This window comes from Streptomyces olivaceus (assembly GCF_000721235.1).
Lineage (GTDB): Bacteria > Actinomycetota > Actinomycetes > Streptomycetales > Streptomycetaceae > Streptomyces > Streptomyces olivaceus.
The window spans coordinates 56256-111589 of record NZ_JOFH01000001.1 but is presented as its reverse complement, the minus strand read 5'-3'; the positions used below and the strand labels follow the sequence as shown (position 1 = coordinate 111589).

General features: G+C 73.1%; 56 protein-coding genes (2 of these 56 cut by a window edge). 31 read left to right on the top strand and 25 right to left on the bottom strand.

Annotation, left to right across the window (positions count from 1 at the left end; genetic code table 11):
• A protein-coding gene (locus IG94_RS0100540; protein WP_031029206.1) for a TetR/AcrR family transcriptional regulator crosses the window boundary here: on the top strand, positions 1-582 show its 3' portion. 33 nt of this gene lie to the left of the window's left edge; 582 of the gene's 615 nt are visible here — the last part of the coding sequence; the start codon falls outside the window, past its left edge; the stop codon is at positions 580-582.
• A gap of 13 nt (positions 583-595) precedes the next feature.
• Here the strand turns inward: IG94_RS0100540 and IG94_RS0100535 are convergent, their stop codons facing one another.
• Positions 596-1621: an SMP-30/gluconolactonase/LRE family protein gene (locus tag IG94_RS0100535; RefSeq protein ID WP_031029203.1), complete on the bottom strand. Its 1026-nt coding sequence runs from the start codon at positions 1619-1621 to the stop codon at positions 596-598.
• Between the two features lie 173 nt (positions 1622-1794).
• Between IG94_RS0100535 and IG94_RS0100530 the strand changes: the two genes are divergently transcribed.
• The gene (locus tag IG94_RS0100530; protein ID WP_031029201.1) at positions 1795-3603 is read left to right on the top strand and encodes a flavin-containing monooxygenase; all 1809 of its coding nucleotides are present in this window, start codon (positions 1795-1797) and stop codon (positions 3601-3603) included.
• Positions 3604-3728: 125 nt separating this feature from the next.
• On the opposite strand, the gene IG94_RS0100525 is transcribed toward IG94_RS0100530, so the two are convergent.
• Positions 3729-4490, bottom strand: coding sequence for an SDR family NAD(P)-dependent oxidoreductase (locus IG94_RS0100525; RefSeq protein ID WP_031029197.1), 762 nt, complete (start codon positions 4488-4490; stop codon positions 3729-3731).
• Positions 4491-4669: 179 nt separating this feature from the next.
• Between IG94_RS0100525 and IG94_RS0100520 the strand changes: the two genes are divergently transcribed.
• Positions 4670-5296 (top strand): TetR/AcrR family transcriptional regulator, encoded by a 627-nt coding sequence (locus IG94_RS0100520; RefSeq protein ID WP_031029194.1) that lies wholly within the window; start codon positions 4670-4672, stop codon positions 5294-5296.
• A 154-nt stretch (positions 5297-5450) separates the two neighbouring features.
• Positions 5451-6632 carry a serine hydrolase domain-containing protein gene (locus IG94_RS0100515; protein ID WP_043482707.1) on the top strand — a complete coding sequence of 394 codons (1182 nt, stop codon included), beginning with the start codon at positions 5451-5453 and terminating at the stop codon, positions 6630-6632.
• 33 nt (positions 6633-6665) lie between these two features.
• On the opposite strand, the gene IG94_RS0100510 is transcribed toward IG94_RS0100515, so the two are convergent.
• A complete protein-coding gene (locus IG94_RS0100510; protein WP_031029188.1) occupies positions 6666-7733 on the bottom strand; it encodes an aldose 1-epimerase family protein in 1068 nt (355 codons plus the stop codon).
• A complete protein-coding gene (locus IG94_RS38370) occupies positions 7730-7951 on the bottom strand; it encodes an SDR family oxidoreductase (RefSeq protein WP_224321076.1) in 222 nt (73 codons plus the stop codon). The genes IG94_RS0100510 and IG94_RS38370 overlap by 4 nt, the downstream gene beginning before the upstream one ends.
• A 627-nt stretch (positions 7952-8578) precedes the next feature.
• On the opposite strand from IG94_RS38370, the gene IG94_RS0100495 reads away from it, so the two are divergent.
• Complete coding sequence (locus tag IG94_RS0100495; RefSeq protein WP_031029185.1) at positions 8579-9751, top strand: fumarylacetoacetate hydrolase family protein; 1173 nt, start codon at positions 8579-8581, stop codon at positions 9749-9751.
• Positions 9752-10683: 932 nt separating this feature from the next.
• Positions 10684-11430, top strand: a complete 747-nt coding sequence (locus IG94_RS0100490) for a FadR/GntR family transcriptional regulator (RefSeq protein WP_031029167.1) — start codon at positions 10684-10686, stop codon at positions 11428-11430.
• Positions 11431-11502: 72 nt separating this feature from the next.
• Here IG94_RS0100490 and IG94_RS0100485 read toward each other — a convergent pair whose 3' ends face one another.
• Positions 11503-11787 (bottom strand): hypothetical protein, encoded by a 285-nt coding sequence (locus IG94_RS0100485; protein WP_031029166.1) that lies wholly within the window; start codon positions 11785-11787, stop codon positions 11503-11505.
• A 201-nt stretch (positions 11788-11988) separates the two neighbouring features.
• Between IG94_RS0100485 and IG94_RS0100475 the strand changes: the two genes are divergently transcribed.
• The 4 genes from IG94_RS0100475 to ctaF all read left to right on the top strand — a co-directional run bounded on the left by IG94_RS0100475 (position 11989) and on the right by ctaF (position 15770).
• On the top strand, positions 11989-12420 hold the full coding sequence (locus IG94_RS0100475) for an NfeD family protein (protein WP_031029161.1): 432 nt from the start codon (positions 11989-11991) through the stop codon (positions 12418-12420).
• Between the two features lie 2 nt (positions 12421-12422).
• Positions 12423-13460, top strand: coding sequence for an SPFH domain-containing protein (locus IG94_RS0100470; protein WP_031029158.1), 1038 nt, complete (start codon positions 12423-12425; stop codon positions 13458-13460).
• Between the two features lie 166 nt (positions 13461-13626).
• Complete coding sequence (gene ctaD, locus IG94_RS0100465) at positions 13627-15303, top strand: aa3-type cytochrome oxidase subunit I (protein WP_052410495.1); 1677 nt, start codon at positions 13627-13629, stop codon at positions 15301-15303.
• Positions 15300-15770 (top strand): aa3-type cytochrome oxidase subunit IV, encoded by a 471-nt coding sequence (gene ctaF / locus IG94_RS0100460; protein ID WP_031029153.1) that lies wholly within the window; start codon positions 15300-15302, stop codon positions 15768-15770. The genes ctaD and ctaF overlap by 4 nt, the downstream gene beginning before the upstream one ends.
• Here ctaF and qcrB read toward each other — a convergent pair.
• The 3 genes from qcrB to IG94_RS0100445 all read right to left on the bottom strand — a co-directional run bounded on the left by qcrB (position 15686) and on the right by IG94_RS0100445 (position 18245).
• Complete coding sequence (qcrB, locus tag IG94_RS0100455) at positions 15686-17341, bottom strand: cytochrome bc1 complex cytochrome b subunit (protein ID WP_031029149.1); 1656 nt, start codon at positions 17339-17341, stop codon at positions 15686-15688. The two genes, ctaF and qcrB, sit on opposite strands and share 85 nt — an antisense overlap.
• 79 nt (positions 17342-17420) lie before the next feature.
• Positions 17421-17777 carry a DUF6479 family protein gene (locus IG94_RS0100450; protein ID WP_031029146.1) on the bottom strand — a complete coding sequence of 119 codons (357 nt, stop codon included), beginning with the start codon at positions 17775-17777 and terminating at the stop codon, positions 17421-17423.
• A gap of 63 nt (positions 17778-17840) precedes the next feature.
• On the bottom strand, positions 17841-18245 hold the full coding sequence (locus IG94_RS0100445; RefSeq protein ID WP_031029143.1) for a ChaB family protein: 405 nt from the start codon (positions 18243-18245) through the stop codon (positions 17841-17843).
• Between the two features lie 135 nt (positions 18246-18380).
• On the opposite strand from IG94_RS0100445, the gene IG94_RS0100440 reads away from it, so the two are divergent.
• From IG94_RS0100440 to IG94_RS0100420, 5 genes are all read left to right on the top strand, one after another.
• Positions 18381-18776, top strand: coding sequence for a four-helix bundle copper-binding protein (locus tag IG94_RS0100440; protein WP_031029140.1), 396 nt, complete (start codon positions 18381-18383; stop codon positions 18774-18776).
• Positions 18777-18962: 186 nt separating this feature from the next.
• Complete coding sequence (locus IG94_RS0100435; RefSeq protein WP_031029137.1) at positions 18963-19922, top strand: NAD-dependent epimerase/dehydratase family protein; 960 nt, start codon at positions 18963-18965, stop codon at positions 19920-19922.
• Positions 19923-20055: 133 nt separating this feature from the next.
• Entirely contained in the window at positions 20056-20754 is a 699-nt protein-coding gene (locus tag IG94_RS0100430) for a TetR/AcrR family transcriptional regulator (protein ID WP_031029134.1), read from the top strand.
• A 159-nt stretch (positions 20755-20913) separates the two neighbouring features.
• Entirely contained in the window at positions 20914-22485 is a 1572-nt protein-coding gene (locus tag IG94_RS0100425) for a phytoene desaturase family protein (RefSeq protein WP_031029131.1), read from the top strand.
• 106 nt (positions 22486-22591) lie between these two features.
• Positions 22592-22783 carry a DUF2795 domain-containing protein gene (locus IG94_RS0100420; RefSeq protein ID WP_031029128.1) on the top strand — a complete coding sequence of 64 codons (192 nt, stop codon included), beginning with the start codon at positions 22592-22594 and terminating at the stop codon, positions 22781-22783.
• Positions 22784-22846: 63 nt separating this feature from the next.
• Here the strand turns inward: IG94_RS0100420 and IG94_RS0100415 are convergent, their stop codons facing one another.
• On the bottom strand, positions 22847-24622 hold the full coding sequence (locus tag IG94_RS0100415) for a serine hydrolase domain-containing protein (protein WP_031029126.1): 1776 nt from the start codon (positions 24620-24622) through the stop codon (positions 22847-22849).
• Positions 24623-24794: 172 nt separating this feature from the next.
• Between IG94_RS0100415 and IG94_RS0100410 the strand changes: the two genes are divergently transcribed.
• From IG94_RS0100410 to IG94_RS0100395, 4 genes are all read left to right on the top strand, one after another.
• The gene (locus IG94_RS0100410; protein ID WP_031029122.1) at positions 24795-26294 is read left to right on the top strand and encodes an acyl-CoA synthetase; all 1500 of its coding nucleotides are present in this window, start codon (positions 24795-24797) and stop codon (positions 26292-26294) included.
• 117 nt (positions 26295-26411) lie between these two features.
• Entirely contained in the window at positions 26412-26654 is a 243-nt protein-coding gene (locus tag IG94_RS0100405) for a DUF397 domain-containing protein (RefSeq protein ID WP_007446660.1), read from the top strand.
• Between the two features lie 97 nt (positions 26655-26751).
• A complete protein-coding gene (locus tag IG94_RS0100400; protein ID WP_031029118.1) occupies positions 26752-27654 on the top strand; it encodes a universal stress protein in 903 nt (300 codons plus the stop codon).
• Positions 27655-27776: 122 nt separating this feature from the next.
• Positions 27777-28274: a hypothetical protein gene (locus IG94_RS0100395; RefSeq protein ID WP_031029115.1), complete on the top strand. Its 498-nt coding sequence runs from the start codon at positions 27777-27779 to the stop codon at positions 28272-28274.
• 10 nt (positions 28275-28284) lie between these two features.
• Here the strand turns inward: IG94_RS0100395 and IG94_RS0100390 are convergent, their stop codons facing one another.
• Both IG94_RS0100390 and IG94_RS0100385 read right to left on the bottom strand, forming a co-directional pair.
• Entirely contained in the window at positions 28285-30219 is a 1935-nt protein-coding gene (locus IG94_RS0100390) for an N-acetylmuramoyl-L-alanine amidase (RefSeq protein ID WP_052410494.1), read from the bottom strand.
• 300 nt (positions 30220-30519) lie between these two features.
• On the bottom strand, positions 30520-31662 hold the full coding sequence (locus tag IG94_RS0100385; protein ID WP_031029109.1) for an aminoglycoside phosphotransferase family protein: 1143 nt from the start codon (positions 31660-31662) through the stop codon (positions 30520-30522).
• A 304-nt stretch (positions 31663-31966) separates the two neighbouring features.
• Here IG94_RS0100385 and IG94_RS0100380 point away from each other — a divergent pair, with 304 nt between their 5' ends.
• Positions 31967-33481: a DNA-binding protein NsdB gene (locus IG94_RS0100380; protein ID WP_031029107.1), complete on the top strand. Its 1515-nt coding sequence runs from the start codon at positions 31967-31969 to the stop codon at positions 33479-33481.
• Positions 33482-33505: 24 nt separating this feature from the next.
• Here the strand turns inward: IG94_RS0100380 and IG94_RS0100375 are convergent, their stop codons facing one another.
• The 6 genes from IG94_RS0100375 to IG94_RS0100350 all read right to left on the bottom strand — a co-directional run bounded on the left by IG94_RS0100375 (position 33506) and on the right by IG94_RS0100350 (position 39982).
• A complete protein-coding gene (locus IG94_RS0100375; RefSeq protein WP_031029104.1) occupies positions 33506-34846 on the bottom strand; it encodes a PAS domain-containing protein in 1341 nt (446 codons plus the stop codon).
• A gap of 274 nt (positions 34847-35120) precedes the next feature.
• Positions 35121-36137: a Gfo/Idh/MocA family protein gene (locus IG94_RS0100370; protein ID WP_031029101.1), complete on the bottom strand. Its 1017-nt coding sequence runs from the start codon at positions 36135-36137 to the stop codon at positions 35121-35123.
• A 90-nt stretch (positions 36138-36227) separates the two neighbouring features.
• A complete protein-coding gene (locus IG94_RS0100365) occupies positions 36228-37859 on the bottom strand; it encodes an alpha/beta hydrolase (protein ID WP_043482699.1) in 1632 nt (543 codons plus the stop codon).
• Between the two features lie 185 nt (positions 37860-38044).
• Positions 38045-38347 carry a cytidine/deoxycytidylate deaminase family protein gene (locus tag IG94_RS0100360; protein ID WP_031029094.1) on the bottom strand — a complete coding sequence of 101 codons (303 nt, stop codon included), beginning with the start codon at positions 38345-38347 and terminating at the stop codon, positions 38045-38047.
• An 87-nt stretch (positions 38348-38434) separates the two neighbouring features.
• Positions 38435-38704 (bottom strand): GlsB/YeaQ/YmgE family stress response membrane protein, encoded by a 270-nt coding sequence (locus IG94_RS0100355; protein ID WP_031029091.1) that lies wholly within the window; start codon positions 38702-38704, stop codon positions 38435-38437.
• A gap of 222 nt (positions 38705-38926) precedes the next feature.
• Positions 38927-39982, bottom strand: coding sequence for an acyl-CoA dehydrogenase family protein (locus IG94_RS0100350; RefSeq protein ID WP_031029087.1), 1056 nt, complete (start codon positions 39980-39982; stop codon positions 38927-38929).
• A 394-nt stretch (positions 39983-40376) separates the two neighbouring features.
• Here IG94_RS0100350 and IG94_RS0100345 point away from each other — a divergent pair, with 394 nt between their 5' ends.
• The 3 genes from IG94_RS0100345 to IG94_RS0100335 all read left to right on the top strand — a co-directional run bounded on the left by IG94_RS0100345 (position 40377) and on the right by IG94_RS0100335 (position 43003).
• Positions 40377-41267, top strand: a complete 891-nt coding sequence (locus IG94_RS0100345) for a glycoside hydrolase family 19 protein (RefSeq protein WP_031029086.1) — start codon at positions 40377-40379, stop codon at positions 41265-41267.
• A 160-nt stretch (positions 41268-41427) separates the two neighbouring features.
• Positions 41428-41823, top strand: a complete 396-nt coding sequence (locus IG94_RS0100340) for a VOC family protein (protein ID WP_031029081.1) — start codon at positions 41428-41430, stop codon at positions 41821-41823.
• Between the two features lie 82 nt (positions 41824-41905).
• A complete protein-coding gene (locus IG94_RS0100335; protein WP_031029078.1) occupies positions 41906-43003 on the top strand; it encodes an adenosine deaminase in 1098 nt (365 codons plus the stop codon).
• On the opposite strand, the gene IG94_RS0100330 is transcribed toward IG94_RS0100335, so the two are convergent.
• On the bottom strand, positions 42967-43482 hold the full coding sequence (locus IG94_RS0100330) for a mycothiol transferase (protein ID WP_031029077.1): 516 nt from the start codon (positions 43480-43482) through the stop codon (positions 42967-42969). The two genes, IG94_RS0100335 and IG94_RS0100330, sit on opposite strands and share 37 nt — an antisense overlap.
• A gap of 40 nt (positions 43483-43522) precedes the next feature.
• Complete coding sequence (locus IG94_RS0100325; protein WP_031029074.1) at positions 43523-44407, bottom strand: LysR family transcriptional regulator; 885 nt, start codon at positions 44405-44407, stop codon at positions 43523-43525.
• Between the two features lie 127 nt (positions 44408-44534).
• On the opposite strand from IG94_RS0100325, the gene IG94_RS0100320 reads away from it, so the two are divergent.
• Entirely contained in the window at positions 44535-45530 is a 996-nt protein-coding gene (locus tag IG94_RS0100320; protein ID WP_031029072.1) for an aldo/keto reductase, read from the top strand.
• 552 nt (positions 45531-46082) lie between these two features.
• The gene (locus tag IG94_RS0100315; protein ID WP_031029070.1) at positions 46083-46493 is read left to right on the top strand and encodes a hypothetical protein; all 411 of its coding nucleotides are present in this window, start codon (positions 46083-46085) and stop codon (positions 46491-46493) included.
• 10 nt (positions 46494-46503) lie between these two features.
• On the opposite strand, the gene IG94_RS0100310 is transcribed toward IG94_RS0100315, so the two are convergent.
• From IG94_RS0100310 to IG94_RS0100300, 3 genes are all read right to left on the bottom strand, one after another.
• Positions 46504-47787 carry a streptophobe family protein gene (locus tag IG94_RS0100310; protein WP_282916611.1) on the bottom strand — a complete coding sequence of 428 codons (1284 nt, stop codon included), beginning with the start codon at positions 47785-47787 and terminating at the stop codon, positions 46504-46506.
• Positions 47788-47984: 197 nt separating this feature from the next.
• Positions 47985-48401, bottom strand: a complete 417-nt coding sequence (locus IG94_RS0100305; RefSeq protein WP_031029065.1) for a hypothetical protein — start codon at positions 48399-48401, stop codon at positions 47985-47987.
• The gene (locus tag IG94_RS0100300; protein ID WP_031029063.1) at positions 48398-48982 is read right to left on the bottom strand and encodes a PRC-barrel domain-containing protein; all 585 of its coding nucleotides are present in this window, start codon (positions 48980-48982) and stop codon (positions 48398-48400) included. The genes IG94_RS0100305 and IG94_RS0100300 overlap by 4 nt, the downstream gene beginning before the upstream one ends.
• A gap of 145 nt (positions 48983-49127) precedes the next feature.
• On the opposite strand from IG94_RS0100300, the gene IG94_RS0100295 reads away from it, so the two are divergent.
• On the top strand, positions 49128-49583 hold the full coding sequence (locus IG94_RS0100295) for an ATP-binding protein (protein ID WP_031029060.1): 456 nt from the start codon (positions 49128-49130) through the stop codon (positions 49581-49583).
• Positions 49584-49647: 64 nt separating this feature from the next.
• On the opposite strand, the gene IG94_RS0100290 is transcribed toward IG94_RS0100295, so the two are convergent.
• Entirely contained in the window at positions 49648-50544 is an 897-nt protein-coding gene (locus IG94_RS0100290) for an RNA polymerase sigma factor SigF (protein WP_031029058.1), read from the bottom strand.
• A 188-nt stretch (positions 50545-50732) separates the two neighbouring features.
• Here IG94_RS0100290 and IG94_RS0100285 point away from each other — a divergent pair, with 188 nt between their 5' ends.
• A complete protein-coding gene (locus IG94_RS0100285) occupies positions 50733-51176 on the top strand; it encodes a helix-turn-helix domain-containing protein (protein WP_031029057.1) in 444 nt (147 codons plus the stop codon).
• Positions 51177-51231: 55 nt separating this feature from the next.
• Here IG94_RS0100285 and IG94_RS0100280 read toward each other — a convergent pair whose 3' ends face one another.
• Together IG94_RS0100280 and IG94_RS0100275 are read right to left on the bottom strand one after the other, a co-directional pair.
• Positions 51232-51834 carry a ClpP family protease gene (locus IG94_RS0100280; RefSeq protein ID WP_031029056.1) on the bottom strand — a complete coding sequence of 201 codons (603 nt, stop codon included), beginning with the start codon at positions 51832-51834 and terminating at the stop codon, positions 51232-51234.
• Between the two features lies 1 nt (position 51835).
• The gene (locus IG94_RS0100275) at positions 51836-52489 is read right to left on the bottom strand and encodes an ATP-dependent Clp protease proteolytic subunit (protein ID WP_031029055.1); all 654 of its coding nucleotides are present in this window, start codon (positions 52487-52489) and stop codon (positions 51836-51838) included.
• 265 nt (positions 52490-52754) lie between these two features.
• Between IG94_RS0100275 and IG94_RS0100270 the strand changes: the two genes are divergently transcribed.
• From IG94_RS0100270 to IG94_RS0100255, 4 genes are all read left to right on the top strand, one after another.
• The gene (locus IG94_RS0100270) at positions 52755-53237 is read left to right on the top strand and encodes a VOC family protein (protein ID WP_031029054.1); all 483 of its coding nucleotides are present in this window, start codon (positions 52755-52757) and stop codon (positions 53235-53237) included.
• Between the two features lie 39 nt (positions 53238-53276).
• Positions 53277-53978: a ribonuclease H family protein gene (locus IG94_RS0100265; RefSeq protein ID WP_031029053.1), complete on the top strand. Its 702-nt coding sequence runs from the start codon at positions 53277-53279 to the stop codon at positions 53976-53978.
• Positions 53979-54073: 95 nt separating this feature from the next.
• Complete coding sequence (locus IG94_RS0100260; RefSeq protein WP_211269641.1) at positions 54074-55288, top strand: FAD-dependent monooxygenase; 1215 nt, start codon at positions 54074-54076, stop codon at positions 55286-55288.
• Between the two features lie 4 nt (positions 55289-55292).
• Positions 55293-55334, top strand: partial view of an aldo/keto reductase gene (locus IG94_RS0100255; RefSeq protein ID WP_031029051.1) — the 5' end (the start) only. The gene runs 942 nt beyond the window's last position; only the first 42 of its 984 coding nucleotides appear in the window; the start codon lies at positions 55293-55295; its stop codon lies off the right edge, out of view.

Below are 55334 nucleotides of genomic sequence, written 5' to 3'. Positions count from 1 at the left end.
CCCGCCAACGACGAACGGCGGCCCGCCAACGACGGGCGCAGGGCGGCTGCCCGCAACCGGGCCGCTCTGATCGCCGCGGCCCGGGAGATCTACGCCGAATCCGGTCTGAACGCCCCGTTGTCCGCGATCGCCCGCCGGGCCGGAGTCGGCCAGGGCGTGCTGTACCGGCACTTCCCCGACCGGGCCGCCGTGGCGACGGCGGTCCTGGACGAGAACGTGCGGCAGATCGAGCAGGTCGCCGCCGAGCCGGCAGCGGACATCGCCCTGGTCCTCGGGGTGCTGACGTGGCACCAGACGCAGTCCGCCGCGTTCATCAGCATCCTGCACGCGGAGGGCGCGTCCGGCGCGTCCGGCGTCCCGGCGTACGCCACCGCACTGTCCGAGCGCGTCGAACGCGCCCTGCGCGGGCACCTGGCCCCGGGGCATCCGCTGGCCGGCGAGCGGGGTGACCTCATGGTCGCCGTCGCCATGGTCTCCGGCGCCGTCACCGGCCCCACCCGTGAGCACCGGGAACGCCGGGCGCTCGCGGCGTGGCGGCTGCTCGGCGTCGAGGTGGGACCGGTGCGCCCCTTCGAGGAGTGACCGGCGGCCGCGGTCAGCCGCCGTTGGACTGGCGCACGCCCCGTCCCAGTGCGTCGAAGGAGTACAGGTACCCGCCCGCGGGGCCGCTGACGGTCATGTAGGCCTTGGTGCCGCCGGGCGTGATCGCCACATTGGTCGCCGACTCCAGGCCGTCGGCCGCGCGTCCCGGTACCTCGACGGTCGCCAGACGCTCGCCGTCGCGGTCGTACACGGCCATCGCCGGGCGGCCGTGCAGGGCCTGGTAGAGGTTGCCGTCCGCGTCCACGGCGATCGAGTCCGTCTGGGCGACGCCGCCGTCGACCCGGATCGCGGTGTGCCGCGAGGCGACGCCGCCCTCGCCGTCCAGGAGCAGGTAGGAGACGCGGTTCTCCGTGAGTTCACTGATCCACAGGCCGCGGTACCGCTCGTCGAAGGAGATCCCGTTCGGTGCCGCCAGCCCGGCCGCCAGGACGGTGGCCTCCGTCCCGTCGCGGCCGATCCGCACCACGCGCCCCTTCGGCTCGCCCTCGGACATGCCGCGCGAGTCGCTGACGTACAGGTTGCCCTCCTCGTCGAAGGCGATGTCGTCGGGGTTCATGCGGGCGCCCTCGACCTCGCCGGAGAAGAAGGTCCGCGGGTCGCCGCCGTCCGGGGCCAGGCTCACGATGTCGCCGCTGGAGAAGTCGGTCAGGTAGACGCGTCCGTCGTGCGGGCCGAACTGCGCCGAGGTGTAGGCGCCGCGGTCGTCGGTGTAGGCCCGCCGCGCGGTCTTCCGCCGGACGTCGACGCGCAGCACCTTGGGCTCGCCGGCGGGGGCGGTGACGTCGACGACGAGCAGCTTCCCGTCCGCGTCGAACGTGGGGCCCTCCAGCAGGGTCATGCCGGTCGCTTCGTGGGGTTCGGTCAGCCGCATGACCTGCTGTGCGCGGACGGTCCGGCCCGCGCCGGGCGCGGCGGCGGGGTCCGCGGCGGGGCCGGCGGTCTCGGTGCCGCACCCGGTGAGGGTCAGCAGGCCGGCCGTGGCGAGCCCGGTCAGGGCACGGATCGGGAGTCGTCGCATGAGGGGGAACTCTTCCTGTCCGGAGTGATGTGGAAGCTGGCTCGATCGCAACCGGACAACACTGTCCGGTACTTGCTACGGTAGTGCATGCCTGCTCAAGTCCGGTGCGCTTGCGCCCACTTCTCGGACGGAGCGGTCCCCTGGCAGTGAACCGGAAGGATCGAGGCCCCCACATGACGCAGTCCGAAGCGCTGTCCGCCGAGGCGCTTGCCGACCTGAGACGGCGCTACCGCCTCGAACGGGAACGCCGGGTACGGCCCGACGGCGCCCAGCAGTACGTCGCCGCCGAGGCCCGCTTCGGCTACTACGCCGAGGACCCCTACGCGGCCGAGGAGTCCGGGCGGGAGCCGGCGCGGGACCGGGTGGACGTCGCGGTCGTCGGTGGCGGGTTCGGCGGCATCCTCGCGGGCGCGCGGCTGCGCCGGCAGGGCATCGGGCGCGTCCGCGTCGTCGAGAAGGGCGGCGACTTCGGCGGAACCTGGTACTGGAACCGGTACCCGGGCATCCACTGCGACGTCGAGTCCCACGTGTACCTGCCGATGCTCGACGAGACCGGATACGTGCCGGAGTGGAAGTACGCGCCCGGCGAGGAGATCCGCCGGCACGCGGTCCGCATCGCCGAGAAGTTCGACCTGTACGCCGACGCGCTGTTCTCCACGACGGTCACGTCCCTGAACTGGGACGAGACCTCCGGGGCATGGGTCGTCACGACGGACCGGGGCGACGAGTTCCGCGCCACGTACGTCGTCACGGCGACCGGCACGCTGACCGAGCTGAAACTGCCCGGCATCCCGGGCATCGAGGACTTCGAGGGCCACACCTTCCACACCTCGCGCTGGGACTACGCGTACACGGGAGGGACACCGCAGGGCGGTCTGACCGGCCTGTCGGACAAGCGCGTGGGCGTCGTCGGTACCGGCGCCACCGGCGTCCAGGTCGTCCCGGAACTGGCCCGGGACGCCGGACACCTCTACGTCTTCCAGCGCACTCCGTCCACGGTGGACGTGCGCGGCAACCGCCGTACCACCGCCCGGGACGTCGGTGCCGACCACCACGGCTGGGCGCGCGAGCGCCGCGACAACTTCCTGGGCATCGTCTCCGGCGAGCACGTCGAGGACGACTTCGTCGCCGACCGGTGGACGTCCTCGGCCGGTTTGCTGGAGAAGCTGCTGCCGAGCTTTCGCCGGCAGGACGACCGCGCGGCCCTCGAAGCCGCCTACGAGGTGGCGGACGCCGCCAAGATGAACGAGGTACGGGCCCGCGTCGAGCAGGTCGTCACCGACCCGGGGACGGCGGAGAGGCTCAAGCCCTGGTACCGGTACGCGTGCAAGCGCCCCACCTTCTCCGACCTGTACCTCCAGGCCTTCAACCGGGACAACGTCACGCTGGTCGACACCGCCGACACCCAGGGCATCGAGCGGATGACCGCACGCGGCGTCGTGGTCGGCGGCACCGAGTACCCACTCGACTGCCTCGTCTTCGCCACCGGATTCTCCGTCGGCAACTCCGGCATCCTCTCCGGCAGGCTGCCCGTGCACGGCAGGGGCGGGGTCCGGCTGCGGGACGCCTGGCGGGAGCGGGGGCCGCGGACGCTGCACGGGTTCACCAGCAACGGCTTCCCCAACCTGATCCAGCTGGGCGGCACCCAGAGCGCCCCCAGCGTCAACTTCACCCACGTGCTCGACGAACACGCCGTCCACGCCGCGGCCCTCGTCGCCGCCGCCGAGGCCCGCGGCGCGGTGATCGAGCCGTCCCGCGCCTCCGAGGACGCCTGGCTTGCGGTACTGGCCGAGGACGCCCCGGACCACGAGTGGTTCCACGCCGAGTGCACCCCCGGCTACTACAACGCTGAGGGGCGCGGCCGGCCCAACGGCGCGTTCGCCTACCCGCACGGCGCGTTCGCCTTCCACCGGCTGCTCCAGAGGTGGCGGGAGGAGTCCATGGACGAGGTCCTCGCGACCGGGACGTCCGCCCGGGGGTAGGCCCGTGCGCGGTCGGCACGCGACCGGGCGGCGACTGCTTCCGCCGTCCGGTCGCGCTGCCGGTCCGCGTTCCGCGCGCACGGCTTCCCTCGCGGGACGCCCCGTCAGACGGCGGACCAGCCCCGTCAGACGGCGGACCAGCCGTCGTCGACCGGCAGGATCGCGCCGTTGACGTTGCTCGCGGCGTCGGAGGCGAGGAACAGGATCGCGGCCGCCTGCTCCTCGGGCCGCGACACCCGGCCGAGGTTGACGAAGTGCGGACCGATCGCCGCCGGGCCGTGTGCCGTCCGGTCGGCCTCCACCGCGATGGCGGTCGCGGTGCCTCCCGGGCAGATCGCGTTGGAGCGGATGCCGTTCTTGCGGTACATCACCGCCAGTGACTTGGTCAGCCCCACCACGCCGTGCTTCGACGCCGTGTACGCGGCGCCCGCCGCGCTGCCGCGCAGGGCGGCCTCGGAGGCGGTGTTCACGACGGCGCCCCGGCCCGCGGCCAGCATGTGCGGCAGCACGGCGCGCGTGAGCAGGAACGGGGCGGTGAGGTTGACCCGGATGAGGCGCTCCCATTCCGCGTCGCCCACGTCGGCCAGGGCCGACATGCTGTCCATGATGCCCGCGTTGTTGACCAGGACGTCCACGCCGCCGAACCGCTCGACGGCCGTCGCCGCGACGCGGTCCACCACGGCCTGCTCGCTCAGGTCGCCCGTGACGGCCACCGCGGTGCCGCCCGCCCGCTCGATCTCCCCCACGGTCGCCGCGACCCCGTCCGGGTCGAGGTCGGCCGCCACGACGCGGTCGCCCTGAGCGGCGAAGGCGAGGGCGGTCGCGCGGCCGATGCCCGATCCGGCTCCGGTGACGACCACGCTGCGTCCGTTCGGATCGCCGGTCATGAAGTACTCCGTCCAGTGAGGTGTCCACGCGGTGGACCGGTGTTCCGCCGCCTCGGCAGCCTACCCATTAATGTCTCTGAGTGACATAAAGTCGTGGCGGAGGCAGTGGAGGCAGTGGAGAAGGGGGAGAAGGGGAGGGAGAATGGGGGCGGCATGGATCACTGGGGCCGGAGGGGCGGATGGGCGCAGCCAGCGGACGGACGGGACGGCCGCCGTTGACCGCGGAGCGGAAGGCGGCCATCCGGCTGGAGATCGCCAGGGCCGCGGTCGACCTGTTCGTCGACCAGGGGGTCGCCGCGACCACGGGCGAGCAGATCGGACAGGCGGTCGGTGTCTCGGCCCGGACCGTCTGGCGCTACTTCCCCACGAAGGAGAGCTGCGTACGGCCCCTGCTGTCGACCGGCGTCGACACGATCGCCGAAGCCCTGCGGCACTGGGAACACGGCCGTCCCCTGCCGGACGCGTTCGACCACCTGTGGGCCACCGACGCCGCGCTGCCCGGCCCGGACGTCGGTGCCCTGCTGCGCCTGGCGCGGACCGAACCCGCCCTGCGCGCGGTCTGGTTGCAGACCCACGACGAGGCCGAACCGGTCTTCGCGCGGGCCCTCGCCGAGAGAGCCCGCCTGCCCGCCGACGACGTACGGCCGGCCCTCTGGGCCGCGATGCTCAACGCCGCCCTGCGCGCGGCGGTCGAGCACCACGCCTACCGCACCGCCGAGCCGGCCGCCGACCCCGCGGCCGTGCGGGCGGACCTGACGGCGAGCGTGCGGACCGCACTGAGTGCGGCGGCGGCCGGCGTCACCTGACGTCGCCGGCGCGGACGGGAGCGGGGCCGGGCGGAGGGGGTGTCACCGGGGGGCAACCCCACCACCGGTGCGGAGGGCTGCCCCATCGCGGCGGTGGCCGTGCGGCGGCATCGTGGACAGCCCGCCGGCGACTCCCAGGGACGAGGACGGAAACGTGAGCACACACCAGCGGACGCTGGGCGCCGCCCTCGTCCTGGCCCTCGCGGCCGGACTCGCGGGCGGCGCGACGACGGGCGGCGCCGCCGCCACCGCCGCCACCGCCGAAGCAGGCCGAACGCCCGGTGCGACGCGGCTTCAGGAGATCCTGGACCGCCTGACCACGGTCGACGGCGGCCCCGGAGCCCTTCTCGACGTGCGGGACCGGCGCGGCGGCACGGTGCTGACCAGTGGCGTCGCCGACGTGCGCAGCGGCAGGCCGGTGCACCCCGAGAGCAGGTTCCGGATCGGCAGCGCGACCAAGATGTTCACGGCGACGGTCCTGCTCCAACTGGTGGGCGAGGGGCGGGTGGACCTCGACGCGAAGGTGGAGCGCCACCTGCCCGGCGTGGTGCGCGGGCACGGCAACGACGGACGGCGCGTCACCGTCCGTCAACTGCTCCAGCACACCGCTGGACTGCCCGACTTCCTCGACCATCTCGAGCCGCAGGAGATCGTCCGGGACCCGCTGGCCCACCGCGACGCCCGGGATCTCGTCGAGACGGCCCTCGCCCACCCGCCGGTCTTCGGACCCGGCACCGGCTGGGGCTACTCCAACACCGGCTACCTGCTGATCGGCATGATCATCGAAGAGGTGACCGGACACCCGTACGGCGACGAGATCCGCCGGCGCGTCGTCCGCCCGCTGCGACTGCGCGAGACCTCGGTACCCGGGGAGTCGCCGGACATCCCCCGGCCGCATCCCCGCGGTTACGCCCACACCGGCGAGAACGCACCGCTGCTCGACATCACCCGGATCAACCCCGCCGTCGGCGGCGCCGCCGGAGAGGTCGTCTCCAGCGGCGGCGACATGAACCGGTTCCTGGCCGCCCTGCTGGACGGCAGGCTCCTGCACCCGGCCGAACTGCGGGAGATGACGACGACCCGGCCGACCGGCGGGACGGACGGCCGCGCCTACGGGCTCGGCCTGGAGAGCAAGCCCCTGCCCTGCGGCGGCCGTTACTGGGGGCACACCGGCGACTTCCTCGGCTTCGAGACGGCGAGCGGTGCCACCGCCGGCGGCCGGCAGGCGACGGTCATGGTGAACGCCGGGCCGGGAGGGTCCGACGCGCAGAGCGACGACATCGGGGCCGCCCTCGAAACGGCCCTGTGCCAGGGCCGTCCCCGGACCTCCCGGTGAGGCGTCCCGGCCGCCGAGCGACGGGTCCCGCGGTCAGTCCGGGCGCCCCACCCGGAACGCGGTGGTGTACTCCCGCTCCTCGCCGGGAGCCAGGAACGTCATGGAGCCGTCCTCCCGGGCCGCGGCCTCGCCCTGCACCTGGTGCGTGGACGGTTCGAACCCCACCGCGTAGGCGCCCTCGCGCAGGTGCAGCCACTGGAAGAACGACGGGAACTGGGCCGTGTCGAACTCCAACTCGAAGTAGACACCCAGGCGTTCGTTGACCAGCCGGGGCCGGACCAGGCCCGCCGCGTCGGGTTCCAGGGCGTGCTCGTAGACCTGCTCGACGAAGCCCGGCAGCGGAGCCGGCATCTCGGTGCGGGAGACGCCCTGTTCGGCGACGCTGTCACTGCTCCACAGGGTGCGGTGCGGCGGCAACTCGTAGCGCGCGCCCTCGTCCAGGAAGGGCCAGCCGACGTTGATGTGGTAGAGGTACATGTGCGGCGTCGGGTCGAAGCCCGCGTTGTGCACCCGGTCGATCAGGCGGATCTCCGTACCCCCGAGGTCGGCCTCGATGCGGCGGGTGAGCCGCAGGTGCTCGCCGAAAATGGCCGCCTGGCGCACCTCGCCCTCGGCCCACAGCACGCAGCGGCCGTCCGCCTCCCACCGCTCGCCGTACCCGGTCAGCCGGGCCGGGAGGTTGGCGACCCGGCCGTGCAGGGCGTGCACGGCCGTGCGCCGCGGCGGGTAGCGGTACTGCGAGGCGTCCACCTCGCCGCCGAAGAGCGTGTGGTCGAGACCCGCGGTGAGCAGCAGCCCCGAGAAGCTGCGCATCATGGACAGGCCGTCGTCGTCGCGGTACTCGTGCAGTCCGGGGTGGCGGAAGCCCGTCGCCGAGCGCCAGCCGAAGCCACGGCCCTCGAACTCGGCCCCGCCCAGGTCCATGGCCCGGTCCACCAGCACGTCGAACGCGAGCCCGCCGCCGGTACGGAACTCCAGTGTGCGGATGCCGCGTTCGGAGCCGTCGTCCAGGACGACGGACCGGACCCCGCCCGCCGCGCTCAGATCGCCCGCGTGCCGGGCGAGGGACTGCCGGTCGTGGGAGCGTCCGTACAGCTTCACGCCATCACCCACCCTCCGTTGACCTCGACGCACTGGCCCGTGACGAAGGAGGCGTCGGGGCCGGTGAGGAAGGACACCACCGAGGCCAGTTCCTCCGGCCGGCCGCGCCGCTTCAGCGCCTGGTGGTCGAGCACGTGCCGGCGGTACGCCTCCGGGTCCTCGTGGATCTCCTCGGCCGCCGTGGGGAAGGCGCCGGGGGAGACGCAGTTGACGCGGATCTCGGCGGGACCCAGCTCCCTGGCGAGGGCGCGGGTCGGGGCTCGTGTACGGCTACGTCACCTATGCCGACCGGCTCACCTTCACCGACGCCCCCACCGCGGCGGCGGGCGACCGCACCGGCACAGCGGACAGCCCAGCACCCGCGCCGCCTGGACGGACCCCGCAACCGTCGCCGCCGACTTCTACCGGCGCGTCACCGCCACGTGCGAGCAGGCGTGGGTGCGGCCCCGGCACGCCGGGTACATCGGCTTCCAGGGCGCCTCCTCGGCCGCCGTACGCGCCGCGCTCGCCGGGGAGACCGACCACCGTGAAGCACTCGATCGGAGGCGCACGCTGTACCGGACGAGCCGTACGCCGAAGGAACGACACACATGACCGACACCGACACCGCAGCAGGTTCCGTTCTCCCCCGACTCGGCACCGGGCACGTCCGGTTGGACGTCGCGGACCGCGTCGCGACGCTCACCCTCGACCGGCCCGCCAAGCTCAACGCCGTCACCCCCCCGACATGCCCTACGAGCGCGACCTGCAGACCATCTGCTTCGCCACCGAGGACGCCGCCGAGGGCCGCCGCGCGTTCGCCGAGAAGCGCACCCCCGTTTTCCGCAAGCGCTGAGAGGAACGTCATGAACCAGTGGCCGGACGCATCGACCATCCTGCCCGCCGACGGCACCGGGGGCGCGCTCGCCGGCCGGGTCTGGCGGCCCGGCCTCGGGCCGTCCGTCGTCGCCGTCCGCGAGGACGGCCTGCACGACGTCACCGCGGCCTTCCCGACGGTGCGCGACCTGTGCGAGAGCCCGGACCCCGCCGCCCGGCTGCGCGCCGCGCACGGCGAGCGGATCGCCGGACTCGACGAGGTGCTCGCCAACACGCCCGTCGACGACCGGGATCCGCGGCGGCCGTGGCTGCTGGCGCCGGTGGACCTCCAGGCCGTCAAGGCCGCCGGGGTCACCTTCGTGGTCTCGATGCTGGAGCGCGTCATCGAGGAACGCGTCCGCGGCGACGCCGCCGGTGCTGCCGAGGCCCGGGAGAGCATCAGGAGGCTCGTCGGGGACGACGTCGCCGCCCTGCGGCCCGGCTCCGAGGAGGCCGCCGCGCTCAAGGAGATCCTGGTCGCGCAGGGGGCGTGGAGCCAGTACCTGGAGGTCGGCATCGGGCCCGACGCCGAGATCTTCACCAAGGCGCCCGTACTGTCCGCCGTCGGTGTCGGCGCCGACGCCGGGGTGCACCCGGCCTCGCGCTGGAACAACCCGGAGCCGGAGGTGGCGCTGGCCGTCTCCTCCACCGGCGCGGCCGTCGGCGCGACGCTCGGCAACGACGTCAACCTGCGTGACGTGGAGGGCCGTTCCGCCCTGCTGCTGCCCCAGGCCAAGGACAACAACGCCTCGGCCGCCCTCGGCCCCTTCCTGCGCCTGTTCGACGCGGACTTCGGCATCGACGACGTACGGCGGGCTACGGTGACCCTGACCGTCGAGGGTGCCGACGGGTACCGGCTCGGCGCCGAGTCCTCGATGGCCGCCATCAGCCGCGACCCGCTGGACCTCGTCGCGCAGCTGCTGGGACCGCACCACCAGTACCCCGACGGCGCGGTGCTCTACCTCGGCACGATGTTCGCGCCCGTCGAGGACCGGGACGCGCCCGGGCAGGGGTTCACCCACCACGACGGCGACCTCGTCGCCATCGCCACACCGCGGCTCGGCACGCTGGTCAACCGGATCAGGGCCAGCGACGCGTGCGCGCCGTGGACCTTCGGCATCGCCGACCTGATGCGGTCGCTGGTGGCGCGGGGAGCCCTGTGACGGCCGAGATCGTTTCCGGCGTGACCCAGCCGCCGCCCCGCCGCCCGCGCAAACGATCAGCAACCCGTTCGGTGACCCTGGCGGACGTGGCGGCGGCCGCCGGGGTGTCGGCCCAGACGGTCTCCGGGGCCGTCCGCGCCCCCTGTCGGTCCCGACGGGACGCGGGCCCGGTCCACGATTGCCGCCGTCTGCGGAACCCGGAGGCCGGCGACGCGGTGGCCCAGGGTGCAGACGAAGACCCGGCCCCGCGTCCCAGCGGCGCGTCCACACCACGGCGAATTCGACGGGTACGTCCCACGGGTCGCCCGCGCCCGGGGTGAGTACGGACGTGACCAGGACGGTGTTGACGGAGTCGGTGAACTCCTGCAAGTCGTCCGGGTGCCGCAGGAAGCGTCCCCCCGACCATCCCCAGGCAGCGCGGGTTGGCGACGTCCGCGACGCCCCCCCCCGTGCCGGCGGGCGAAGCCCGTGTCTGTCTCCACCGCGTCGACCGGGTTCGCCTCCTGGTCCGCCGTCGGCCCGCCCGCCGCCCAGGGGCGCACGACGAGGTCGGCGGCGAGCAGGGGCGTGTCCTCGGACCCGCAGGTCCCTCGGCGACGGACACCTCGAATCCGTCGGTGTGGCCGCCGAGGCCCACGCCGGTAAGGCCCTCGTCGAGTCTCGAGGAGCAGGACCGGCACCTCGGTAGCTCCGGCGGCGACGGCACCGTCCACGTTGCCCACCGGCCGTCCCACTCGTGGGACCGAGGCAAGGGACCGGTATCCGGTGACTCGCATCGCGCTTCTGCGGGCCGCAGGCCGCCCGCGCGGCGCACCTCGCGCTGAGTCGTCACTTGTCAGACGAGTGATGACCTCAGCGTGTTCGGTTAACCTTGCGGCACTTGGACAGCGGGGTCCGGGCGATCTGCACGAACATGGGGAGTCTTCGACCAGATGATCAAGCCATCCGCGGACACCACCGCCGGGTCCCGACCCGGGCGGCGCCGGCCGCCGCTCGCTGCGGCCGTCGTTCAGAGCCTCGCGACGGCCATCGTGCTCGGTGAGTACCCGCCGGGCTCGGCCCTGCCGTCGGCGGGTGACCTCTGCGAGGAGTACGAGGTGAGCCGGACCGTGATCCGGGAGGCGACGACGACGCTCGCCGAGAAGGGGCTGGTGGCGACCCGCCAGGGCTGGGGGACCGTGGTGCTCGGCCAGGAGCAGTGGAGCCTGCTCGACCCGCTGGTCCTCGACGCCCTGTTCCAGCGCGAGGACCGCCTGGTCTACCTGGACAACCTCATCGAGACCAGGACGACCCTGGAGTGCGCGATGGCCGCCCGTGCCGCCGGGCGCATCGACGACGAGCAGGCGGCGGCGCTGTCGGCCAAGCTGGACGAACTCGCGGGCCTGATCGACGACCCCGAGGCGTACACGCGTGCGGACATCGAGTTCCACGAGATCATCCACCGCGCCTCCCAGGACGCGTTCGGACGGGCCATCGTGTCCAGCATCCGGAGCAAGGCTGTGCGCTCCCCGCAGCGCAGCGGCGACCCCACCCGCCACGACATCGAATCCACCCACGAGGCGCATGCCCGGGTCGCGGCCGCCGTGCTGGCCCGGGACGGCGACGCGGCCGCCGAGGCGATGCGCGAGCACATCGCGTCGTCCTGGGCCCGCCGTCCGGGCGACGTGCCCGAGGTGTAGGGAGCCCTCACGAAGCGGCTGGGCCCCTCGACGGACAGACCCCCAGCCGCGGGGTGCGCCATGCTCAGCCGGTCACGGCCGGGCGATCCCCTCCGCCTCGGCCACCGCTCCGGAGCCGGAGAACTTCAGCGTGCCGAGGCCCAGGCCCGTCCCGGCCACCGAAGCGGCCGCCACGGCATCCGTGTTGACCTTGTCGCTCCACCGCGACACGTTGCACTCGGCCGCCGGCTGCGTGAAGTCCGCGGCCGTCTCCACGAAGCCCGAGCCGCCGCCGACCACCGCGTGGTCGATCTCCAGCTTCTGCGGTGTGCCGGGAGCCGACGTGGGGGTGTCGGTGCCCCTCGACGCGGGCTGCACCGCGACGGCGCTCGCGCGCCCTGCGGGGAACCGGCGGCGGACTGACCGTCGTGACCCCGTACCTGGGCGTCGTACTTGAACTCGGCGGTGCCGACGGCGTCCACGTCATCCTTTCCACCCACGAAATGATCGTCGGTGACGAGCGGGTCCCCTTTCGCCGGTAGCCGGTAAAATAATCACCAAAGCCAAAAGGGGGTCGTCATGGATCCGTGGCTGATCTGGTTGATCGTTTCGGCGGTTCTCATCGTGGCGGAGATCTTCACGCTGACCGCCGCGCTCGGAATGCTGGGCGCGGCCGCGCTGATCACGTCCGGATCCGCCGCGGCAGGATTGTCTCCGCCTTTTCAGTTCGTCGTCTTCACCGCCGTCTCCACGGTCACTCTCCTTTTCGTGCGCCCCGTCGCGCTGCGCCATGTGCTCCAGCCCCCGACCGCGCGATTCGGCGTGGACGCGCTGGTCGGCAAGGCCGCCTATGTCGTCTCCGACGTGACGGGCCGGGAGGGCAGGGTGCGTATCGACGGTGAGGAATGGACGGCCCGGGCCTACGACGAGACGCTGGTGATTCCCCGGGGCTCGACCGTCGACGTCATGGAGATCAGCGGGTCCACCGCATTCGTCTATCCCCGGGAGTGACCATGGAAGCCTCGGCTTTTCTCATAGCCGGTGTGATCGTCGCGCTTCTCGCGGTGTTCACCGTGGTGCGGGCGGTACGCATCGTTCCCCAGGCCCGCGCCCGCAACGTCGAGCGGCTGGGCCGGTACCACCGCACACTGAAACCCGGCCTGAGCCTCGTGATCCCGTACATCGACCGCGTGTATCCGGTGATAGACCTGCGGGAACAGGTCGTCTCCTTCAAACCCCAGCCGGTCATCACCGAGGACAATCTGGTCGTCGAGATCGACACCGTGCTGTATTTCCAGGTCACCGATCCGCGCGCGGCCTTCTACGAGATCGCCAATTTCCTCCAGGCGGTCGAGCAGCTCACCGTCACCACGCTGCGCAATGTCGTGGGCTCCATGGACCTGGAAAAGACCCTCACCTCCCGCGACACCATCAACAGCCAGCTCCGCGGCGTACTCGACGAGGCGACGGGAAAGTGGGGACTGCGGGTGAACCGCGTCGAGATCAAGGCCATCGACCCGCCGCAGTCCATCAAGGACGCGATGCAGAAGCAGATGCGGGCCGAACGGGACAAGCGGGCCGCGATCCTCGGCGCCGAGGGACAGCGGCAGTCGCAGATCCTCACCGCCGAGGGCGACAAGCAGGCCGCGGTGCTGCGCGCGGAGGGCAATCGCACCGCGGAGATCCTCAAGGCCGAGGGCCAGTCCCGGGCCATCGACGAGGTCTTCCAGGCCGTCCACCGCAACGACCCCGACCCGGGCCTCCTCGCCTACCAGTACCTCCAGGTACTGCCGCAGCTCGCCCAGGGTCCGGGCAGCACCTTCTGGGTCATCCCCAGCGAGGTCACCACCGCGCTCCAAGGGGTGTCCCGTGCCTTCACCGAGGCGCTGCCCCAGTCGCCCGCCACCCGCGAACAGGACTCCGACGACGGCGCCGCCCAGGCGGCCAGCGACACGGAACAGGCCGCCAAGGCCGCCGCCCAGGCCCTGGCCGACGCCGCCCGCGCCAACCGCCCGACACCGCAGGGGGCGCGTTCCCACTCCGCTCCCTGACTCGGCCGGCACGGGGTGACCGCGGGCCGGGTCAGGGCCGCGTCCGGGCCGGTGCCCGTCCGTCCGCCCGTACCGCTCGGCGCACCGGGTGGTGCGGCGGCGCGTCTCGCGGCCTGCCCGGCGTGGCCCGCCACTGCGGCGGAGGGCCCTGAGTACCCTCCGCCGCATGGCGGTGGACAGGAGGACCGGGGTGCCGCGTCGGTCACCGGCGCGGCAGCGGACCAACCGGACGCCGGGGCGGGCGCTCGCGCGATGGGCGACGACGACCGATCACAAGGTGATCGGCAACCTGTACATGACGACGTCGTTCGGCTTCTTCCTCCTCGGCGGCGTCCTCGCCCTGCTGATGCGCAGTGAGCTGGCCCGCCCGGGGTTGCAGCTGTTCAGCACCGAGCAGTACAACCAGCTCTTCACCGTGCACGGCACGATCATGATGCTGCTGTTCGCGACGCCGCTGTTCGCGGGCTTCACCAACGCCGTCATGCCGCTGCAGATCGGCGCCCCGGACGTGGCGTTCCCGCGGCTGAACGCGCTGTCGTACTGGCTGTACCTGTTCGGCGGAGTGATGGTGGTGGCCGGCTTCCTGACGCCCGGGGGAGCGGCCGCCTTCGGCTGGTTCGCCTACGCGCCCCTGAACGGCGCGGTGTTCAGCCCCGGCGCCGGCGGGGACCTGTGGACCATGGGACTGGTGCTGACCGGTCTGTCCACGACACTGGGCGCGGTCAACTTCATCACCACCGTCATGTGTCTGCGCGCCCCCGGCATGACGATGTTCCGGATGCCGATCTTCACGTGGAACGTGCTGTTCACGTCGATCCTGGTGCTCCCCGCGTTCCCCGTGCTCACCGCGGCGCTGCTCATGCTGGAGGCCGACCGGAAGTTCGGCGCGCACGTCTTCGACGCCGCGAACGGCGGGGCCCTGCTGTGGCAGCACCTGTTCTGGTTCTTCGGCCACCCCGAGGTGTACATCGTGGCGCTGCCGTTCTTCGGCATCGTCTCCGAGATCATCCCGGTCTTCAGCCGCAAGCCCATCTTCGGCTACGTGAGCCTGGTCGGCGCCACCATCGCCATCACCATGCTGTCCGCGGTGGTGTGGGCCCACCACATGTTCGCCACCGGAGCCGTGCTGCTGCCCTTCTTCTCCCTCATGTCGTTCCTCATCGCCGTGCCGACCGGGGTGAAGTTCTTCAACTGGATCGGCACGATGATGCGGGGCTCCCTGTCCTTCGAGACACCCATGCTGTGGTCGTGCGGCTTCCTGGTGACCTTCCTGCTCGGCGGCATGAGCGGCGTCCTCATCGCCTCGCCGCCGCTCGACTTCCACCTCACGGACTCGTACTTCATCGTCGCCCACCTGCACTACGTGCTGTTCGGCACGGTCGTCTTCGCGATGTTCGCGGGCTTCTACTTCTGGTGGCCGAAGTTCACCGGCAAGCTGCTCGACGAACGCCTCGGGAAGGTCCACTTCTGGACGCTCTTCGTCGGCTTCCAGACCACGTTCCTCGTTCAGCACTGGCTCGGCGAGCAGGGCATGCCCCGCCGCTACGCCGACTACCTGGCCGCGGACGGCTTCACCACGCTGAACACCGTCAGCTCCGTCGGCGCGTTCCTCCTCGGCCTGTCCACCCTGCCGTTCCTGTACAACGTCTGGCGCACCCACCAGTACGGCACCCGGGTCGAGCACGACGACCCCTGGGGCTACGGCCGCTCCCTGGAGTGGACCACCAGCTGTCCGCCGCCGCGGCACAACTTCACGTCGCTGCCCCGCATCCGTTCCGAGTCCCCGGCGTTCGACCTGCACCATCCGGACGTCACCCGACACGACCAGAGGCATGTGCAGTGAGGACCGAAGCCCGTCTGTTCACCGGTGTGGCCGTCTTCTTCGCCCTCGCGGCGGCCGGTTACGGCTGGTGGTCCGCCGAACCGGCCGGCACCGCCGCCCTGGCCGTCGCCTTCCTGATGGCCTCGCTCATCGCCTTCTTCCTGCGCGTCCAGCACCGCAGGCGCGGGCCGCGCGCGCAGGACCGCGGGGACGCCGAGGTCCATGAGGCCGCGGGCCCGCTGGAGTTCTTCCCGCCGCACAGCCCATGGCCCGTCACGATCGCGCTCGGCGCCCTCGTCCTCGCGCTCGGCGTCGTCTACGGGCTGTGGCTCGCCCTGATCGGCTTCGGCATCCTCGCCATGGCCGTCTCCGGGCTCGTCTTCCAGTACGCCGGACGGGGCACTCAGCGCTCCGACGCGCCCGTCCCCGAGCGCGCCCCCGGGGACGACTCGGGCTCCACCTCCACCACGTCGACCCGGTCGCCGTAGTACCACTCGCTCAGCGTCGCCCGCAGCCGCCCCACCCGCGGGGCGTCCCCGGCCTCCGCCTCCGCGTCCCCGTCCCCGTCCGGCGCGGGCACCGGCGCGAGCGGCTCCGGCACGTTCCGCGACCGCAGCACGTACCGTTCCGCCGCGTCGAGGGGCGCGTGCTCCTCGACGTATCCGCCGGCCAGGGTCTGCCGGACCTCACCCGTCTCCTCGCCCTCGGCGAGCCGCTCCCGCTCCCGTTCCTGCAGGGCCAGGCAGACCCGTTTGGCCGCCATGAACGACAGCGGCGGCAGCAGCACCAGGGAGATCCGGAAGACCCAGGTGAGCAGGTTCAGCGAGAGGTCGAAGGTGTGGGCGAGGATGTCGTTGCCGCCCGCCAGCAGCAGCACCCCGTAGAAGCAGATCGCCGCGACGCCCAGCCCGGTGCGCACCGGCCTGTCACGCGGCCGGTCGCACAGATGGTGCTCCTGGTGGTCGCCCGTCACCCACCGCTCGAAGAACGGGTACGCGTACAGCACCGCGAACAGCGCGCCCGGCAGCAGGACCGCGGGCACCAGCACGTTCCACATGACGGTGTGGCCCGCGACGGCCGTCTCGAACGGCGGCATCAGCCGCAGCGAGCCCTCCAGGAAGCCGACGTACCAGTCGGGCTGTGAGCCGCTGGAGACGACGTCGGGCCGGTAGGGGCCGTACGCCCAGATCGGGTTGATCTGGGCCACCGCCGCGAGCACCGCCAGGACGCCGAAGACCATGAAGAACAGGCCGGTGGAGTTGGTCACGAACTGCGGGAACATCGGTTTGCCCACCGCGTTGCGGTGGGTGCGGCCGGGGCCCGCCCACTGGGTGTGCTTGAGGTGGAAGACCAGGATCAGATGGAGGGTCACCAGCGCCAGCAGCAGCCCGGGAACCAGCAGGATGTGCAGCGAGTACAGGCGGGGGACCATGTCGTGGCCGGGGTACTCGCCGCCGAACACGAACATGCTGATGTACGTCCCCACCACCGGGATGGACAGCATGATCCCCTGCGCGATGCGCAGCCCCGTACCGGAGAGCAGGTCGTCCGGGAGGGAGTAGCCGGCGAAGCCCTCGGCGAGCGCCAGCACGAACAGCGTGACCCCGATCAGCCAGTTGACCTCGCGCGGCCGGCGGAACGCCCCGGTGAAGAAGACCCGCAGCAGATGGACTCCGACGGCCGACAGGAACACCAGGGCCGCCCAGTGGTGCAGTTGCCGGATCAGCAGCCCGCCGCGGACGTCGAAACTGATGTCCACCGTCGAGCGGTAGGCCTCCGACATGCTCACCCCGAGCAGGGGCTCGTACGAGCCGTCGTAGACGACCTGCGTCATCGAGGGCTTGAAGAACAGCGTCAGCCAGACGCCGGTCAGCAGCAGTACGACGAAGCTGTAGAGGGCGATCTCGCCCAGCAGGAACGACCAGTGCTCGGGGAAGCTCTTGCGCAGCAGCCCGCCGCCCTCGGAGACGGGAAGCCGCCCGTCGGCCCAGGTGACGGTGGACTCGGCCGCGTGGCGGGCCCGCGCGCCCGCGCGGGCCCTTCTCCTCTGCAACAGCACGGCGCATGGGTTCCCCGGCGTCCGGGCCGGAAACTACGCGTGACGTACGGTCACCCGCTGCCGATGTCGTTCGGGCGAGTCAGCGCCCGCCCGGTCCGCCGCTGCCGAACGAACCGCTGCTGCCCTCGTCCCAGCGCGGCCGTTCCTGGCCGGTGGCGGTGCGGCTGCCCTGGTGCCCGAGGTCGTGCGGCAGCGTCCGCTCGTCGCTCTTCGGCATCTCGTCGGGCTCGCGCCGTTCGCGCACCTCCCGCACCGGCCCGTCGTCGGGCACGTGCGGCTGGTCCTGCGGACGCGGCGGCGGGGACTCCCGGCGCTTCTGCCGACTGCCGAAGGCGAACGCGCCGATCAGGACGGCCACCACGACGACGGCGGCCACGATCAGCCAGACGGCGGCTCCGCCGGAGCCCGCGGCCAGGTCCATCCATGCGATGTTCATTGAGCGCGGGTACCCCGGGTCTGCGCCACCAACCTGCCAGGCCCCCGCCCGGCCCACCCGGCGCTACGACGACCGGGACTCCCGCGTCCGGGAACGGTTGGCCTTGCGGATCGCCGCGAGCAGGTCCGCCTTGGACATCCGCGAGCGGCCCTCCACACCCAGGCGCCGGGCCACGCCGTACAGATGCTCCTTCGAGGCCTTCTCGTCGACGCCCTCACCGCTGCGTCCGCCCTGCTGCCGGGGCCGGCCGGACTGCGGGTCGGAGGGGCCCTTGCGCCCGCCCTCCTTGCGTTCCCAGTGGTCGCCCACCTTCTCGTACGTGTGCTTCAGCGCCCCGTACGCCACCCGGTGGGCCCGCTCGCCCTCGCCGTACTCCTCGACGGCCGAGTCGTGGGCCTTGATCCACGTGCGCTGGGCCTCGCGGGGCGAGCGTTCCAGGGTCGACGGCAGTTCCTGTCGTCCCGGCATGTCCGTGCACCTCCGTGCGTCGTCCTTCTCGGGGCGGGAAGAGTCGACGGGTGCCCTGCCGCCCGCCCGAGGAAACGGGCCGGGGACCCCTGGGGCGGCGGTTTGGTGCCGTGCTCTGCGGCAACCCGCCCCGATGTGACATCGACGACGAGTTCCCAGCGGGACCAGCAGGATCAGCAGGAACTGTTCCGCTTCCTGGAGGACCGCTTCGTGTGCGCCCAGGCGTGCACCGAGTGCGCCAGGGCCTGCGCGCTCCGGGCGAGCCTCGTGGACCCGGACGGAACGGAGAACCAGGAGCTCGTCCGCCGCCGGGGCATCATGTGCGCGGAGGTCTGCGACGCGACTTGCCGGGTGCTGTCCGAGCAGAACCTGGTGGACGAGGCCGCCATCCGCGTCCAGCTGGAGTGGTGCCGGCAGGTGTGCCTGGAGAGCGCGCACGCCTTCGACGAGCAGCCGGGCGCCGAGGAGAGTGCCCGGGCCTGCCGCGCCTGCGCCCGCGCCTGCGGAGAGTTCCTCGACACCCTGCGCTGACCCCTTCCCCGCACGGTGTCCGCTGACCTGCCCCCTCTTGCCTGCCCCTTCCTGCCCCTGCTCTGCCATGACGGTGACAAGCCTCCGCCCTGACGGTGATAAGCGATAGTGTTGGTTACGGTGTATAACTAAAGTGTTCACCGATAACAGCCGAGGGCTTCGTCGCCCCGCCGAAGGGATCACGTCATGAGCGCAGCACCTGGTCTGCTCCACACCGTTCTGGGGGCCGGCCCCGCGGGCACCTCCGTAGCCCTGGAACTGGCGCGCCGCGGGCACGCGGTCCGGCTGGTCGACCGCGCCGGGACCGGTGAACCGCTGGACGGGGTCGAGCGGTTCGCCGGGGACGTCGGCACGGTGGAGGGGGCGCTCGCGTCCATCGAGGGCGCCGGCGTCGTCCACCACTGCGTCAACGTCGCCTACCACCTGCAGGTCGACGTCATGCCCCGCATCCAGGAGGCGGTGCTGGGCGCGGTGGCGCGCACCGGCGCGCGCCTGGTCGTCCTGGACACGCTGTACCCCTACGGCGAGACGCACGGCGAGGTCATGACGGAGGACACCCCGTGGCGGGCGGCCACGGCCAAGGGCAGAATGCGCGCCGCGCTGGACGAGAACTACCTGGCCGCCCACAAAGAGGGCCGCGCTAGCGTCGTGCTGGGCCGCTCGGCGGACTTCGTCGGGCCGCGGGTGCTGAACTCCACGCTGGGCGGGGCGGTCTTCCCGGCCGCGCTCACCGGCGGCGAGGTCGTGGCGCTCGGCGACATCGACCTCGAACACAGCTACACCAGCGTCCTCGACGTGGCGCGGGGACTGGCCGTACTTGCCGAGAACCCGTCCGGCGACGGCCGGGCCTGGCACCTGCCCACCGCGCCCGCCCGCACGACGCGCGAGGTCCTCACCGCGCTGGGCGAGCTGGTGGGCCACCCGCTCCGGACCGTCACGATGGACGAGGCGCGGCCCTTCGGGCCGTTCGACGAGACGTTCATGAACTCCTACGCCGAGCTGTTCTACCAGCACACCGAGCCGCAGATCATGGACTCCACCGCCTTCCGGCGGGAGTTCGGCGTCGAACCCACCCCGATCGAGACCACCCTGGAGCAGACCCTCGAGTGGTACCGCGGGTTCCTCGCCTCCCGGGCGAAGGGCTGACCCGCAGGCCACGCTGTTCGTTCTGCCCTGTCCCGGCAGCGATACGGTGCCGCATACGCTAGAGGCCGAACAGCGTGGTCGAGCGTACCGGTGACTCACGACCGGTGACGCGCGACCGGTGACAGGAGGCGGCATGGCAGGTCGTGCGGACAGTCCGCGCGCGCGGTACCGGGCGCAGACCCGCGCGGAGATCAAGGAAGTGGCCGTACGGCAGCTCGCCGCCGGCGGGATCGAGGGCGTGGCCCTCCTGCGGATCGCGAAGGAGATCGGGATGTCCGGCCCGGCGCTCTACCGCTACTTCGCCAGCCGTGACGACCTGCTCGCGGAGCTGGTGCTCGACGCCTACCGGGGCGCGGCCGCGGCCGTCCACGCGGTGGACGCCGGAGGCGGCGGGCGAGCCGCACTCCACGCACTGATCAGCGCCTACCGGGCGTGGGCCGTGGAGCGGCCGCACCTGTACCTGCTCATCCAGGGCACCCCGGTGGCCGGTTTCACCGCCCCGGCCGAGACCGTGCGCGAGGCGCGCTCCGTACTGGGCCCCTTCCTGTCCGTCTTCGCCCAAGGGCGACCGCTGGTCTCCGTGGATCCGCTCCTCGCGCAGATGCGGGTGTGGCTGCGCGAGGAGCCCGAGGTGGCATCGTGGGTCGAGCAGTGGACGGGGCGGTCCGCCGCGGCGGACACCGCGCTGGCCGGGGCCGTGACGACCTGGTCCCAGATGCACGGCACGGTCAGCCTGGAGATCACGGGCCAGTTCACCGGCATGGGCCACGACCCCACCACCCTGCTCGACGTCCAGACGGCACTGTTGGCCGACACCTACCAGCTCCCCTGACCGCCGGCCGGCCGGCCGCCTGTCGCCGGCATCGGCGCGACCCTCCCAACAGGGCATCGCCGGGTTGCACATCACCGCCGGGGGCCTCCGGCGGCAGGGCGGTCGCGGTGCGACGACCGTGCTCTGGCCGGGCCCGGCCGGCCCGTGTTACCAAGAGCCATGACGCCCCCGCCCCGCGCAGCCCGCAGCTACGACGCCGTCATCGTCGGCGGCGGCCACAACGGCCTGGTCGCCGCCGCCTACCTGGCTCGGGCCGGCCGCTCCGTGCTGGTCCTGGAGCGGCTGGCCCACACCGGCGGCGCGGCCGTGTCCACGCGGCCGTTCGCCGGCGTCGACGCGCGGCTGTCCCGGTACTCGTACCTGGTCAGCCTGCTGCCCGGGAAGATCGTGCGGGACCTGGGCCTGGACTTCCGGGTACGCGGACGCACCGTGTCCTCGTACACGCCCGTGGAGCGCCGGGGAAGACCCACCGGGCTCCTCGTCGGCGGCGGCGAGCGGCGCACCCGCGAGTCGTTCGCCCGGCTCACCGGGTCGGACCGGGAGTTCGCGGCCTGGCAGCGCTTCTACGCCATGACCGGCCACGTGGCCCGGCGGATCTTCCCGACCCTCACCGAACCTTTGCCCACCCGGGAGGAACTGCGCCGCAGGGTCGACGACGCGGTCGCCTGGCGGGCCCTGTTCGAGGAACCGATCGGCGTCGCGATCGAGCGGCACTTCGCCGACGACACGGTCCGCGGTGTCGCCCTCACCGATGCCCTGATCGGCACCTTCGCGGACGCCCACGACCCCTCGCTGAGGCAGAACCGCTGCTTCCTCTACCACGTGATCGGCGGCGGCACCGGTGCCTGGGACGTCCCCGTCGGAGGGATGGGCGCCCTCACCGACGCGCTGGCCGGCGCGGCGCGCGCCGCCGGCGCCGAGCTGGCCACCGGGCACGAGGCGGTGCGGATCGACGCGGACGGGCGGACGGCCGAGGTCACCCACCGGTCGGCCGACGGCGAGCACGTCACCGCCGCCCGCCACGTCCTGGTGAACGCCGCACCGCGGGAACTGGCGGCGCTCACCGGCCAGCCGCCGCCCCCGCCCGCCGAAGGCGCCCAGCTCAAGGTCAACATGCTGCTGACCCGCCTCCCGGCCCTCCGCGACCCCGCAGCCGACCCGCGCGAGGCCTTCGCCGGGACCTTCCACATCGCCGAGGGGTACGAGCAGCTCGCCGCCGCGTACGCCCGGGCGGCCGCCGGCTCCCTGCCCGCCGCCCCGCCCTCCGAGATCTACTGCCACTCGCTGACCGACCCCACGATCCTCGGCCCGGACCCGGCCGCGAAGGGCATGCACACGCTCACCCTGTTCGGGCTGCACACGCCCGCCCGCCTCTTCGCCGGGGACAACGACGCCGTGCGCGACGAACTCCTCCAGTCGACCCTCGCCCAGCTCGACGCCCACCTCGCCGAGCCCCTCGCGGACTGCCTGGCGACCGACGCCGACGGCCGGCCCTGCATCGAGGCCAGGTCGCCGCTCGACCTGGAGCGCGACCTGCGGCTGCCCGGCGGCAACATCTTCCACCGGGAGCTGTCCTGGCCCCACGCCCAGGAGGGCGCCGGGCGCTGGGGCGTGGCGACCGGACAGGAGAACGTGCTGCTGTGCGGCGCCGGGGCCGTGCGCGGGGGAGGGGTGAGCGGCGTACCCGGGCACAACGCGGCGATGGCGGTGCTGGAGGGGGCCGCGGGCTGACGGGCGCATGCACGGCACGGGACTGGGTACCGCGACATAACGGAAATTCCGTACGCGAACCGCCGCTCGGCGACAGAGCCGCGGCCATCACGACAAGGAGCCCGTCATGGCGGACCTGAGCCCCATCGACCTGCAGAAGGCCCTCAACGGCATGGACTACCCGGCGGACAAGAAGTCGCTCGTCGACTGCGCCCGCAAGAACAAGGCCGACGACAAGGTCGTGAGCCGTCTCGGCGGCCTGAGGGAGAACAGCTTCGACGGCCCCAACGAGGTGCAGAAGGCCGTCTTCAACGGCTAGCGCACCCGCGCTCGGCGGCCCACCACCGATCAGCCGCGTGAACAACCCCGCGGGTCAGTACACCTAGTCGGCCGACGCCGTCCAGCCCACCGCCTCGACGCGTGCCGCGTCCGCGGGGCGCGCGTCGTGGAACAGGAGCGCGCCGGCCGCCTGTACGCGTAGTCCGTCGACGTACGCGCCGCGGCCCACGTACAGCCGGTCGGTCGTGTACCGCCAGCGCAGGACCAGCGTGCGTGCCGCCGGAAGGCCGGCCGTCAAGCGGTGCCAGACCCGCCCCGACCAGCCGGTGGCCGAGCCCGCCGGATGCTCCCGCGGTGCCTCGCCGTCCCGCTCGGTGGTGAACGCGACACGCTGCCAGCCGGTGCCGCCGCCGGCCGACGCCTCCAGGACCAGGGCGTCCGCCTCCGGCTCCGTGTCCCACCACAGCGCGCAGCCCAGCCGTGCCCCGCCGGCCGACGTGTCGAGCGCCGGCAGGGTGAGCGTGGCCGTCGCGGAACCCGCCGTCCCCGAGAACCATGCCGTGCGTCCGTGCACGGGCCGGACCGGCACGGCCCGCGCCAGGTCGGTGCCGGCCGCCACCCTGGGGGCCGAACCGGAACGCCAAGAGCGCACCGGGTGCACGGAGTTGCCCAGTACGACGAGGAACGAGTCGGTCGTCGGGTCGAGCACCAGCGACGTGCCCGTGAAACCGGTGTGCCCGGCCGTGCGCGGCGTCGCCATGGCCCCCATGTACCAGTGCTGGTACAGCTCGAAGCCCAGGCCGTGCTCGTCGCCCGGGAAGTCCGCGTTGAAGTCGGTGAACATCAGCTCCACCGACTCCGGCCGCAGGACGCGCGCCCGGCCGTAGGAACCGCCGTTGAGCAGCGTGCGCCCCAGCACCGCGAGGTCCCACGCGTTGGAGAACACCCCCGCGTGACCGGCGACGCCGCCCAGACTGAAGGCGTTCTCGTCGTGCACCTCGCCCCACACCAGCCCCCGGTCCAGGCCGGACCAGGGCTGCCGGGCGTCCTCCGTGGCGGCGATGCCCGGCCGCCAGGAGGCGGGCGGGTTGTAGCGGGTGCGGTCGAGGCCGAGCGGCTCGGTGATCTCCTCGCGCAGCAGTACGTCCAGGGCGCGGCCCGTGACCTTCTCCAGGACCAGCTGGAGCGAGATCATGTTCAGGTCCGAGTAGAGGTACGCCGTGCCGGGCGCGGCGACCGGGGCCTCGTCGTAGACGAGCCGGACCCGCTCCTCGTAGGTGGGCGCGCCGTACAGCGGTATCCACGACGTGAACCCCGAGGTGTGCGTCAGCAGGTGGCGCAGCGTCATGTCCTGCTTGCCGGCCCGGCCGAAGCCCGGCAGGTACGAGGCGACCGGTGCCTCCAGCTCCAGCGCGCCCCGCTCCAGCTGCTGCACGGCGAGGATCGAGGTGAACAGCTTGGAGACCGACGCGAGGTCGAAGACCGTGTCCCCGGTCGTCGGTATCTGCCGCCCGGCCGGGAACTCGACGCCGGTGTCGGTCGCCTCGTCGTAGGCCCGGTAGCGCACCGCCATGCCGATCGGCTCGTGCAGCGCGACCGTGCCGCCCCGGCCCGCGAGCAGGACGGCGCCCGCGTACCACGGGTGCTCGGGCGAGGGACCGAGATACGCCTCGGCGTCGCCGACGAGCCGGCGCAGATGACCCGGGAGCAGCCCGGCGCGCTCGGCGGAGCCGTGCCGCAGGGTGGGCCGGCGGCTCCGCTCGCCGACCGCCTCGGCCGGGCCGGCAGCGAACGGGGCGACGGCCAGGGCACCGCCCAGGGCCAGTGCGCCCGCGCCCAGCCGACGCCGGGTGAATCCGTCCGCCGCCCGTCCGGCCATCGAAGAGCCTCCCGCCGCCGAAGCTGAAAGTATCTTTCCCGCAGCGCCGTGCGGAGTGAAACTTTCCTGTCAGTGACGGGCCGTGTCAATGGGGCGTACGAACCGGGTGCGACGAGGAGCCGGACCGGGCGCACGGCTTGACCCGCCCCGGTGACCGGCCGAGGATCCTGTCATGACGCCCGGACACGGCAGCACGGTCGACGGGGTGCTGCGGCGCAGCGCCCGACGCACTCCGGCCCGCGTCGCGGTGGAGTACCGCGACCGCACCTGGACGTACGGGGAACTCGACACCGCGGTCAGCCGCGCGGCGAGCGTCCTGCTGGACGAGGGACTGTCCCCGGGCGACCGGGTCGCCGCCTACGGCCACAACTCCGACGCCTACCTGATCGCCTTCCTGTCCTGCGCCCGGGCGGGCCTGGTGCACGTCCCGGTCAACCAGAACCTCACCGGCGACGACCTCGCCTACATCCTCCGCCAGTCCGGCAGCGGCCTGGTCCTCACCGACCCGGCCCTCGCCGCCCGGCTCCCCGGAGCTTCCCGCACCCTGTCCCTGCGCGACACCGACGACTCGCTCCTCGCCCGGCTCGCCGCGGCGCCGGCGTACGACGGCCCCGAACCCGCCGCCGAGGACCTGGTGCAGCTCCTCTACACCTCGGGCACCACCGCCCTGCCCAAGGGCGCCATGATGACCCACCGGGCGCTGGTGCACGAGTACCTGAGCGCCATCACCGCCCTGGACCTCGGCGCGGGTGACCGCCCCGTGCACGCGCTGCCGATGTACCACTCGGCCCAGACGCACGTCTTCCTGCTGCCCTACCTGGCCGTCGGCGCCACGAACATCGTCCTGGACGCACCGGACGGCGACCGGCTCCTCGACCTGGTCGAAGCGGGCCGCGTGGACAGCCTGTTCGCCCCGCCGACCGTGTGGATCGGCCTCGCCAACCGCGCCGACTTCGCCACCCGCGACCTGACCGGCCTGCGCAAGGCCTACTACGGCGCGTCGATCATGCCGGTGCCGGTCCTGGAGCGGCTGCGCGCCCGCCTCCCCGACCTCGCCCTCTACAACTGCTTCGGCCAGAGCGAGATCGGCCCCCTCGCGGCCGTGCTCGGCCCGGACGAGCACGAGGGCCGCATGGGCTCCTGCGGCCGGCCCGTCCTCTTCGTCGACGCGCGGGTGGTCGACGAGGACGGCAAGGACGTGCCCGACGGCACGCCCGGCGAAGTCGTCTACCGCTCCCCGCAGTTGTGCGACGGTTACTGGGACGCGCCCGAGGAGACCCGGGCCGCCTTCCGCGACGGCTGGTTCCACTCCGGCGACCTCGCCGTGCGGGACGCTGACGGCTGCTTCACGATCGTCGACCGGGTGAAGGACGTGATCAACTCCGGCGGCGTGCTGGTCGCCTCCCGCCAGGTCGAGGACGCCCTCTACACCCACGACGCCGTCGCGGAGGCGGCGGTGATCGGCCTGCCCGACGAGCGGTGGATCGAGGCCGTCACCGCCGTCGTCGTCCCGCGCGCAGAGGTCACCGAGGACGAACTGATCGCCCACGCCCGGGCGGAACTCGCCGCCTTCAAGGCACCCAAACGGGTCCGGTTCGTGGACGCCCTGCCGCGCAACGCCAGCGGGAAGATCCTCAAACGCGAGCTCCGCGACCGCTTCACCGCCTCCTGACCTCTCGCGGGACCCACCGCGGGATCTCCCGCGAAGGCATCCCCCGCACGGCCTGTCGGCGCTCCGGCCCGATCGCTAGGCTGGCCCGCGGACGACGAAACCGGGAGGAGCACGGACGTGGCCGAGAGCACCACCCAACAGCGCCCGCTCATGGGCTGGGACAAGCCGGAGCTGGACCTCAGCAACGCGCAGTGGCAGTCCAGCAGCCGGGGTCTGGGGGATGTCCAGATCGCCTTTGTCGAGGGGTTCATCGCCATGCGCAACAGCGGCAGCCCGCAGAGCCCGTCGCTGATCTTCACGCCGGCGGAGTGGGGTGCGTTCGTGTCGGGAGCGCGGGAAGGGGAGTTCGACCTCACCTGAGCCGCCGGACGGAGTCCGCCGACCGGCCGAACCGGGACGGACCGGGGTGTCCCGTCCGCCGCCGGGGGGAAGGGCGTACTCCGGAGGTGAGGCACCCATGAGCACCCTGCCGGTCATCGCGGCGGTCGACGGTTCCGACGACAGCATGCGCGCCCTGGACTGGGCGCTGGAGGCCGCACACCGGCGCGAGGCCGCGCTGCGGGTGGTCCACGTGCGCCAGTACGCCGCCTGGGCCCAGGCCGACGTCCTGGTCGCGGGCCCGCCGGACACCGGCGAGGACCCGGTGCTCGACCAGGCCCGCGCGCACCTGCAGGGCAGGGCCTACGCGGTGGCCACGGAGTACATCGGCATGGAGGGGGTGCCGGGCGCGGTCCTGCCGGAACTGGGCCGCGACGCCGAGTCGCTGGTGCTCGGCTCCCGGGGCCGCGGCGGCTTCGCCAGTCTGCTGCTCGGCTCCAACGGCCTCGCCGCCGCCCGCGACGCCGAGTGCCCCGTCGTCGTGGTGCCCCGCCCCGGCCGGGAGGTCCACGCGGAGGCGCCGGAGGAACCCGGCCCGCGGGTCGTCGTGGGCCTGCACGTGGACAGCCCCGACGAGGCCACCCTGTCCTACGCCTTCGAGGAGGCCGCCCTGCGCGACGCCCGCCTCCAGGTCGTCGCCGCGTACCCGTGGCCGGTGCAGACCTGGGCCGCGGCCGGCCAGGTGATGCCCCCGGTGATCGACGAGGTCTCCGTCGAGAGCGAGACCCGGGTCCTGGCCGACGGCTTCCTCGCCCCGCACCGGGGACGCCACCCCGGCGTCCGGGCCGAGACGCACGTCGTGCCCGGCGACGCCGCCGGCAACCTGGTCGCGGCCTCCCGGGACGCCGACCTGGTCGTCGTCGGCCGCCACCGGCGCCGCCTGCTGGCCCCCGCCCGCATGATGGGTTCCGTCGCCCACGCCGTCCTGCTCCACGCGGCGGCCCCGGTGGCGGTGGTACCCCCGGCCCCGCCCGCGGAGTGAGACCGACTCCGCCCATCCCGTCGTGCAACCCCGCCGCCGCGAGTGCCGCGAGCGTGCCGCGCGGCCCGTCCGGGGTCCCGCCCGCACCCCGCCGAAGGTGCGCGGCCACGTACCATGGCCGCATGTCGTTCCTCCGCCGCCGCAGCGCAACGCCCGCCGGGCCCGACTTCGACGTACTGGCCATGGACCCGGGCGACTGGCCCGGCAATCTGGGCGCCGGCCTGCTGCCCGCGCCCGACGGCAGCTGTCAGGGCGTCTTCCTGCGCTACGACCTGTTCGGCGGCCGCGGCCCCGCGATGATCATCGGCAACCTGCCGGACGGCTCCCCGGCCCGCGAGGTGCCCGAGGGCGAGATCCCCTTCGAGGTGGCCCAACTGCTCCTCGCACTGGAGAACGACGAGGAGATCACGGTCGTCGGCACCGAGGACGTCCCGGTGATGCAGGGCGACAACCTGCTGGTCGTGCGCCGGCTCAAGCTGTCCGAGGGCCGGATCTCCTGCGTGCAGTTCGACCGCAGCGACGGCGTCCTGGTCACCATCGCCGCCTGGGACCGCCCCATCACCGACGACCTGTACGCCCTGCTGAAGCCGCTCCCGGCGGAGCTTTTCCAGCAGGGCTGAGAGGGCGCGGCTACCGCACGGTCGTGAGGGTGACGTCGGCGGCGCGCACGTACGCGACGCGGTGGCCGTACTGGATCTCGTAGTACTGGTCCTCACCGGTCACGACCCGGTGCGCGGTCTCGTCGAAGGAGACCGCGTAGTAGTACTCGCCCGGCACCTTCTCGCCCACCGCGTACTTCTGCCCCGCGGACAGGGTGTAGGGCAGCGCCGACACCGCCTGGGCGGGTACCTCCGCGGGGTAGGCGCCCTTCTCGGGGTACGCGCGCCCGTACACCGGGACGCTGTCCAGGCCCTTCCGCGGGGTGATCACCCGGCCCGAGGCGGGCACCGCCGCCGGGCTCTTCGCGGGGTTGTGGAACCAGGCCTTCTGCCCCAGGTACCAGATGGCCGTCCAGTCGCCCCACCGGTCGGCCACCGCGTACTGCTGGCCCGTGGAGACCCGCGAGGACAGGTCGTTCACCCCGGTCGTGGGCGCCGTGCCGAGGCCGGCGTCCTTGATCAGGGGCGCCTTCACGTCGTGGTCGGAGTACAGCCGCACCTCGCTGGAGCCGTGCGCCGCACAGGGTTCGCCCGCCGTCTCGCAGCCGGTGTACCCGGGACGGTTGGCCGCGTAGTCGGGGCGGATCGTCACCAGAGCCGACTTCTTGCCCGCGGTCGGCTCGAAGGGATGGCCGAGCAGCTGGAAGTAGTGCCGCCAGTCCCAGTACGGGCCCGGGTCGGTGTGCATGTCCGGGATGGTCTCCGCGGTGGTGCCGGGGACGTTGTCGTGGCCGAGGACGTGCTGCCGGTCCAGCGGGATGTCGTACTTCGCCGCCAGGTACTTCACCAGCCGGGCCGACGAGCGGTACATCGCCTCCGTGTACCAGGCGTCCGGATCGGCGAGGAAGCCCTCGTGCTCCAGGCCGATCGAGTTGGCGTTGACGTACCAGTTCCCCGCGTGCCAGGCCACGTCCTTGGCCTTCACATGCTGGGCGATGTGGCCGTCGGTGGAGCGCAGCGTGTAGTTCCAGGAGACGTAGGCGGGATCCTGGACCATGTCGAGGACCCCGTTCCAGGTGCCCTCCGTGTCGTGCACGACGATGTACCGGATGCGCTGGGAGCCTCCCCGGTCGCCCAGGTCGTGGTTGCCGTAGTCGCCGTCGCCGAACTCCTCGTACGGCGCGGGGACCCACTCGCACGACACCGAGTCCGGGCACTCCGTACCGGCGGCGGAGGCGGCGCGCAGGCCCGCCCCGCCCAGCTGCGAGACGTCGGGCGCCAGACCGGGACGGGCGGCCAGGGCGACCCGCTGGCCGGCGTCCGTGGTGCGCCGCTCGCCCGAGCGGATCACCCCGTACACCCCGTCGGCGAAGGCCGCGGCCGTCGCGGAGTCCTCGGCGCCCGAGAAGCGGGCCACCGCCCCGTACCAGTCGGCGGGGTCCGAGCTGAGCGGTTCGTCCAGTTCCCGCTGTGCGGCGGCCAGCAGCGCGGCACCGCCGGACACGTTCGCGGACGCGTCGGTGCGCAGCGACTCGGGGCTCAGGCCGGTCAGCTCGGCCGCCCTCGGCAGCGTGGTCAGCCGGTCGGGGAGGCGGGCCGGCGGTGCCTGGGCCACCGTCGGATGCAGCGGGGCGCGGGCGTCGTCGCCGCGCGGGTCCTCGCCGCTCGCGCCGTGGTGTGAGGCACCGGCCATGGCCGTCCGGGCGTCGGTCAGGTGCAGCGGGCCGTAGCCCCCGGTCACGCTCGGCGCGCCGCCGTGCGCGTCCCAGCGGGACTGCAGGTAGGAGACGCCCAGCAGGACGCTCTGCGGCACGTGGTACTCGGCCGCCGCGGTGGCGAAGGCGTGCTGCAGGCGGTCGGGGGCGGGCGGCGCGTCCGCGGGCTCGGCGGCGGACGGGGCCGCGCCGAGCAGCGGCAGCAGCAGCGCGGCAGTGGCCAGGGCGGGCACGGCGGGGGATCCTCGCAAGGCGGCCTCCTGTGACGGTCGGGAGTGGCGGGGCGTGCGGGCCGGGGGTGGGTCAGTGGTACCCGGCGGTCGGACGATCCGTCAATCATGCCGTCGTGGCGGCGTTTTCCCCCGTCAGCCAAGGGTCCGGCGGGTTTCGCGGTGGCGGCTCACGGGCCTGCGCGGCGTCAGTGGCTTACACCAATGGCCTATACACCTAGCAGGACCCATGCACCTAGCAGGACCCATGCACCTAGCAAGAAATGGAAAAGTCCGCGGTGTGCGCGCCGAAGCGCACACCGCGGACCGGCGTCCGGTGGGTCAGCGCGTGCCGACCGCCGCCCGGACGGCCTTGCGGGCCATCTGGCAGTCGTCGTGCAGGCGCCGCAGCAGCAGCCGCTGCTCCTCGCCGGTCGGCGTGGCGCCGGGCGGCAGGGGGACCGACGGCGCGGTGACCGCGTCCTGCAGGGTGCGCTGCACGGCCGTCTCGTACGTACGGATCTCCCGGGTCAGGACGAGCATCAGGTTCACCAGGAAGGCGTCGCGCGCCGCCGTGCCCGTCGACTGGGCGAGCTGGCTGATCTGACGGCGGGCCACCGGGGCGTCGCCGAGCACCGCCCAGAGCGTCGCCAGGTCGTATCCAGGGAGGTACCAGCCCGCGTGCTCCCAGTCCACCAGCACCGGACCGGCCGGGGACATGAGGACGTTGGAGAGCAGGGCGTCACCGTGGCAGAACTGCCCCATGCTCTGGCGGCCGCCCGCGTGGGCGATCCCGTGCAGCAGCTTCTGCAGGTCGCCCAGGTCCCGGTCGGTGAACAGCCCCAGCTCGTGGTAGCGGGAGATCCGCGCCGCGTAGTCCAGCGGGGCGTCGAACGCCCCGGCCGGCGGCCGCCAGGCGTTCAGCCGGCAGAACGCGCCCAGCGCCGCCCGGATGTCCGCCCGGGGAGGCGCCTCCAGGGGGTGCCGCTGCAGCGCGGCCACCCGCCCCGGCATCCGCTCGATCACCAGTGTGCCGTTGTCCGGATCCGCCGCGATCAGCCTCGGCGCGCGCACCGGAGGGCGCTGCCGGACGAACGAGCGGTATGCCCCTATCTCGTGCCGGATCCGCTCCGACCACGCGGGGGAGTGGTCCAGTAAGCACTTGGCGACCGCCGTGCTGCGCCCCGTCGTACCGACCAGGAGCACGGAGCGTCCGGTGCGGCGCAGTACCTGTACGGGGGCGAACTCCGGGCAGATGCGGTGCACGGAGGCGATCGCCGTGCGCAGTTGGGCCCCCTGGGGGCCGGAGAGGTCGATTCTTCCGCTGAGCGGCTGGGTGCCGGGCCCCGTGCCGCGCCGCGCCCTGCCCGCCCCGAGCACCGGGGCCGCCGGACGCGCGGGCGCGAGGTAGGGACCACCGCCCGCCGCGGGGCGGGGGTGCAGCGAACGCTGCGGGGCGGACACGGAGGACGATGCTGCGTACATGGGCGAGACAGATCCCTTCGTGTGCCTGCTGTGCCTGCTTGCCTGTTGTGCCTGCCTGCAGACCGGCGCCCCGCCGTCCGTACGGAAGGGCCGTCTTGCGAGAGCCGTGGCGCCTCCCGACCGGCCGTCGGGGAACACCCTGGGGAGTACTCCCGCGGCGACCGGGTCGGGGTGGCGCATTCCTACCCGACACCCGCACGGCCGTGGCACACCATCTGGCGCACCCTGGCGAACGGTGGCGAATAGTCGCCCGGCAACCCGCACGGGGCTACTGTCAACTCAGCCGAGAACCTGGGGGCTTGACGTGAGCGGAGAACCCAACACCCGTCTGTCGGACCTGTTCGGCCTGGCCGGCTGGTCCAAGGGCGAACTCGCGAGGCTGGTCAACCGGCAGGCGGCGGCCATGGGCCACCCCCAGCTGGCGACCGACACCTCGCGGGTGCGGCGGTGGATCGACATGGGAGAGATCCCGCGCGATCCCGTGCCGCGGGTGCTGGCAGCTCTGTTCACCGAGCGTCTCGGCCGTGTCGTGACCATCGAGGACCTCGGTCTGGTCCGGCACGGGCGTGCGGGGAAACGGCCACACGACGGGAGCAAGGAGCATCCCGACGGAGTGCCGTGGGCGCCCGAGCGGACTGCGGCGGTCCTCACCGAATTCACGGGAATGGACCTCATGCTCAACCGACGCGGCTTGGTGGGCGCGGGCGCCGCGCTCGCCGCGGGCTCCGCACTCAGCAGCGCCATGCACGACTGGCTGCACGCCGACCCGGCCCTCGCGGCCGACGCCCCCGACCTCCACCACCCCCTGCACGCCGACCCCGCCGGGTTCGACCGCTACGAGGCCGCCCCCATCGGGGCGCAGGAAGTGGAGGAACTGGAGCGCTCGGTCGAAGTGTTCCGCGCCTGGGACGCCGCCCGTGGCGGCGGGCTCCAGCGCAAGGCGGTCGTGGGCCAGCTCAACGAGGTGGGCGGCATGCTCGCCTACCACCACCCATCCCATCTGCAGCGGCGCCTGTGGGGCGTCGCCGCCAACCTGGCCGTCCTCGCGGGCTGGATGTCGCACGACGTCGGCCTGGAGCCCACGGCCCAGAAGTACTTCGTCATCGCCGCGCACGCCGCACGCGAGGGCGGCGACCGGCCCCGCGCCGGGGAGGCGCTCTCCCGCGCGGCCCGCCAGATGGTCCACCTGGGCCGGCCCGACGAGGCGCTGGACCTCATGAAACTCGCCCAGTCCGGCTCCGGCGAGCAGGTGCTGCCACGCACCAAGGCCATGCTGTACACCATTGAGGCCTGGGCGCAGGCGTCCATGGGCAAGGGCCAGGCCATGCGCCGCACCCTGGGACGCGCCGAGGACCTCTTCGTCTCCGACAAGGCGGACGCGCCGCCCCCGGACTGGATGCAGACGTTCAAGGAGGAGGACCTGTACGGCATGCAGGCCCTGGCCTACCGGACGCTCGCCGAGTTCGAACCGGGGGCCGCCGCGCACGCCCAGCACTACGCGGACAAGGCTCTGGCCCTCAGGATCGACGGCCGGCAGCGGTCGAAGATCTTCGACTACCTGTCGATGGCCTCCGCCTGCTTCATCGCCGACGACCCGGAACAGGCGGACCGCTACGCCCGCCTGGCCCTGGTGTCGATGGGCTCCAACTCCTCCCAGCGGACCTGGGACCGGCTGCGCCAGATGTACCGGCTCACCGCCGAGTACGCCGGATACCCGAGGATCCGGGAGCTGCGCGAGGAGATCGAACTCACGCTGCCCAAGGGGAAGGCGCCCAAGGGCCCCACGGGAAGGGGGAGGGGCGGCGTGGCACCGGCGTAGGCACGGCGCCCCACGCGTCGCGACTCAGGCGGTCACCCGGGCCAGCAGTACGCAGGCGTCCGTCCGTTCAGGGTCGGACTCGGCGAGTGCCCGGGCCACGATCCGCGCACCGTCCCGGGCCGATTCCGCGCCGGCCAGGCGGGGGGCCAGGGAGACGAGTCGCTCCACGGCCGCCGGTGCGCCGGCGTGCAGGAGCAGCAGATCGCCGGGCCGGAGGGTCGCCCCGGCCTGCCCGGACAGCCCGTGCCCAGCCCCGTCGCGGAACAGCAGCAGCGGGACCGGGTCGCCCGCGTGGGCCCAGCTCAGGGCGCGGGTGCCGGGACGGTAGCCGCAGTACAGGGCGGAGCGCACCGGCGGCAGGGCGGTGTTCTCGAGGAATCCGGCGATCCGGCCCGGGAGTTGCCCGGGCCGGGTGCCCGCCGCGGCCAGTCCGCGCAGGGCACCGATCAGCACCGCCGGACCCCCGGTCTCGTCCGGGCCGGGGAGGTGGCCCGTGGCGAGCAGGGTCTCGTCGCCACCGGCCAGCGGGCACGCGTCGTACCAGGCGCCGTACCGGTGGGTGCGGGTGGGGGAGGCCGCCGGGGGCAGGTAGGCGGTGGCCAGATCGAGCCCCGGCCGCCCCTCGTGCGGGAATCGCAGGAGACCGTGCCAAGGGGGTGACGCGGACTGCCCCGGTCTGTCCCCCGGTTCCCGCGAGGTACGTGGTCCGGGGCCCGACCGCGGTGCCGGGCCCCGCAGCGAGTCCCGGGACTCGCTCACCGCCCGTCGGCAGCGCCGGAGTTCGCTGACGTCCCGCAGGACCGCCCACATCGAGGCGGTACTGCCGTCGGCGTCGAGGACGGGCTCACCCATCATGTGCACGGTGCGTAAGGCGCCTCCGGGGTGAACGACGCGGAACTCCCCGTCGATGGGGCGGCCGTCCACGAGGCAGTCCGTGACCATCGCGGTCAGCTTCGGGCGGTCCTCCGCCGGTACCAGGGAGGGGAGTTCGTCGAGGCTCAGGGGGACGGACCCGCGGTCGCGGCCGAGGATCGCGAAGAGCTCCGCTGACCAGTCGGCCTCGTCCGTCAGCAGGTTCCACTCGGCGCTGCCGACCCGGCTGAGCAGCGAGCCGGCCCGCGGCGGGGGAGCCGGACCGTCCCTCAGCTGCGCCAGGTGCGCGTCGAGGTCCGTGAGCTGGTGCAGTGCCAGGTCGTAGAGCGCGCGCTGCCAGCGCCCCTCGGGGTCGCTGCCGTCGCCCCGGCTGTCCCGGCGCACCGCGTCCACGTCGCCCCGCAGCCGCCGCGTCTGCGTTATCAGGGACTCGACGGAGCCGCGTCCCGGCGGCTGTGCGGCGGGGCGGTCCGCGGAGAGATGGGACGACATGACGCACTCCGATGTGCAGAGGGTACGACCGAGAAGGAACCGGGGCCGGCGGAAGGACCGTTACGACTGTGGCACAGCCCGCCACGCCCCGTAAGGGATTCGGCAAGACACGATACGGTGGTGCTCATGGCATATGCCAGCGTCTTCCCGCAGTGACTCCGGTACGCGGTCGGTGTACCCGGCCGGACCGGCAAGTCGTAGGTGCGCTACGGGATTTGACCGATGCCGGCGGCGTCGGCATCGTCGTTCCTCTGTTCGGTGGACCCTCGTTCCCTCAGGGGTGGCGGCGGGACGGCCGCGGTGCCAGTTCCACGGGCGTGCGCGCGCCCGTCTCCAGCGCCCGCACCCCGGCCTCGGCCACCGCGGCGGCGGCGTATCCGTCCCAGCTGCCCGGACCGGTGACCCGCCCCCGGCGGGTGGCGTCCACCCAGGTCTGCACCTGGCGGTCGTAGGCGTCCGCGAACCGTACGAGGTAGTCCTGCGGCACCTCCTCGCGTGCGTCGCCCGCCGAGGTCACGACCATGGTGTGCGCCTGGCCGATACGGGCGCTGCCCGCCTCGCAGACCGCCTCGCAGCGCACCTCGTAGCCGAAGCCGCAGTTGACGAAGATCTCCACGTCCACCACGGCACCGCCCTCCGTCTCGAAGAGCACCAACTGCGGGTCGAGCAGCCCGTCGGGCGCACCCGCCGACGGCCGCGGCCGCAGCACGGTGACCGCGCTCAGCTCCTGGCCGAGCAGCCAGCGGGCCGCGTCGATCTCGTGCGAGACGGAGCTGGTGACCAGCATCGAGGAGGTGAAGTGCGGCGGGGAGGAGACGTTGCGGTGCACGCAGTGCAGCATCAGCGGCCGGCCCAGCCGCCCGCCGTCCAGCAGGGACTTCAGCCGCCGGTACTCGGTGTCGTAGCGCCGCATGAAGCCGATCTGCGCCAGCCGCCGGTCCAGCCGCGCCTCCGCCTCCACCACGCGCAGCGCACCCGCGGAGTCCGGCACCATCGGCTTCTCGCACAGGACCGGCAGCCCCCGGGCGAAGGCCGCGAGCAGGGCCTCCTCGTGGGCCTCGCCGGGCGAGGCGACCAGGACGGCGTCGACCCCCGGGGCGTCCAGCGCGGCCTCGGCCTCCGTGTGCACGGTGACCTTCTCGATTCCGCCCACGGCCTCCTCGGCGCGCTCGGGATCGGGGTCCGCGACCGCGGCCACCCTGGCGCCGCTCACCACCCGGTCGAGGCGTCGTACGTGGTCGGCGCCCATGTGCCCCGCGCCCAGGACCGCCACACCCAGAAGTCCGCTCACGTCCCGCGCGCTCCTTCCCCGACCGCCGCGCACCCGCCGACGGGTGCCTCTGCCACGGCCAGGGTTTCACGGTCGTCAAGACGGGGCGGCTCAGCCGGACCCGCCCTCCGAGTTCGCGGGGTCCTCGGGTCCGCACGAGCTGCCGTCGGGCGGCAGGGTGCCGTAGAGCAGGAAGTCGTCGACCTTGCGGTGCACGCAGAGGGAGGAGGCGTAGCCCGTGTGTCCCTCGCCGTGGTTGTCGAGGACCACGGCCGCGGAACCGAGCCGCTCCGCCGTCTGCGTGGTCCAGCGGTAGGGCGTGGCCGGGTCGCCCCGGGTGCCGACGAGCAGCATCTTCGCGGTGTCGAGGTCCTTCACGTCGTCACGGACGTAATCCGTCCCCCTGGGGCGCCCGTAGCACATGAGGACCTGGGTGAGGCGGTAGCGGCCGAAGACCGGCGACGCCTCCTCGTAGCGTGCCCGCAGCCGGTCCAGGGATCCGGTGATCTCCTTCGCGGTGGGACGGTCCGGGTCGTCGGCGCAGTTGATCGCCATCAGGGCGGCCGGGAGGTTGTCCATCGGGACGTCCTCCTCGGCCGTGAGACCCGCGCCCCCGTCCCCCCGGTCCGCCGTACGTACCGGCTCACGCACCGGGAACGTCACGCCGCCGGAGGAGAAACCCTGCAGACCGCTCGGGTCCCCGTTCTCGACCAGCTGGGCCAGCGCGCGCTCCAGCGAGGGCCACAACTCCTGGCTGTACAGCGCCTGGCCGACGGCTCCGACCAGGTCCTGGCCGGTGAAGGGCTCCCCGAAGCCCGTCGGCACCGGCTCGGAGTCCAGCGAGGCGACGAGCCGTTCCACCTCGGCCCGGGCGTTCCGGGCGTCCCGGCCGAGCGGGCAGGCGACGTCCCGCACGCACCAGTCGAGGAAGTTGTCCAGCGCCGTCTGCTGTCCCCGGGCCCCGGCCAGCCCCTGCTCGGTCAGCGGTTCGGTCAGGGTGTCCACACCGTCGAGCACCATCCGGCCGACCCGGTCCGGGAACTGCGCGGCGTACACCGCGCCCAGCCGGGTTCCGTAGGAGAAGCCGAGGTAGTTGAGCCGGCCGTCGCCGAGGGCCCGGCGCATCACCTCCATGTCGCGGGCGGCGTCGACCGTGCCTATGTGCGGCAGTACGGGACCGGAGTACTTCGCGCACTCGTCCGCCGCGTCCCGCAGCCGGTTCAGCACGTCCGCGGGCTCCGCCGCCTCGTCCGAGCCGGTCGCCTCCATGATCTTCAGGCTGGCCGGACCGCAGGTCACCGGAGAGGAGCGGCCCACGCCGCGGGGGTCGAAGGTCACCACGTCGTAGCCGTTGGTGAGATGCATGAACTCCTTGCCACCGGCCGCGAGTTCGTTGACGCCTGAGCCGCCGGGACCGCCGAAGTTCAGCAGCACCGAGCCCTGCGGGTCGCCGGTCGCACGGTAGCGGGCGAGGGCCACGTCGAGGGTCTTCCCACCGGGGTGCGCGTAGTCGAGGGGGACGGTGACCTTGCCGCACTGGAGGTCCTTCGGCATCTCCAGGCCCTCGCAGGACGACCACGCGATCCTCTGGTCGTAGAACCGGGCGAGGCCGGGGCCGGTGTCGCGCGCGCTCGCGCGAGGCGGTCCGGTGCCGGGAAGTCCCAGGCCCAGCAGGGTCAGCCCGAGCACCCCGGTGACCGCGCAGCGCCGGACCGAGGGCCACGTCTCCAGCTCGACCTGCATCGATGCCTCCCGGGCGCCCGTCGCGGACCCGTGGTCGGCGCCACTCGATCACCATAAGCGGGCCCCGGGTCCGGCGCCTCCGGACGCCGTCGCGGCCCGTAGGAGGGTCGGGGCGGGCGGGGGAGGGCACACCGCTTGCCGACGGGCGTCCCGGGAACCGCCCTCCTCCACCGTACGGGCGAGGCTCAGCCGCGTCCCGTGTGGAACCGCCGGTGCAACGCCCGGATCTCACCGGTGAGTCCGGTGAGTTCCGGCACCGGGCCCTCGACCGCCACGTCCGGTGCCACGTCCCGCACCGCCGGCGGCCGCACCGGTGGCGCCGGAACCCCCGGCTCCGCCGGCCAGGTCCCCAACTGCTCGGACGAGGCCACCGTGCCGTCCGCGCCCACCAGCACCGACCCGAACGGCTCGGCACCGGCTTCCAGCGCCGCGGTCGCCAGCTCGACGCAACGGCGCAGATGCGGACGTTCGGCGTTCCGCACGACCATGGCGTACGGCCTCCTCAGGGACGTGATGCCCGACCCGGGCCCGAGCCTGTGCCGCCCGGGTCCCCGGGGCCGGTGACGGTCGCCCGCTCAGCGGCCCGGCCTCGACCTGGACCGGTCCAGCGCGGCCACGCCGACCGCGGCCAGAGCGATCTGGATGAGCCACTCGACCCAGTCGACGCCGTCCGTGTCGGCCACGTCGAACGCCGACGCGACCCATGAACCGATCAGGGCCGCCACGATGCCGACGAGAATGGTCCACAGGACGCCGATGCGCTGCCGGCCCGGCACCACGAGGCGGCCCAGGACGCCGATGACGATTCCGATGACTATGGCACTGATGAGGCCGTCGATCTCCATGTCCACCCCTTTGCGTCAGAACCCCCGCACGAGGGCTTCTGCCCGCTTCGGGCGGGATGCAGTCCGGCCGGTACGGACGTGGCCGGCCGCAGCCGCACCACGGACCGGCCCGCAGGTGCGCGGACCGGCCCGTCCGGGTTCGAGCTGGCGATCCACGGCGAGACGATCATCCAGACGCCGATCGCGCGGGGCCGACCGCTCGGGCCCCGATCGGGACCCCGATCACCCGGCTGCCAGAGCCTCCAGATGCGCCTCGCGCACCGGTGTCGTCTGGCCCTGGATCAGCAGGAACATCGCCTCGCGCGCGAGGCGTTGGGCCGGGTGGTCCAGGCTCGTGGCGCGACCGCCCCCGGCCACCACCGCCGCCGTCGTGGCGGATCGCAGGAGGTCGTACGCACGGGTCCGCAGCGCCAGCCGCTCGGCGACGTGCTCGTGCGGGACGGGGTGGTCGGCGAGCGCGTACGCCCGCTCCCTGACCTCGTCGACCCGCGCGCGCAGCGAGTCGGCCGCGCCGCGCTCGTCCGGCGCCGAGGCGAGCAGGTCCAGCGCGGCGTACGCGACCCCGAACACGGCCGGGGAGGTGTTGGTGCTGCGGGGCACGTCGACGCGGGCGAACTCCTCCCGCGGCGTGCGCAGCACCACGGACTCCTCCGGCACCCACAGGCCGTCCAGCGCCAGGGACACCGTCCGGGCGGCCGTCAGTGCCGCCAGCCGCATCGGCGGGGAGGGGCGCAGCCCCGGCTGCTCGCGGGCGTCGGCGAAGGCGAAGACCACCTCGTCGGCCCCGGTCACCCCCGCGAGCAGCATCAGGTCGTTCAGGCCCCACCCCGTGTACCAGGGCACGGTCCCGTCGAAGCGGACGCCTCCCCGTTCGGCGGTGGCGCGCACCGGTACCCGGGGGTGGGAGCGGACGTGGGCGTAGGCGATGCCGGCCAGCAGCTCACCGCCGGCCAGGGGGCGCAACAGGCGCTCACGGGCCGGGAGTCCGGGTGCCGCCCGGCCGAGCAGCCGTACCGGCGTGTGGTGCTGGGTCTGCACGAACCAGGTGGACAGGCAGGCGCCGGCCAGGATCTCCGCCACCTCGCGGGCGACCGCGTCCGGGGCGCCGGCCCCGCCGGACTCCACGGGCGCGCTCACTCCGAGCAGACCGGAGCGCCGGACCGCCGCCAGGTGACTCGCGGGCACGACATCCTGGTCGACGCGCTGGGCGGAGGGGGCGAGGAGGCCGTCCGCGAGGCGGTGCGCCTCGGCGACGAGCGGGTGGGGTGTGGTGGTCATGGGGCGATTGTCCCGACGGACGCCGGAGGACGGCGAACCCGGACGGAGTGATGAAGCCCGGACGGGGTCGCGAAGCCCGGACGGAGCCACAAAGGGTGCGATCGCGGCGCGGGCGGCACGAGCCGCCGGAACCGACGCTGCCGGCCGCCGCCGGGGACTGCTGCGGGCGGCGTGGCGGGTGTGGCGGGTTCGTGCCGTGCCGGTGAAGATCCTTTGCACTCCGACTGGTCTACACCCTTGACTGGTACATACCAACGCGGTTGAGTGTGCAACCACACCCCCCTCCACGGCCGCCCCCACGCCGTGGCCGGTCCCACCGGCACGTGCGCGCAGGGCTCAGCTCCGCTCTGTCCCTGCACGGGAGCGGCCGTGCTCCGCCGAAGGAGACAGACCTGTGTCGAGGCGCCGCACATCCGCTCTGGTGACCGCTCTCGCACTCGCGGGAGCCGTGCCCCTGTTCATGCCGGCCGGCGAGGCGTCGGCCGCCGCGTGTTCGAGCTACCCGGCCTGGTCGGCCGGCGCGAACTACAACACCGGTGACATCGTCCGCTACACCGACGGCAAGGCGTACATCGCCGAACACCCCAACCCGGGCTACGACCCGCTCATCAGCACCTGGTACTGGGACCCGTACGCCTGCGACGGCGGCTCCGGGACGCCGGTCGGCAACTTCGTCGTCAGCGAGGCCCAGTTCAACCAGATGTTCCCGGGCCGGAACTCCTTCTACACCTACAGCGGCCTCACCGCCGCGCTCAGCGCCTACCCCGGCTTCGCCAACACCGGGAGCGACACCACCAAGAAGCAGGAGGCCGCGGCCTTCCTGGCCAACGTCGGTCACGAGACCGGCGGGCTCGTGCACATCGTCGAGCAGAACACCGCCAACTACCCGCACTACTGCGACGGAAGCCAGCCGTACGGCTGCCCGGCCGGGAACGACGCCTACTACGGGCGCGGACCGATGCAGCTCAGCTGGAACTACAACTACAAGGCCGCGGGCGACGCGCTCGGCATCAACCTGCTGAACAACCCCTGGCTGGTGCAGAACGACTCGGCCGTCGCCTGGAAGACCGCCCTGTGGTACTGGAACACCCAGTCCGGGCCCGGCAGCATGACCGGCCACAACGCCATGGTCAACGGCGCCGGCTTCGGCCAGACCATCCGCTCCATCAACGGCTCCGTCGAGTGCGACGGGAAGAACCCCGCCCAGGTCCAGAGCCGCGTCACCAAGTACCAGCAGTTCAGCCAGATCCTCGGCGTCTCCCCGGGTGGCAACCTGTACTGCTGACCGTCCGCGCGACGAGTGAGAGGGCCCCCGTTCCGGCCGGGGCGGCCCTCTCACTCGTGAGTTCCGGGCGCGTCCCCGGCGGGGGAGTGCGGGCGGGACTTGGCGTGCGGGAGTTTTACGTATAACCTCTCCCGTCAATCGCCCGTCCCGGAAGGTGCCGATGACACGCATCGCCCTGGTCGCCCTCGTCGTCGACGACTACGACGAGGCGATCCGCTTCTACACCGAGGTCCTCGGCTTCCGTCTCGCCGAGGATGCGCCCCGGCCCGACGGCTCCCGCTGGGTCGTCGTCGAGCCCGTCGGCTCCGTGCGGGGCGCCGCCCTGCTGCTGGCCCGTGCCAGGGGCGAGGCCCAGCGTTCCCGGATCGGCGACCAGACGGGCGGGCGCGTCGGGTTCTTCCTGCACACCGACGACTTCGCCCGGGACCACGCCCGGATGGCCGCCGCGGGCGTGACCTTCCTGGAAGAACCCCGGCACGAACCGTACGGCTCGGTCGCGGTCTTCCAGGACCTGTACGGCAACCGCTGGGACCTGCTCCAGCCGGCCGCCCCCTGACCCGTCCCGCTCACTCTCCTTCCGCTCCGTCACCCCTCTCCCGCCGCGCCCGCGCACCGAACCCGCCGAGGAACCACCGCACATGACATCTACGCGCATAGACGCCGAGACCGTCCGCCGCCTGCCCAAGGCGGTCCTCCACGACCACCTCGACGGCGGCCTGCGCCCCGCCACCGTCGTCGAGCTGGCGGAGGGCGTCGGCCACGTCCTGCCCACCACCGACCCCGACGAGCTGGCCGCCTGGTACTACGAGGCCGCCAACTCCGGCGACCTGGTGCGCTACATCGCCACCTTCGAGCACACCCTCGCCGTCATGCAGAACCGCAAGGGCCTGCTGCGCACCGCCGAGGAGTACGTCCTCGACCTCGCCGCCGACGGCGTCGTCTACGGCGAGGTGCGCTACGCCCCCGAGCTGATGACCGCCGGCGGGCTGGCCCTCGCCGAGGTCGTCGAGACCGTGCAGGAAGGGCTGGCGGCCGGCATGGCCAAGGCGGCCGCGGCGGGTACGCCGGTCCGGGTCGGCACCCTGCTGTGCGGGATGCGGATGTTCGACCGCACCCGCGAGACCGCCGGCCTCGCGGTCGCCTTCCGGGACGCCGGGGTCGTCGGCTTCGACATCGCCGGCGCCGAGGACGGCTTCCCGCCCGCCGACCACCTCGACGCCTTCGCGTACCTGCGCCGCGAGAACGTGCCGTTCACCATCCACGCCGGCGAGGCACACGGGCTGCCCAGCATCCACCAGGCCCTCCAGGTGTGCGGCGCCCAGCGGATCGGCCACGGCGTGCGGATCGCCGACGACATCCCCGACCTCGCCGCGGGCAAGCTCGGCCGTCTCGCCGCCTGGGTGCGCGACCGGCGGATCGCCCTGGAGATGTGCCCGACGTCCAACCTCCAGACGGGCGCCGCGACCTCGATCGCCGAGCACCCGATCACCGCGCTGAAGGACCTCGGCTTCCGGGTCACCCTCAACACCGACAACCGCCTCGTCTCGGGCACGACGATGACGCGCGAGATGTCCCTGCTCGTCGAGCAGGCGAGCTGGAGCGCCGAGGACCTGCGCACGGTCACGGTGAACGCCCTCAAGAGCGCCTTCCTGCCGTTCGACGAGCGTAACGCCCTGATCCGGGACGTCGTCCTGCCGGGCTACGCCTCCGCGCTCGGCAGCAGCCCGCGGGCATAGGCGGCCTGTCCGGCGTGCTGGAGATCGTCGGACAGGACGCTCACCAGACGGGCGCCGAGGGTGACCGGGGGGTCCCAGTCCTCGTCCACGACGCGCTCCAGGTCCGTGGCGGCCAGGGAGCGCAGGGCGCCGAGCGTCTGCTCGTGCACGGCGTCGTAGTAGCCGGTCAGCAGGCCGGGCGAGTCGACCCGTACCTTCGCGACCTGCGCGGAGTCGTGGCCGTACCCGGTGTCGTGGCGGGGCAGGCCGAGGCCGAAGCGTTTCTCCCAGTCCCCGGCCAGCCACACCTGGTCGAGCCCGAAGGCGTCGGCGACGTGGTCGTCCTGGACCCGGGTGAGGTGCCAGACCAGCCAGGCGACGGAGTTGGCGTCGGCGGCGGGGCGGGCGTTCAGACCGTCGGGGCCGAGGCCCTCGACGGCGGCGTGGACTTCTTCCCGGATACGGCTGTAGCCCTCGATGAGGATGTCCTTCGCATGCATACGTCCACCATCGCGCAGTCGGGCCGCGCGCGCTCCCCGTTCACGCGCCCGCCGCGTCCAGCAGCCCCATCAGTGCCCGCGCCGCCGGGCTGGTGGCCTGCTCAGGCGGCAGCAGCGCGATGGTCTCGTACTCCGTCGCGTCCGCGTCCTTCATCGGCAGCGAGGTCAGCGCGGCCCGCTTGTGCCGGAAGTGCCGCGGCACGACCGCGATGCCCAGGTTCTCGTCGATCAGGTCGAGCAGGCCGTGCACGTCGTTCACCTCCAGCGGGACGGTCCGGCGCACCCCCGCCGCGGCGAAGACGGCGTCGGTGACGCGCCGCGGGCCCCAGTCCGGGTGGAAGTCGACGAAGACCTCGTCGGCCAGCTCGTGCGGAGTGAGGACCGCGCCTCCGGCCGCGAGCCGGTGGCCGGGATGGCACAGCACCGTCATCGGCTCCCCGGCCAGCGAGACCGAGCGCAACTGGTCCGTGTCCGCCTGGGTGCGGTAGGCGAAGGCCAGGTCGAGCCGGCCCGCCGCGACCTCCTCCGCCAGCTCGCCGGAGCCCGCCTGCCGCAGGCGGATCTCCACGTCGGGGTGGAGCCGGCGGAACCCGGCGAGGAGCCGGGCCACCGGCACCCCGGCGATGCACTGCTCGGCGCCCAGCGACAGCGTGCCGCGCAGCACCCCCTGCACCGCGGCGACCGCCTCGTGCGCCGACCGCACCTGGGCCAGAATCCGCTGCGCCTCGCCCAGCAGCGCCCGGCCGGCCTCCGTCAGCGTCACGCGACGGGTCGTCCGCACGAACAACGGCGCCCGCAGCTCGCGCTCCAGTGCCCGGATCGACGCCGACAACCCGGACTGGGAGACCAGCAGCCGTTCCGCCGCGCGGGTGAAGTGCTGGTCCTCGGCGACCGCCACGAAGTGCTGGAGATGACGCAGTTCCATGATTGAGAAGCGTAACCGCGCAATCCCATCGGATTCTTCTGTTGGACCACTGTCCGCAGGTCACGCCAGAGTGGGAAACGGTCGCACCCGAGCCCTTCCACCCCTGGGCCAACCCTCTGGAGTCGCGTTGTACACCGCACACCCCGACCGCTACGCGGACCCCTCGTTCTACCGGCGCAGCGGACGCAGTGGCCTCAAACTCCCCGCGCTCTCGCTCGGCCTGTGGCACAACTTCGGTCCCGACCGCCCCGTCGAGACCCAGCGCGCCATCCTGCGCCGCGCCTTCGACCTCGGCATCACCCACTTCGACCTCGCCAACAACTACGGCCCGCCCCCCGGCTCGGCCGAGTCCGCCCTCGGAGAGGCCCTGAAGGCCGACTTCGGGCCGTACCGCGACGAACTGGTGATCTCCACCAAGGCGGGCTACCTGATGTGGCCCGGGCCGTACGGCGAGTGGGGCTCGCGCAAGTACCTGCTGAACTCGCTCGACCGGAGCCTGGCCCGGATGGGCCTGGACCACGTCGACATCTTCTACTCGCACCGCCCCGACCCGGACACTCCGCTGGAGGAGACGATGGGCGCCCTGCACACGGCGGTGCAGCAGGGCAAGGCGCTCTACGTCGGCGTCTCCAACTACTCCGCCGAGCAGACCCGCGAGGCCGCCCGCATCCTCGCCGGGCTCGGCACCCCGCTGCTGATCCACCAGCCGCGCTACTCCATGCTCGACCGGCGCCCGGAGACCGGCGGCCTGCTGGACGCCCTCGACGAGCTGGAGGTGGGCTCCATCGCCTACTCCCCGCTGGAGCAGGGACTGCTGACCTCCCGCTACCTCGACGGCATCCCCGAGGACTCGCGCGCCGCGAGCGACAGCCCCTTCCTCAAAACCGACGCCGTCACCGGGGAACTGGTCGGCAAGCTGCGCGCCCTGGACGAGATCGCGTCCTCGCGGGGCCAGTCGCTGGCCCAGCTGGCCCTGGCCTGGGTGCTGCGGCAGGGCAGGGTGACCTCCGCCCTGGTCGGCGCGAGCAGCCCGCAGCAGCTGGAGGACAGCGTGTCGGCCACCCGGAACCTGGACTTCGGCGCCGACGAACTGGCCCGCATCGACAAGATCGTCCAGCGGTAGGGCCGACACCGGGCGATCGTCCGTGGGTGCGGGCGCGGGTGCCGGCCGCGCGGACGATGCGGCCGCCGCCATTGGTCCAGGCCGCGGCGGCCGCCCCGGCGCGCGCGGACGAGCCCGCGTGCGCGACCGCGGAACGGCGGCAGGCGGCACCTTGTGACGACGGGTGGGCGCGGACGGCGCGATCGGCCGCCGTCATGCGGTGTGCGCTGGTCGGGGCGGGTGCACCGGCCGCGGGGACCCGGCGCCGCGAGCGCGCCGGCACTCCCCGCAGCCGTCGGGGGCGGCGGCCCGCCGCCCCCTGAGAGGGGCCGGCGGCGGAGGAGGGGCGGCCGCGCACCGGCGCCTCGGAGCGGGCGGTGCGATTTTCGGCCACCAAACACCCTGAATATGCCAGGAGACTGGCCAAAAATTCATGGTGACAGTGGTTCAGTCGTGAACATACTCACCTCTAGGGCCTTTCACACCATGCGACAGAGCCCTCACGCACAGCACACGAGCCGCACGAACGCCGTGCCCGACCGGCAGGCGGCAGGGTGACGGGGGAGGGTAGCAGTGCACGACGAGTTCCTGTGCCACGTCACCGCATACGGCGTCTGCGACGGCCGGCGCATCGGCGTCCCCCTGGGAACCTACCGGGCACCCACCCTCGCCCTCGCCCTGTGGTGGCTGCGCGACCGCGCCTCCTGGATGGCCGAGCGGCTGGACCCCCGGCCCGACATCCCCTACTTACCCCGGGGCGCCCTGACGCCCGTCGCCGACGACGCGCCCGACGTACCGCGCGTCCTGCGGGCCTGGTGCGCCGACGACCTGCAGCAGGAACTGGTCGCCGACGAGTTGGCCGCCGGACGACTGGTGCGCCTCGCGACCAGCGACGACACCACCGAGTACGAGCTGATGGCCGAGTCCGTCGACGCGCTGCGCATGCAGCGGGCCGCGCCGCCCCTGGTCGTCCCCGTCGCCTGAGACCCGCCGGCTACGACCCCGAAGGCGCCCGTCCGGACCGTCGTCCCACCCACCGCGCGAGCAGCGCGCCGAGCGTCCCCGCGACCAGGCCCCACAGCAGGGCGAGACCGACCGCACTGCGCAGCCGCGGCCGCAGGAACACCTGCCCGGACAGACCACCGCCCAGGTCGCCGATGCCGAGCACCGACAGTCCGTAGTGCGCGGAGACCCGGCCGACCAGCCCGATCATGAGCACCGTGAGCGCCAGCGCCACGCCCGTGCGCACGGCATGCAGCCACAGCGGCGTCCGGGCCGCGGAGCGGTACGCGACGAGGAAACCGGCCGCCAGGACCAGGACCGCCGCGACGACCAGCAGCCACCACATCCGTCCGTCCCGGTCGCTGAGCGTGCCCAGGTTCACGGTCGACACGTCGGGCGTGCGCAGCACCTCGTCCAGCACGCGCGGCACGGGCAGTCCGAAGGGCCCCTCCACCCGCCCGTCCCACGTCGCCCCGAGGCCGACGGTGAGCGCGAGCCACGCCAGGTTGGGCAGGCCGAGCAGCAGTACGGCGAAGGTGTCCGCCGGATGCCCCCGCGTACCGGCGACGACCAGGGCGACGACGGCACCGAGGACGACGTACGCGAGCAGCAGCGCGACCATCGCGCACGTCACGGGCCGCGCCGAGGCCCGCAGGGCCGGCAGCCGTCCGGGCAGCGGCGCCCCGCGCGCGACCAGCAGGGCCAGGACGAACACCCCTGCCAGCCACAGCAGTCCGAACAGGACGGTGAGCGGCACGTCCGTGGTGAAACCGACCCGCGGGGCGACCCCGAACAGGTCGCCGAGGTCGCTCAGCACTCCTTCGCCGAGGGAGACCTCGAAGGTCTGCCGCGCGGCGAAGGCCGCCCCCAGCAGGGCGAGCAGCCACAGGAACGCGATGCGCCCGGCCCACCCCGCCAGCTCCGCCGGGCCCGCGACGGCCCGGTGCCGCAACGGCCGCAGGAAGCCGCGGGCGATCACCAGCGCGCCGGTCAGGGTGACGGAGAGCGGGAGTACGGCCAGGCCCGCGTCGGTCTCGGCGAGCCCTTCGGCGTCACCGGACATCTCCAGCGCGCCGCCCACGGCGGTGACGACGGTGGCCGCGACCACGCGCGGGAAGGCGTTGTCGGGCAGGTCAGCGGCTCCGGCCGCCCACAGCCCGAGCGCCGCCACGGCACCCATGGCGACCAGCCCGGCCAGCACCGTCCCCAGGGCCTGGGCCCAGCCGTGGCCGACGACCGGCGGTGCGGCTGGTCCCGCGGGTCCGGTGGGTCCGATGGGACCGGTGGATCCGGTGGGTCCGGCGGGTCCGGCGGGTCCCGAGGGTGTTCGCGCGCTCACCCCGCCACGCTAGGCACCTCCCGCCCCGCCCGCCCGCCGAGAGGGCCGTCCGCCCCATCCGCCCGTCGCCCGCGCCCACCTCTGCCCCCGGGATCCGGTGCCGGGACGCCGCGGCGGACGGTTCGCGTCCCGGGTCAGTACGCCCGCACGACCAGGGCGTGGTCACCGAGTCCCAGCAGGCGGGCGGGCGACAGTTCGCCGCGGCTGGTGAAGAGGGCCAGGAGCCGGCCGGTCGCCGGATCGAACGCCGCGTCCAGGACCGTGCCCTGTTCGGTGCCCGTGTCGGTCAGGACCCGGTGCCCCAGCAGTTCCCGGCGGGGCGGCGCCTGTTCGAGCGGGGCGGGGGCCCGGACCCGCACGGCGCCCGGACCGGCCGTAAGCACCGAGTCCCAGGGCAGCACCGTCTCCCGGCGGAGGCGGCCGGCCCGGAGCCGTACGTGGCTGACCCTCGCGGACGCCGCGTCCACGCCCAGGGACGTCACCGTGCCGAGCGGCCCGGCGACACCCGGCGCCGTCACCGGCAGCCCGCGCGCCTCGCTGAAGAGCATCACGGCAGCGACCCCCGCCGAACCCCGGGCACGCCGCAGACCAGGGCGGTGAAGCCCGACAGGTCGTCCGCCACGTGCCGGACGGCCTCCCCGGGCAGGACGAGAGCCCGGCCGGCGACCTCCAGCGTCTCGCCGCGCGGCACGTACACCCGCCGCCGGTGCCGCGTGGGCCCCGGCGCGAACCCTCTGCTCGCCGCGACGCGGAAGCCGACCACGCGCCCGCCGGTGCCGCCCTCCACCACCACGTCGAGCACCGTGCCTACCTCGGTACCGGCCTCGGTCACCACCCTCGCCCCCAGCACCCGGGCCCGTACCGTCTGCTGGTGCGCCGTCATCGCCGCCGCGCTCACCAGGCCCCGCCGGCCTCGGACCATCACCGCGTCGTGGCCCAGCGCGTACACCGCCGACCAGGGCAGACCCTCCTTCAGCGGACCCGACAGCAGCCCCCGTCCCGTCAGGGTGAAACCGGTGATCCGGGCCGCCGAGGCGTCGCATACGGTGTCCTTGACGTGAGCGACCGCGTCGCCGCCCAGGGTGACCACCGGGCGCGTGGTGAGGCTTCGTGCGGTCATCAGTTCGTTCATCGCACACCCTTCCCACACCTGCGGGTTCCCCTCGGCGGTGTGACGATGCCCGCACTCCGAAAAGACGGGGACTGCGCCGCGACACCTGGGGTACGAGGACAGGTGCAGCAGCGTCCGGCCAGTCCGGCTTCCGAGAGAGAAACGCATGACCGAGTACCTGGACGGGGCAGTGATACCGACTGGTTTCGACGTACCCGTTGAACCGCTGAGGCGGGCGGCACACTACTCCGGTGAGCCGGGATGCATAGCCGAGGCGCGTTCCTTCGCCTCCCTCTTCCTCGACCAGCTGAGGACGGAATGGTGCGCCGCGATCGGCCCGCGGGCCGACGGCGCCGTCCTGCTGGTGGTGAGCGAGCTGGTCACCAACGCGGACCGGCACAGCAGGGGTCCGTACATCCTGGAGCTGGAGGGCACGGACACCTCGGTGTCCGTGACGGTCTACGACAGCAGCGGCGCGGTGCCCGAGCGCTTCCCCCGCGACCCCGAGCGGATCGGCCAACACGGTCTGGAGATCGTCCACGCCCTGGTGGACGCGGTCGTCGTCGAGCGCGTGCCGGTCGGCAAGCGGGTGTGCGCGACGGTGCCCCTCACCGGAGGGTGAGGAGCCGCCGCAGGGCGAGAAGGGCGAGAGGCGCCGCGCGGGCCGGGATTCCGTGCCGTGCGGATCAGGCGCAGCCGAGTTCGCCCAGCATGCCCTCGCGCAGCCGGGTGATGATGCGCTTGATCAGCCGGGACACGTGCATCTGCGAGCAGCCCAGCTCCGCGCCGATTTCCGCCTGGGTCGCCTCCTCCACGAACCGCATGTGGAGGATCCGGCGGTCGCGCTCGCTCAGCTCCGCCATCAGCGGCGCCAGCGAGTGGAAGTCCTCGACGAGCCGCAGCCCGTACTCCTCGACGCCGATGAAGTCGGCCAGCACCGACTCCCCGTTCTCGGTTCCTTCCCCGGTCAGCGCGGCGTCCAGCGACGTGGAGTTGTAGCCGTTGGACGCGATCTGTCCTTCCACCACCTCGTTCTCGCCGATGTTCATCAGCGTGGCGAGTTCGGCGACGGTGGGCTCGCGGTCCAGGCGGGAGGAGAGCTCCTCACGGGCCTTGGCCAGCTCCACCCGCAGTTCCTGAAGCCGCCGCGGCACGTGGACCGCCCAGGTGGTGTCCCGGAAGAAGCGCTTGATCTCACCGACGATGTACGGCAGCGCGAACGACGTGAACTCGACCTCGCGCGACAGCTCGAACCGGTCGATGGCCTTGATCAGGCCGATCATGCCGGTCTGGACGATGTCCTCCATGTCGTCCCCGCGACCGCGGAAGCGGCCGGCGGCGAACCGCACGAGCGACATGTTCATCTCGATCAGGGTGTTGCGCGCGTACTGGTGTTCGCGCGTGCCCTCTTCGAGCTCCGTCAGGCGCCGGAAGAACTGGCGGGACAGCCGGCGCGCGTCACGCGGCGCCACGGTGCCGGCATCCACGACCTCCGGCAGCGTTCCGTCGTCCGTCCCGCCTCCTGCGGTCCCGGTCGTCTCCTGGACACCCTGCGCTTGCGGCCGGACCACGGCGGTCTCCATTGCCTCTCCCACGAAAATCACGGTGCAACGTCTCCCCCTGGGTCTCGGGCTTCGGGCTTCCCCAGGCTTTTCCGCCAGCGAGTACCCCGGGCGCGGCAGCGCATGCCTCCCCGAGTCACGAGTTGGATTCCCCTCAGGGCGGAACGCCGGACCCTTCCGCCCCGGAGCCGGGCTCCTAGGCTGAGGAGGTGACCAGCCACGTGCCGAACGAAGCCCGCGTCATCGCGCTGCGCCCGCAGGGCCCGCGTCCGCAGACCGTCCGCCCGGGGAGTGGTCCGCCCGCCCGGCCTGCCGGGCCGGAGCAGCGGCCGCCCGCCGCCCGGGAGCCCCTGTGGCGCGACCTGGTCGGCGATGTCCTCCGGCGCGAACGCCTCGCCCAGGAACGGACCCTGAAGGAGGTCGCCGAGTCGGCCCGGATCTCCATGCCGTACCTGTCGGAGGTGGAGCGCGGACGCAAGGAGGCGTCGTCGGAGGTGCTGGCCGCCGCCGCGGGCGCCCTCGGACTCGGCCTGGCCGACCTGCTGGCGCGGGCCCAGGGCGAGTTGGTGCGCCTCGCCTCCCGTCACACCGGCGCCGCACCGGGCCGGGGCAGGTCCGGGTCCCGGTTCGACGGGATGTGCCTGGCCGCCTGAGGACCGCTCGGTCCGGCGCCCCGCCGCACGCACGGCGGGGCGCCGGACCGCCGTCTCACACCGTGGCCAGCCGCCGGCTCAGGACCTCGTCGGCCAGCCCGTACGCCACCGCCTCCTCGGCGGTGAACACCTTGTCCCGGTCCATGTCCGTGCGCAGGGTCGCGACGTCGTGGTGCGTGTGCCGGGCCAGCACCTCCTCCACCTGGGAGCGGATGCGCACCATCTCCTTCGCCTCGAGCGCCAGGTCGGAAATGGTCCCCCGGCGCCCGCCGCTGGCCGGCTGGCCCAGCAGGACCCGGGCGTGCTCCAGCACGAACCGCCGCCCGGGATCGCCGCCGGCCAGCAGGACCGCCGCCGTGGACGCCGCCTGCCCGACGCAGAAGGTGGAGATGGGCGCCTGCACGAAGGTCATCGTGTCGTAGATCGCCATCAACGACGTGAACGAGCCGCCGGGGGAGTTGATGTAGACGGCGATCTCGCTCTCCGGCGCCGACGACTCCAGGTGCAGGAGTTGCGCGATCACGACGTTCGCGACGCCGTCGTCGATCTCGGTGCCCAGGAAGATGATCCGCTCCGAGAGGAGCCGGCTGAAGACGTCGTAGGAACGCTCGCCCTGCGGGGTGCGCTGGACGACGTTCGGAATCGTGTAGCCGCTCATCTCAGAGTCCCATCCGTCGCCTGGCGGCGGCCGGGCGCACGTCCGTGAAGGACTGGACGACCTGGTCCACCATTCCGTACTCCCTGGCCTGTTCGGCCGTGAACCACCGGTCCCGGTCCCCGTCCCTGCGAATGGTCTCCGGGCTCTGCCCGGTGTGCTCGGCGGTGATCCGCTCCATGGTCCGCTTGATGTAGTCCAGGCTGTCGGCCTGGATCTCGATGTCGGCGGTGGTGCCGCCGATGCCCGCGGACGGCTGGTGCATCATCACCCGCGCGTTCGGCAGCGCGTAGCGCTTGCCCGGCGCGCCGACGCTCAGCAGGAACTGGCCCATGCTGGCGGCGAATCCCATGGCGAGCGTCGAGACGTCGTTGGGGATCAGTTGCATCGTGTCGTAGACGGCGAGCCCCGCGTGCACGGAACCACCGGGGCTGTTGATGTACAGGCTGATGTCGGTGCGCGGGTCCTGCGAGGACAGGATCAGCAGCTGGGCGCAGACCCGGTTCGCGGACACCTCGTCGACCTGCGTGCCCAGCAGCACGATCCGCTGGTCGAGCAGCTGCGCGGCGAGGCGGTCGTCGAACGGGGTGGCGGGCGTGTCGCCCTCCTCCGCCCGGGGCGGTGCGGCCGGGCCGGGGCCGGCGATGAGTGGAGACATCGGCGCTCCTTGTCGAGTCGTGAAGGTCATGGAGGTCGTGAAGGTGATGGAAGGTGGTGGAAGACCGTGCGGGAGGTGGTGCGCGGCGGTCGGGGCCGCCGTTCCCCCCACTCTCGGCCCGCCCGCGCCCCCGGCGGGGACTTCTCTGCCCGCGGCAGATTCGCCACGGGCAGAGGAGCCCGGATCGCGTCGTCCCGGCACCGATGAGTTTCGCGGCCCGCGCCGGTCGACAGTGGTGACCGGGTTCCACACCCAGGAGGCAGTCATGAACACCGACGGATTCACCACGTGTCTCTGGTTCGACGGCCAGGCGGAGGAGGCCGCGCACTTCTACGTGTCGCTCTTCAAGAACTCCGGCGTCGGCGCCGTCTCCCGCTACCCCGAGGGAGGACACCGGCCCGCCGGAACCGTCCTCACCGTCGAGTTCACGGCCAACGGCCAGAAGTTCGTCGCGCTCAACGGCGGTCCCGAGTTCACCTTCAACGAGGCGGTCTCCTTCCAGATCACCTGCGACGACCAGGAAGAGGTCGACCACTACTGGGCCAGGCTCACCGAGGGCGGCGGCACGGAGGGCCCCTGCGGCTGGCTCAAGGACCGGTTCGGCGTGTCCTGGCAGGTCGTCCCCGCCAGGCTGGAGGAGATGTTCCGCGACCCGGACCCCGCCAGGGCGGCCCGCGCCAACCAGGCCATGATGGCGATGGGCAAGCTCGACATCGCGGCGCTGGAGCGTGCGTACGCCGGAGACTGAGCGGACCACCGGGGTCGGGGCGCCCGGCCGGGCCATGGCATGATCGGGCGCATGCGTGAACGTGTGGTGGCCGCGTGCGACGGGGCTTCGAAGGGAAACCCGGGTCCGGCCGGCTGGGCCTGGGTGGTGGCCGACGCTACGGAGAGCCCGGTGCGCTGGGAGGCGGGCCCGCTCGGCAGGGCCACCAACAACATCGCCGAACTCACGGCGCTGGAGCGCCTGCTGGCGTCCACCGACCCCGGCGTACCGCTGGAGGTGCGCATGGACTCGCAGTACGCGATGAAGGCCGTCACCACCTGGCTGCCCGGCTGGAAGCGCAACGGCTGGAAGACGGCCGCGGGCAAGCCCGTCGCCAACCGGGAACTGGTCGTGCGCATCGACGAACTGCTCGGGGACCGCTCCGTCGAGTTCCGCTACGTCCCCGCCCACCAGGTCGACGGCGACCGGCTCAACGACTTTGCCGACCGCGCCGCCAGTCAGGCGGCCGTGGTCCAGGAATCCGCGGGCAGCGACCTCGGCTCGCCGGAGCCGCCGCCCGCCCCGGACGTCCCGGCGGCCCGCAAGGCACCCCGGCGCAAGGCGAACACGGCCCGTGCGGGCGGCGGTTCCTCCGCCCGCACCATCAAGGCGAAGTTCCCGGGACGCTGCCTGTGCGGCCGTTCCTACGCGGCGGGCGAGTCCATCGCCAAGAACGACCAGGGCTGGGGCCACCCGGAGTGCCGCACCGCGGCCGCCGGATGAACCGCCCGGCCCCGGCCGGGTAGCGCGGTCTGACGCCACCTCCTTGCTACTCTGCGTCTCCACACGGTCACGACGAGTACGTATCAGGGGTGCGCGTGAAGGTCGCCTGCGTCGGCGGCGGGCCCGCCGGCCTGTATCTGTCGATCCTGCTGAAGCTGCGGGACCCGTCCCACGACATCACCGTTCACGAACGCGACCCGGAGGGCTCCACCTACGGCTGGGGCGTCACCTACTGGGGCGGTCTCCTCGACCGTCTGCGGGAACACGACCCCGAGTCGGCCCGCGCAGTGGAGGAGTCCTCCGTGCGCTGGCGGGACGGCGTCGCCCACGTCGGCGACCGGTCCACCCGGCACCGCGGCGACGAGGGCTTCGGCATCGGCCGCCACCGGCTCCTGGAGATCCTCGCCGCCCGCGCCCGCTCACTGGGTGTGGACCTGCGGTACGGGCAGGGCGTCACGGGCGACGCCCCGCCCGCCGCCGACCTCGTGGTCGCGGCCGACGGTGCGGGCAGCGCACTGCGCACCCGCCACGCCGCCCACTTCGGCACCGAGATCGCGCACGGGAGCAACCACTACGTGTGGCTCGGCACCACCAAGGTCTTCGACGCCTTCACCTTCGCCTTCGCCGAGACCGGCCACGGGTGGGTCTGGGCGTACGGCTACGGCTTCGGGCCCGGCGGCAGCACCTGCGTCGTCGAGTGCGCGCCCGAGACCTGGCGGGGCCTCGGCCTCGACCGGGCCGACGAGGCCGAAGCACTGGTCCTGCTGGAGAAGCTGCTCGCCGGCGTGCTGGACGGACACCCGCTCACCGCGCGGTCCGCGGGCCGCGCCGCCGCCCCGTGGCAGACCTTCCGCACCGTCACCAACCGCACCTGGTCCAGGGACAACCTCGTCCTGCTCGGGGACGCCGCCCACACCACGCACTACTCCATCGGCGCCGGCACCACGCTCGCCCTGGAGGACGCCATGGCGCTGGCCGCCGCCCTGCACGAACGCGGCACCGTCCCGGACGCCCTCGCCCACTACGAGCGCGAACGCCGGGCCGCCCTGCTGCCGGTGCAGAGCGCCGCCCGGTACAGCGCCCGGTGGTACGAGAACCTGCCCCGCTACATCCACCTCCCCCCGCGGACGATGTTCGCCCTGCTCGGCCAGCGCCACTCGCCGCTGCTGCCGTACGTCCCGCCCCGCCTGTACCACCGCCTCGACCAGGGGGTGAGCCGCCTGGAGGTGCTGCGCACGCTCAAGCGCCGTCTCGGCCCGCGTCTGGCACGGGCCGCGCAGCGGACGGCGGACCGGCGCATGACAGACTGACGCCATGGACGAGCGCACTTTCGACAGGTCTGACCAGCACGCGTCG

Bases quoted from the DNA above. Each gene is read 5' to 3' on its own strand.
- IG94_RS0100535 (WP_031029203.1), bottom strand. From the start codon at position 1,621: ATGCGACGACTCCCGATCCGTGCCCTGACCGGGCTCGCCACGGCCGGC.
- IG94_RS0100530 (WP_031029201.1), top strand. From the start codon at position 1,795: ATGACGCAGTCCGAAGCGCTGTCCGCCGAGGCGCTTGCCGACCTGAGA.
- IG94_RS0100525 (WP_031029197.1), bottom strand. From the start codon at position 4,490: ATGACCGGCGATCCGAACGGACGCAGCGTGGTCGTCACCGGAGCCGGA.
- IG94_RS0100520 (WP_031029194.1), top strand. From the start codon at position 4,670: ATGGGCGCAGCCAGCGGACGGACGGGACGGCCGCCGTTGACCGCGGAG.
- IG94_RS0100495 (WP_031029185.1), top strand. From the start codon at position 8,579: ATGAACCAGTGGCCGGACGCATCGACCATCCTGCCCGCCGACGGCACC.
- IG94_RS0100490 (WP_031029167.1), top strand. From the start codon at position 10,684: ATGATCAAGCCATCCGCGGACACCACCGCCGGGTCCCGACCCGGGCGG.
- IG94_RS0100475 (WP_031029161.1), top strand. From the start codon at position 11,989: ATGGATCCGTGGCTGATCTGGTTGATCGTTTCGGCGGTTCTCATCGTG.
- IG94_RS0100470 (WP_031029158.1), top strand. From the start codon at position 12,423: ATGGAAGCCTCGGCTTTTCTCATAGCCGGTGTGATCGTCGCGCTTCTC.
- ctaD (WP_052410495.1), top strand. From the start codon at position 13,627: ATGGCGGTGGACAGGAGGACCGGGGTGCCGCGTCGGTCACCGGCGCGG.
- IG94_RS0100450 (WP_031029146.1), bottom strand. From the start codon at position 17,777: ATGAACATCGCATGGATGGACCTGGCCGCGGGCTCCGGCGGAGCCGCC.
- IG94_RS0100445 (WP_031029143.1), bottom strand. From the start codon at position 18,245: ATGCCGGGACGACAGGAACTGCCGTCGACCCTGGAACGCTCGCCCCGC.
- IG94_RS0100435 (WP_031029137.1), top strand. From the start codon at position 18,963: ATGAGCGCAGCACCTGGTCTGCTCCACACCGTTCTGGGGGCCGGCCCC.
- IG94_RS0100430 (WP_031029134.1), top strand. From the start codon at position 20,056: ATGGCAGGTCGTGCGGACAGTCCGCGCGCGCGGTACCGGGCGCAGACC.
- IG94_RS0100425 (WP_031029131.1), top strand. From the start codon at position 20,914: ATGACGCCCCCGCCCCGCGCAGCCCGCAGCTACGACGCCGTCATCGTC.
- IG94_RS0100420 (WP_031029128.1), top strand. From the start codon at position 22,592: ATGGCGGACCTGAGCCCCATCGACCTGCAGAAGGCCCTCAACGGCATG.
- IG94_RS0100415 (WP_031029126.1), bottom strand. From the start codon at position 24,622: ATGGCCGGACGGGCGGCGGACGGATTCACCCGGCGTCGGCTGGGCGCG.
- IG94_RS0100410 (WP_031029122.1), top strand. From the start codon at position 24,795: ATGACGCCCGGACACGGCAGCACGGTCGACGGGGTGCTGCGGCGCAGC.
- IG94_RS0100400 (WP_031029118.1), top strand. From the start codon at position 26,752: ATGAGCACCCTGCCGGTCATCGCGGCGGTCGACGGTTCCGACGACAGC.
- IG94_RS0100395 (WP_031029115.1), top strand. From the start codon at position 27,777: ATGTCGTTCCTCCGCCGCCGCAGCGCAACGCCCGCCGGGCCCGACTTC.
- IG94_RS0100385 (WP_031029109.1), bottom strand. From the start codon at position 31,662: ATGTACGCAGCATCGTCCTCCGTGTCCGCCCCGCAGCGTTCGCTGCAC.
- IG94_RS0100375 (WP_031029104.1), bottom strand. From the start codon at position 34,846: ATGTCGTCCCATCTCTCCGCGGACCGCCCCGCCGCACAGCCGCCGGGA.
- IG94_RS0100365 (WP_043482699.1), bottom strand. From the start codon at position 37,859: ATGCAGGTCGAGCTGGAGACGTGGCCCTCGGTCCGGCGCTGCGCGGTC.
- IG94_RS0100360 (WP_031029094.1), bottom strand. From the start codon at position 38,347: ATGGTCGTGCGGAACGCCGAACGTCCGCATCTGCGCCGTTGCGTCGAG.
- IG94_RS0100355 (WP_031029091.1), bottom strand. From the start codon at position 38,704: ATGGAGATCGACGGCCTCATCAGTGCCATAGTCATCGGAATCGTCATC.
- IG94_RS0100350 (WP_031029087.1), bottom strand. From the start codon at position 39,982: ATGACCACCACACCCCACCCGCTCGTCGCCGAGGCGCACCGCCTCGCG.
- IG94_RS0100340 (WP_031029081.1), top strand. From the start codon at position 41,428: ATGACACGCATCGCCCTGGTCGCCCTCGTCGTCGACGACTACGACGAG.
- IG94_RS0100335 (WP_031029078.1), top strand. From the start codon at position 41,906: ATGACATCTACGCGCATAGACGCCGAGACCGTCCGCCGCCTGCCCAAG.
- IG94_RS0100330 (WP_031029077.1), bottom strand. From the start codon at position 43,482: ATGCATGCGAAGGACATCCTCATCGAGGGCTACAGCCGTATCCGGGAA.
- IG94_RS0100325 (WP_031029074.1), bottom strand. From the start codon at position 44,407: ATGGAACTGCGTCATCTCCAGCACTTCGTGGCGGTCGCCGAGGACCAG.
- IG94_RS0100300 (WP_031029063.1), bottom strand. From the start codon at position 48,982: ATGAACGAACTGATGACCGCACGAAGCCTCACCACGCGCCCGGTGGTC.
- IG94_RS0100295 (WP_031029060.1), top strand. From the start codon at position 49,128: ATGACCGAGTACCTGGACGGGGCAGTGATACCGACTGGTTTCGACGTA.
- IG94_RS0100290 (WP_031029058.1), bottom strand. From the start codon at position 50,544: ATGGAGACCGCCGTGGTCCGGCCGCAAGCGCAGGGTGTCCAGGAGACG.
- IG94_RS0100280 (WP_031029056.1), bottom strand. From the start codon at position 51,834: ATGAGCGGCTACACGATTCCGAACGTCGTCCAGCGCACCCCGCAGGGC.
- IG94_RS0100275 (WP_031029055.1), bottom strand. From the start codon at position 52,489: ATGTCTCCACTCATCGCCGGCCCCGGCCCGGCCGCACCGCCCCGGGCG.
- IG94_RS0100270 (WP_031029054.1), top strand. From the start codon at position 52,755: ATGAACACCGACGGATTCACCACGTGTCTCTGGTTCGACGGCCAGGCG.
- IG94_RS0100265 (WP_031029053.1), top strand. From the start codon at position 53,277: ATGATCGGGCGCATGCGTGAACGTGTGGTGGCCGCGTGCGACGGGGCT.